Origin of the sequence: Acinetobacter sp. WC-141, from assembly GCF_000313935.1 — a bacterium.
Classification (GTDB): Bacteria; Pseudomonadota; Gammaproteobacteria; order Pseudomonadales; family Moraxellaceae; genus Acinetobacter.
Genome location: NZ_AMSS01000084.1, coordinates 1 through 48,843, shown reverse-complemented (window position 1 = coordinate 48,843; position 48,843 = coordinate 1). Strand labels below are relative to the sequence as shown.

The following is a 48,843-nucleotide window of genomic DNA, read 5'->3' as shown; positions in this document are numbered from 1 at the left end:
CTGTAGCGACCCTTTGCCGTGAACACGGCATGAGTAATGCTACCTTTTATAAATGGCGTGCCAAATATGGTGGTATGGATACATCATTAATGGCTCGACTGAAAGAGCTAGAAGCCGAAAATACCAGACTTAAAAAGATGTATGCGGAAGAGCGATTAAAGGCCGAAATCATCCAGGAAGCGATGGCAAAAAAGTGGTAAAGCCATCTTGCCGGCGTAAGATGGCACAACAGGCAGTTGCCCAGCATGCCATTAGTATTCGTTTGGCTTGTAAAGCATTTGGCATTAGTGAAACCTGCTACCGCTATCAAGCCAAACTCAGCGATGACAATGCACTCATTGCTGAACAGCTCATTGAACTCACTGAGGAAAATTCCGATTGGGGCTTTGGTTTGTGCTTCTCGTATTTACGGCATGTTGAGAGTTGCTGCTGGAATCACAAGCGGGTTTACCGCATTTACTGTGAGTTGGCACTGAATCTGCGTATTAAACCGAGAAGAAGACTAAAACGGCATGCGCCTGAACCATTGAAAGAACCAATCCGAGAAAATCAGGTTTGGTCATTAGATTTTATGCATGATCAGCTTTCCGATGGTCGCAAGTTTCGATTATTGAATGTGATTGATGATTACCGCCGCGAAGGCCTAGCCATTGAAGCAGGGTTCTCATTGCCCACAATCAGGGTTATTCGTACGTTGAATCAATTGCTGGAGTGGAGAGAAAAACCGTTAGTGATCCGATGCGATAATGGTCCCGAATTTATCAGTCACGAATTTGTGCGCTGGGCTACTGAGCACGGTATTCGTATTGAATATATTCAACCGGGTAAGCCACAGCAGAATGCGTATATTGAACGCTATAATCGGACCATACGTTATAGTTGGCTGAGCAAGCATTTATTTGATACTTTGGATGAAGTACAAGATTATGCAACAAACTGGTTGTGGCATTACAACCATGAAAGACCACATCAAGCTAACAAAGGAAAGCCACCTCTAATGGCTGCTTAACCTCTACTTTTAACTTCGGTTATTTATGGGAGGATTACCATCTTCGCGCTGCCTATAATTCACAATTTTTTTTTCTGGCGTGCGTATCATTGGTTGTCTTTTGTAGTAATAGAAGTACAAATTGTGCAATTTTTTATTAAAACCTCTTTCTTAGCCACACCTCTACCTTTTATATAGAAGCTATAACTTAAGCTTTTGTTTATTTTTATCAATTTCTAATTTTTATCTTAGCCTTTTACTCTCGTTAAAAATTTTCTCTTTATAGAAACGCTATATAAGGTGCGTAGAATGTTACAGAGACTTTTTACTTGAAAATACCTTATTTCATAAAAAAAGCCGGGGATGGACCACGGCTTTTTAGAAAATTTATGGTGTTTCGATTTTAATTATGGCCATTGCATCTCACCTTTTACAACTTTTGCGCCTAGTTCTAGGCTATCCACACTCTTTAATGTTGGATATTGTTTCTGCATGAGCTGACCTAGCTCACTCGCATTTTTACTTACTTTGACCGCTTTCTCATAGCTCTTGAGATAGTCGATAGAGAAGTTAACCGCATCCAAACCTTGTGGAGCTCCCTCAACCATATGAGCTGGAACAACAGTTTGAGGTTGGAGTGATTTAATACTTTCTAAAGCTTGAATCACTTCATTGCGATCTTTAACTTTTGGCGTATCTGCCATCCATAAATGAATACCTGAAGAGACAGGAATACCACCTACTACTGCTTTAGAAGAAGGAATCCATAAATAAGTGAGTTCTTTCTTACCTTTAATCTCGATCGACTCATTTTCTAACTTTAAAGTTTTAGCAGTATAAGCTTGAGGCACAATAATTTGACTAGGCGCATTTGCACCCATTTGTGGACCCCAATATTTCACTTTAAGCGCTTGAGTATCTTGGATATGTTTAACAGTTTCTGGCGTTGCGATGATTTGTACATTTGGGAAGTATTGTTTAAATACATCTAAGCCAAAATAATAGTCTGGATCGCCATAACTTACGAAAATTGTCTTTAATGTTTTACCACTATCCAAAATATCCGCAGCAATACGTAATGCTTCAGATTTTGAGAATTGCGCATTCACCAACAGAACTTCTTTATCGCCTTCAATTAAAGTAGAAGTCACACCAAAATGTTCGGGTTTAGCCAAGAAACTTTGGATTTTCAAATCTTGCGCAAAAGCTGAGGAAGTTACTGTTAAAGCAGTAGCAGTTGCTAGGACTGAAGCAGTTAATTTAAAAAATTTCATTATGTATTCTCCAAATTCATGAGAAATACTTTAAATTGCAATTCTTGTAAGGTAAATGCACTAAATTAAGATAAACTGTTGCATATATTGTAATAATGATAAAGCATATGGACACATTAAAAGCCATACAAGTCTTTGTTTCTATTGCTCAACATGGCAATTTAACCAAAGCCGCCGAACATCTAAATTATTCCCGTGCGATGGTTTCTCGCTATCTTGAGCACCTAGAGCACACCTTCTCAACTCGACTATTTCAAAGAAATACCCGAAAAATATCTCTCACTCCAGCGGGTGAAAAAGCCCTACTCTACTGTGAGAATATTTTACAACAACAGCAACTTTTACAAGAATTAGCCGCACCCGAACAACATAACGGTACGATTCGCTTTACCTGTGGTTTATTTTTATTTCAATTAGGGGTTGGGGAATGTATTCGCCAATTTAAACAGCAACATCCACATATTCAATTTGATGTATATCTGACCGAAAATACAATGGACTTAATTGATGCACAGGTCGATTTAGCCTTACGTATAACGCAAAAAGTTGCAGATGGATTAATTGCACGACCTGTTTGTCAAATCGAGTCTGTTTTCTGTGCTCATCCTGATTATTTAAAACAGCACAGTCCCCTCTCCCATCCAAGACAACTGATTCAACATGAATGTTTAGCTCACCATAGCCAACATCAATTTTGGACCCTTTTTGATAATGAACAGCAGCCTCAAAACTATCCTTTGAACGTTACCTTTAAAAGTAATGATGTAAATGCTGTTTATGACATGTGTATACATGCTCAAGGGGTAGCGATGCTACCTACTTTATTAGTTAAAAAAGATTTAAAAGAAAAACGATTAGTTCCTTTATTTAAAAACTTTTCAGCTCCTGAATTAAGTTTGTCGGTGGTATATGCTTCAAGGCAACATTTACCCAAAATAACGCAAGAATTTATTGCTTTTATGATCGAAAATTTAAATTTTTACTTAAAACCGCAAAATTAAAAGTTTTAAATTGCCGTGTACGCTTGAATTTTTAGGCAATGCCCATACTTCATCCCTATTAATGAATTACAGCATATGCATGGCAGTTCAGGTTTTACCCAGTAAATGCTGATGCCAAAAGGACTGTACATGTTTAAAAACCCATTTAAACGGAGATCATCAATGGCTAATGAGCAAAATGAGCAAGCTCAAGACATTCAACACGAGCAAGCAGAGCAATCTAATGAGCAAACTCAGGCTGAAGGTGTAGAGCAAGCAAACGACGTTACCGTTGAATCTTTACAAGCGCAAATCACCAAATTAGAAGAAAGCCTAAAACTTGAAAAAGCACGTACTGCGAATGCAGTTTACGAAGCACAAAAAAGTGTAGAGCGTATTCAACGTGAGTCTGACAAGCATAAAGAGACTGTGCTTGAAAAATTTGCAAAAGAATTACTAGATTCTGTTGATAATTTAGAGCGTGCAATTCAAGCAGCTGGCGATGAAGAAACACCAGTACTTGAAGGTATTAAACTAACCTTGAAGTCGCTGTTAACCACACTTGAAAAATTTGGTGTTGTAGAAGCTGATACAAAAAATGGCTTCAATGCGGATTTACATCAAGCTGTAGGTATTGACCCAAATGCTAAAGCGAATGAAATCGGTAGCGTTTTACAAAAGGGCTATACATTAAATGGTCGCTTATTGCGCCCTGCTATGGTTATGGTGGGTCAATAAATAATTTTTTGAGAGTTTTTAGATTTTTTTTCGCTAAAACGCTTGAAAAAAATAGATTCACTCTCATATCGGATAACAAGCAAAAACATTGCAAAAGAATTTTTGAGGAAAACGTCACATGGCAAAAATTATTGGTATTGACTTAGGTACTACCAACTCATGCGTTGCTGTACTTGAAGGCGATAAAGTAAAAGTAATCGAAAACGCTGAAGGCGCACGTACAACTCCATCGATCATTGCTTATAAAGATGGCGAGATCTTAGTAGGTCAAAGTGCTAAGCGTCAGGCAGTAACTAACCCGAAAAATACATTATTCGCTATCAAGCGTTTAATCGGTCGTCGTTATGAAGATCAAGCGGTACAAAAAGATATCGGTCTTGTACCTTATAAAATCATCAAAGCAGACAATGGCGATGCTTGGGTTGAAGTAAACGATAAAAAATTAGCGCCTCAACAGGTTTCTGCTGAAATCTTGAAAAAGATGAAGAAAACTGCAGAAGACTATTTAGGTGAAACAGTTACTGAAGCAGTTATTACTGTTCCTGCTTACTTTAACGATGCTCAACGTCAAGCAACTAAAGATGCGGGTAAAATCGCTGGTTTAGACGTTAAACGTATTATTAACGAACCAACTGCTGCTGCACTTGCGTTCGGTATGGACAAAAAAGAAGGCGACCGTAAAGTTGCAGTTTACGACTTAGGTGGTGGTACTTTTGACGTATCAATCATTGAAATCGCAGACCTTGATGGCGACCAACAAATCGAAGTGTTATCAACAAACGGTGATACTTTCCTTGGTGGTGAAGACTTTGATAACGCATTAATTGAATTCTTAGTTGAAGAATTTAAGAAAGAACAAAGTGTGAACTTGAAAAATGATCCACTTGCGTTACAACGTTTGAAAGAAGCTGCTGAAAAAGCAAAAATCGAGCTTTCTTCATCTAACGCAACTGAAATCAACCTTCCATACATCACAGCTGATGCAACTGGTCCTAAACACTTAGTGATCAATGTAACACGTGCAAAACTTGAAGGTTTAGTTGCTGATTTGGTTGCTCGTACAATTGAGCCTTGTAAAATCGCACTTAAAGATGCTGGTCTTTCGACTTCTGACATCTCTGATGTGATCTTGGTTGGTGGTCAGTCTCGTATGCCACTTGTACAACAAAAAGTACAAGAATTCTTTGGTAAAGAGCCACGTAAAGACGTGAACCCTGACGAAGCAGTTGCAATCGGTGCTGCGATTCAAGGTGCAGTATTGTCTGGTGACAAAACTGACGTTCTTTTATTAGACGTAACACCATTAACTTTAGGTATTGAAACAATGGGTGGTGTATTAACACCAATCATTGAGAAAAACACAACGATTCCTGCGAAGAAATCACAAGTGTTCTCTACTGCTGCTGACAACCAGCCTGCTGTAGACATTTCTGTTTACCAAGGTGAACGTAAGATGGCTCAACAAAACAAATTGTTGGGTAACTTCCAATTAGGCGACATCCCACCTGCTCCACGTGGTGTGCCACAAATTGAAGTATCTTTCGACATCAACGCTGATGGTATCTTGAAAGTATCTGCTAAAGATAAGAGCACTGGTAAAGAGCAATCGATCCAGATTAAAGCGAACTCAGGTTTGTCTGATGCTGAAATCGAAGCAATGATTAAAGATGCTGAAGCGAATGCTGAAGAAGATCGTAAGTTTGAAGAACTTGCAAAAGCTCGTAACGAAGCTGATGCATTAATTTCAAGCTCGAATAAAGCAGTTAAAGATCTTGGTGATAAAGTTACTGAAGATGAAAAAACTGCTGTGAGTACTGCAGTTTCTGAACTTGAAGCAGCAACTAAAGAAAACGATGTTGAAGATATCAAAGCGAAAACTGAAGCTTTACAAAACATCTTGATGCCTATCACTCAACGTGCTTATGAACAAGCACAACAAGCTGGTGGCGCTGAAGGCTTTGATCCAAATGCATTCCAAGGTGGCGATGCGGGTCAACAAAAAGCAGATGATGGCGTTGTAGATGCTGAATTTACTGAAGTTAAAGATGACAAAAAATAATTTGTTTCTTTAATAAAAAACCGCGCTTAGGCGCGGTTTTTTATTAGTTACAAAAAATAACAATATATTTTTCAGTATATTTTTAAATTATTTAATGTCAAAAAGATCAATCATAAAAAATAAGTTATTAATCTTAATTAAGATTTTTTTATTAAAAAACCACTGTTATTTATTACATTAATTATTCCATTATTGCCAAATCTCAAAACTTCTTTTGTAATTTTTTTATCAAGATCACACACCTTACTAATCTATTGAAGTTTTTATCATTTTGACGAATTAAATTAACTAGCTAACAATAAGATTTATTTATATTTTTTATTTTGCCATGAAAAAATTTCTATGGTGGGGATTGTGCTTATGCTTATGCATGGGCTTACAAACAATACTGTTTGCTCAAAGCAACCTTTCAATCAGCTCATCTCAACAACCTTTAAAATATCGAATTGCCTTTATTGACCCGCGGTTTCAAATCACCAAAGAACAATTTATTGAGGTAAGCCAACAAGCGGCTGAAATCTGGCAAAAAGAGACTGGGAAAACCTATTTTATTTACGATTCACAGGCTCAACTGTCAATTAACTTAATTTATGATGACCATCAAATGATTAAAGATGAACAACAAAACAATTTGGATGCAATTTTGCAAAAGCAGGAAGCATGGCGCATTAAAAATGAAGAAATTGTTGTAAACAAACAGCAAGTTGCTCAACTATCAAGTGATTTAAACAAGAAAAAGGTCAGTCTAAAAGTTGAGTTTGAACAATATCAACAAGACGTAATACGCTTTAATCAAAGAGAACATCAGTACGCTCATGCCGATAATTTAAAAGAACGGCAAAAACAACTAGAGCAAAAATCGGAATATATAAAAAGTGAAACAAACGATTTAAATTTTAAAATCCAAACACTTAATATAAAAATCAAGGAATTAAATCAAGAGCAAAGTGATTTAGCCGCTTTAAAAACACAATTTAAACTAGAGCAAAAAACCAATATTCAACCCTTCCATAAAGGCTTATTTAGCCAAAACCAAATTCAGATTTATGGTTACGCCTCATTAAATGATTTACGTTTGACCCTTGCTCACGAACTTGGCCATGCTTTAGGCCTAAAACATACTACTGATCCTAAATCCTTAATGTACCCCTACTTAAAAGAGCAAGACATTCATAATTTTAAATTAACAGATTCTGATTTAGATTTATTAGGTTCAATTTACAGGTCTAATTAAGAAAATCATTAAAGTTAAATGATTAAAAAAACTAAATAAAACTAAATATATTAAATTTTTTCTAAAAAACAATTTGGCATTTGGTAAAAAATAATGAGACTAAAGTCTCATTTATTTGCCCAAATTGTACGTTTTTTGATTGATTTTTCATTTTATATTCTTATAATACGTTTTTTTTCAAATCTCCCCCTTCGATTATGCGTTTAACATCTTTGTTATTAGGCGTAGCCTTCGCTTTTTCTAATTTTCAGGCTAATGCTAATCTTGCTACCCCAGCTCATACTCAAATCCAGCAAAAAGCAGGTCAACATTTGACTTATAAAATTGCTGAAGTTGATCCACGTTTTGGTTTAAGCCAAGATCAATTAATTGAGATTAGTCAACAAGCTGCGGACATTTGGAAGCAAGGTACTGGTCAGGATTATTTTACTTATGATCCAAATGCAAAGTTAGAAATTCGTTTAGTTTACGATAATAGCCAAAGTCGTTCTGAACAGCGTCAAAAAATCGCGGCACAGTTCCAACAAGAACAGCAACGTGTAATTGATGAACAGCAACAAATTAAGCAATTGAAGCAAACCCTTGGTCAAACTCAGTCTGAGCTTGAAAATAAGAAGCAGATTTTGAATGGCAAATTGAAAAATCTTGACCAGCAAATGATGCAACTTAACCAAGGCAAATTAGCACCTGAATATAATGCTAAATCTCTGGCTAAAACTCAGAAAGATTTGCAAAAACAAACTGTTGCTTTAAAGAAAGAAATTGCTGCATATAATCAGCAAGCTAAAGACTTAAATGTAAAAGTGACTCATTTTAATCAGATTAATAATGAGTTTAATAATTCATTAAACCAATTTAAGCAAAATGCTCAAGCGGATGTCTTTAAGAAAGGTATCTATAACGGCAAACAAATTGTGATTTATGAGTTTAAGTCTATTGATGATTTACGCTTAACGATTGCTCATGAGTTAGGTCATGCGCTTGGCTTAAAACATAGTGATCAACCAAATGCATTAATGTACTCAGTACGTAAAGATGGTGATAAAAAAATCACTGGACTTACGGATGCTGATCGTGATCTATTAAGTGCTTTACCTCAATAATTAAAGGCTTGATTAAATGATGTATCTATTTCTGGATAGATACATCGAAATTGGTATCAAAGTCATGTTATTGTGGTCATAAGAGCTAACGAAAATAGAATGGAGATCAAGATGAGTTATTATCATATCCTGATTGAAGTAAATGATCATATCAGCACAATTGAACAGACACGAGATATTGAACTGTTTGATATTATTGAAATTAAACCGTATCTTCATTCTATTCTAATTCCCTTTTTCAATGAGCATGAAATCGAGCTTGAGGATGAAAATATCGAATATAAAGATATTCTCCATCTTGAAGTAAAACAAACTCTGTTACCAATCGAACATTTAATTGAAGAAGAACAAAAGCAGTTACCAAGTGATACCGATGTCACTATTACTGCATATGAAATCTTTAATGACCGCGACCTAAGCCAAGATGTTACTTCGGTTATTTTTGATATTTTGGAAGCGGTTAAATTAGAGTAGTAATCGTATATAAGTGCCTATAAAAAAGGTCTGCATAAGCAGACCTTTTTTATTATTTTCAATTTATTGCATCATTTTTTGCGCTTGTTCTTGACGGAATGCACGTAAAATTTGTTGCCCTGCCCGTCCCGTTGGATTTAAACCTAAACGAGTTTGCTCTTGACGAATAGCTACGCGGGTTTTATCTCCAATAAGACCGTCAACTGCACCAATATCATAGCCACGGTTAATCAAAAACTGTTGGATTTCACGACGTTCTGCACGTGAAGTTCCCGGGTCATCAGTGGGCCAAGACGCAACAAATGGACCAGCACCTTTTAAACGATCAGATAAATGTGCAATCGCAAGCCCATAACTTTCCGCAGCGTTATAGCTGTAAATAGCATCAAAATTCTTAAATACTAAAAATACTGGACCATTTACACCTGCAGGTGCCATTAAACCCGCTGAAGTATTGCCAGATAAAGCCCCTTGAACAAGTGGAGAACCATCAATTCGGGTCACCCCTCGTGCACTCCAGCTACTTAAAGCTTTCTTTGAACGTCGCCCTTCTCCATCAATTGACATACCTTGAGGCACTTTTACTTCAAAACCCCACGGCATTCCTGTTTGCCAACCTGCTTTATTTAAGAAATTAGCCGTTGAAGCCAGTGCATCAGCTGTACTCGACACTAAATCTCGACGGCCATCACCATCAAAATCAACAGCTAAACGTTCATAGGTAGATGGCATAAATTGAGTATGACCAAATGCCCCAGCCCATGAACCTTTCAGCTGATCTTCGGTTAAGTCACCACGCTGTAAAATACGCATAGTGGCAAAAAACTCAGTGCGGAAATAATTTTGTCGACGCCCTTCACAACTTAAAGTCCCGAGTGCTTGTAATAAAGGATATTTTCCAGAAATATCACCAAAATTACTTTCAACACCCCACACTGCTACAATTGTTTCCGGCGGCACACCGTAGGTTTGAGAAGCCCGGTTTAAAACATCTCGATGTTGCGCCAGTTTTTGTTTTCCAAGCTCAACACGCTCTTCATCAACTAGACCAGAAAGATAATCCCAAATAGGCGTCGAAAATTCTGGTTGGTAATTTAATTTATCAATAACTGAATAATCTGGGGTCAAGTTTTGAATATAACGATCATAAGTTGTACCCGATACTCCAGCAGCAATGGCTTGAGAACGTAAATTTGCCAAACAGCTTTGGAAATTATTATTAGGCGTATAATCTTCGCTCGTCACTACAGGAACAGTAGCACTACTAGATATTGTAGAACCATTAATTACGAGCTCTGCTTGAGCCTGAGTCATCGCCAAAAATACAGAGCCAACAATACAAGAAAAACGTCGCATATTATCCTAGTTCAATTTTTAAATTTAAATTTGTAAGTACCATACCATTATGAGTCCAAAATTTCAGAGAGAAAACGTAAATTTGAATTCATAATCTCTACTTTAAATTCATTTCCCATGTTTTAAATTCAAATTTTCTACTTTATTTTTGAATTTAAAATTCTCTAGATCAAAATTATTGTTTTTGAATTCAAAACCGATACTCAAGTTTAAATTCAAAAGTACTTCTTTAAATTTAAACTACAAACCTCTCTTTATTGTGGATAACTTTATCCACAATACGGCCAAAACACCTTTATTCCTTAATTCTATATCACCTTATTATTTATTACAGGCTGTAGCCAATCACCACAAAAACCGTATTTTTTTAAATTTAAAGATCAGCCAAAATTTTTAAATTCAAACCCCATACCAATAGACTTCTATTTTTGAATTTAAAAACCCACCTACCTTTCTCATTTAAAGTTAAAAACTCTTTTGTGGATAACTATTTTTAAATTCAAAAGCAGCCAAGACAGCCATTTAGGGTTTTAAATTCAAATTACAGTAGCTTTTTTAAATTCAAAAGTTCCAATTAAAGTTATCCACAACCCTAAAATATGTATGTTCTATTATTTTTTAAATTTAAAAGATAAAAAAAGCGATCCGAAGATCGCTTTTTAGAGAAGTAAAAATACTTTTAGAGGGTCATATCTGCTGTTAAAGCAAGTGGTTCTGGCAAAATTTCTGCCAATTGACGGCATAAATTCGTCAATTCATTACTATCCACAGGCATTAAAGTGATATGGCCTAATTTACGGCCAGCACGTTCTGACTTGTTATAAAGATGCAGATGAGCCCCATTTAAGGCAAGTACATCCTCAGTTTTAGGATGTTGACCAATAATATTGATCATAACCGTTGGGCGAACAACTTCTGTTGAGCCTAATGGTAAGCCTGCAACAGCTCGAATATGGTTTTCAAACTGAGAACAAACCGCGCCTTCAATTGACCAGTGGCCGGAGTTATGCACACGTGGTGCCATCTCATTTGCACACAAGCCTTGTTCTGTCACAAATAGCTCGAGAGTCAGCACACCAACATAGTTAAGATGATTCAACAAACGCGTAATGTAGTCTTGAGCAATTGGTTGTAAAGCTTCACTATTCGGTGCAGGAACAATTGAATGCGATAAAATACCATTGTGATGATGGTTTTCAGCTAATGGCCAAGTCTTCACTTCACCATTTTGGCCACGTACTGCAATAATCGAAACTTCGCGAGAAAATTTCACAAAGCTTTCAGCCACTAAGCTTTTTGCAGGACCAAGCTCTGCCCAAGCTGTATCAATTTGGTCTTCTGAACGAAGTACAAACTGACCTTTGCCATCATATCCGCCAGTTGCAGTCTTAAGTACAATCGGCAAACCAAGCTCAGCAACAGCCTTTTTCAAGCTTTCTAAGCTATCTACAGCACGATACGGCGCAACAGGAATTGTCAGCTCATCAAACAATGCTTTTTCTGACAAACGATTTTGCGCAGTTGCTAAAGCAACACGGGGCGGGTGCAATGCTTTGGTTTGTGTCAAAATATCAACGTCTTCAACTGGTGTATTTTCAAATTCAAGACTGAAAACATCAGCACTTTCAATAAACTGCTTTAAGCCTTGCTCATTTTGGCTAGAAAAGACCTGGCCTAAAACACCTGCTGGACAATCTGTATTTGCTTCAAAAAAAGTACATTGAATATTTAATGGTAACGCTGCTTGAGCCATCATACGGCCCAGTTGTCCACCACCAAAAATACCGATAGTTTTATCCATCTCAGCCTCTTACACCTGACCCGGAATATTTTTGCTTGCCACTTTATCAGTTTGCGCAACACGGAAATCAGCAACATTTTTTGCGATTTCAGGACGAGTTAAACCTAAGATTTGTGCCGCCATAATTGCTGCATTCGTCGCACCAGCTGGACCAATTGCTAAAGTACCAACGGCGATACCAGCTGGCATTTGTACGATTGAAAGCAAAGAATCTACACCATTTAAAATTGATGATTTAACTGGCACACCTAAAACAGGTAAATCAGTTTTTGCGGCACACATTCCAGGTAAATGCGCTGCACCGCCTGCACCGGCAATAATCACTTGAATACCGCGATCACGTGCAGTTTCTGCATATTCAAATAAACGATCTGGAGTACGATGAGCAGATACCACTTCCGCTTCAAATGGGACACCAAGCTGTTTAAGCATATTGGCTGTGTTTTCGAGAGTTGCCCAATCAGATTGAGAACCCATAATAATTCCAACGAGAGGTTGAGCGTCTTGTGCTGCGGCCGCATTCATTGCTAATGTTCCAGAGACAAAAGTAAAAGAAGATAAATCTCGACGAGAGCCAAGTTTTAAATGGTTCGGAAGCCCATTATTATAGACTGATTTTTCATCTCACGAAAATTTAACTGACCAGCTCTGTGAATATTTTTATTCTCATAAAAAATTGCCATGCTGTAAAAGTGACACATTCTCAAATTTTATTAATATTATTTAAACATTCTGCAAGATCATCAGGGATTTGGAAGAGTAAGAGCTTGCATTGAATAATTGATTATCTACAAGCTCTTACAGATTATTGGCTTCTAAATACGAAATAAACACAACCAAATAGACATAACATCGCCCATAAATAATCGAGTTTAAATGGCTGTTTAAACAAGAAAATCATAAATGGTACAAACACAACTAGTGTGACCACTTCCTGAGTGATCTTCATTTCACCGAGCAACCAACCTTGTGCACTCAATATACGAGTAGCGGGAATCATAAAACTGTATTCAAGTAAGGCAATAATCCAACCGAATAGGATTGCTTGCCAAATGGGAGCATGGTGCAAAAATTTGAGATGCCCGTACCATGCGAGCGTCATAAAGCAATTGGAGATAATTAAGAGAGCAAAAGCTAAAACCGTTGGGCTCAAAGACACATCCTTCATCATCACGATGATTTAAGAATTAATATGGATCAAAAATATTATAAAAGATAAAACTGTAATTCAGCTTAAATCGAAAAAATAAAGATGTGCTTTTGTTAGGGCCTCAAACACATAGAACAACAACGATTTTTGACTATCTTTTCGAGTTTAGCCTTGCTATCGTTGCTGGCAAATTTATCAATAATGCACACACAGCAATTCATATTAATGGTGTGTACAAAAGCAGTGGAGAAGGCGAGCAATGCATCTGCATATCTTGGGTATTTGTGGCACTTTTATGGGCTCTTTAGCACTTTTGGCTCGTGATTTAGGACATAAGGTAACCGGTTCCGATTTAAACGTTTACCCACCGATGTCTACCCAGTTAGAAAATGCAGGCATTACACTCATGCAAGGCTATGACCGTAGTCATTTACAGCCTCATCCGGACTTGGTTATTGTCGGCAATGCCATGAAACGTGGTATTGATGCCGTCGAATACATGCTCAATGAAGGTCTGCCATATATTTCTGGTCCACAGTTCCTTGCCGATCATGTTTTACAAGGTAAACATGTACTTGGTGTAGCAGGTACTCACGGAAAAACAACAACTACCACCATGTTGGCTTGGGTGCTTGATCAAGCTGGTTTAAATCCGGGCTTTTTAATCGGTGGTGTTCCACTTGGTTTTAGTGAAAGTGCTCGTTTAGGTGGTGGCAAATACTTCTGCGTTGAAGCCGATGAATATGACTCTGCTTTCTTTGATAAACGTTCTAAGTTTGTTCACTATCACCCCAAAACGGCGATTTTAAATAACCTTGAATTTGACCATGCCGATATTTTTGATGACCTAGCAGCGATTCAAAAGCAGTTCCATCATCTTGTGCGTACCATTCCAAGTGAAGGCCGTATTATTGCGCCAATTACTGAAACGCATATTGATGAAGTGTTGGAAATGGGTTGCTGGACACCAGTGATTCGTACAAGTTTAGAAGCGAATGAAAAAGCTGCTTTATCTGCTGAACTCATTTCAATTGATGGCAGCCATTTTAAAGTACTCGAAAATGGTAATGCCGTTGGCGAAGTGAAATGGAGCATGACAGGGCAACATAGCGTAGCTAATGCTTTGGCAACCATTGCAGCCGCTCAACATGTGGGCGTTGCACTTGAAACGGCTTGTGAAGCTTTATCTAACTTTGGCGGTGTAAAACGCCGTATGGAGTTACTCGGCACAGTCAATGGTATTGAGGTTTATGATGACTTCGCTCACCATCCAACAGCAATTGACACCACTTTAGATGGCGCACGCAAACGCTTAGGTGAACGCCGTTTATGGGCCATTATTGAACCACGTTCAAACACCATGCGTATGGGTAGTCACAAAGATGGCTTAGCACATTCAGCACGCTTAGCAGACGAAGTGATCTGGTATCAGCCAGAAGGCTTAGATTGGGATTTACAGCCTGTGATTGAAGCTGCTTCTAACCATGCTCAAGTGAGCCGTTCACTTGATGAAATTATTGAGCGTATTGTTAATGAAGCAGGTGAGGGCGATGCTGTTGTGATTATGTCTAACGGTGGTTTTGGTGGCTTACATCAAAAACTTATGAGCGCATTAAAGGCAAAAGCTGCTTAACTTCCGCTTTAGATGATTCAATAAAAAACGGGTTTCAAATTGAAACCCATTTTTATATCAGTGACTTTTAACGCTTTTCTGGCTCTATATTGGCCATAAATTGATTAGAAACCATTAAACGTAAACTATAGACAATGCCCATCGCAAAAACGCTATATCCCACGTTATTACAAATAAACGGAATACATAAAATAATGAGTGCGGTAATCGGGTAAAACCATTTCGTGATTCCAGATAAACATTGGAACTCGTAAAGTATCCAAATACAGGTGGTATAGAGCACCACACTCACCGCAACGACTATTCCCATATATAAATCAGATATATGCGCATGATGGGTTGTGATATCTACAGCGGCAGCAAGCGCTGCACCCACCGCAGCAATACTGACAAAAACAAAATAATGACCGTATCCCCAAACAAATGGGCGCACACCTTTAACATGATGGTGCTGTTCGCTACGGTCAAAATAAGCCCACCACATTGCGAACATCAACATCAATCCGCCGACCATTAAGAAAATGGCAGGGATATTCATTGACTGAGCGGCTAAAGCATCACGTATGGCATTAAAACTACCGACAATCGACTCACCCAACACAATAATTGTGAGTAGGGCATAACGTTCTACAATATGATGAGGATGCCACGGCGTTGGAGAATATTTTTCTGCATAGATTGGAACAAATAATTCCACGACAACCAGAAATAAAAATAGAGGTATTGAAAGTACATGAGCAAAGTTAGCCACAAGCCAGCCAATTTGTACTAAGACTATACCTATTGCATAGCGATAAGCCGTAACTCGCCTTTCAGGATCATGTTTTGCTGCTCTGAGCCACTGAGTCACCAAAGCCATGCGCATGATCACATAACCGATAATGATTACATCAAAATCCTGACTGTGAAACACATCAGGAATACCCGCAGCCATGACCAATGAACCTACAATCTGCACAAAGGTAAGGCAGCGATACAAAGCATCATCGTTATCGTAAGCCGAAGCAAACCATGAAAAATTCATCCAGGCCCACCATAGCGCAAAAAATACCATCAGGTAGCTTGGCAGTGCATGCCAGAGGTGATTTTCAATAATCGCGTGGTGTAACTGCTGACCAGCTGTTGCAATTGCGACTACAAAAATTAAATCAAACAATAATTCGAGGGGAGTCGCTGCTCTATGGGATTGTTTTGGATCTCTTGGAGATAGGGGCCTCAAACTTAATTTTTTCTGTTTTTCTTGAGTAGTCATGAAATAACGTTCTCGTATAAAGTGCCGACACGTTAACACTTTAATCTCAACACTCAGATCACGCATTAAAAATTATCTAGACCTGTTGTTTAATCTTTATCCATCAGCGAACTATATTTCATTTTTGTGACAATTCTTTATCAAGACAATAGGCTTAATTCTTTATCATAGCTCACGTTTTTGTTCTTGTTTGGAATATGAATGTCTTTAGAAACACTCAACCTTAGCTTATTCCATGTGATTAATGGGGCTCAGGATGCGAGTCAATTTATCATTCGTCTTGCTATCTTTTTTGCTAATGATCTCCTCTACATTCTCTTATTCATCCTTACATTTTTATGGTTTTATGGCGATCAAGATTTAAAAAATAGGGTCATTAAATCTGTCTTTTTAACCTGCGTATCACTTTTAGTCGGTTACGTTATTTCTCTGTTTTACCATCACGCAAGACCGTTTGTAATGGGTGTGGGTACGACTTTTATTGAACATGCACCCACAGCATCTTTTCCAAGTAATCATATGCTAATTTTCAGCACCATTGCCCTGTCTTATTTGTTTGCTCAGCGCAAAATGATTGGAATTATTCTGCTATTTTTGTCATTTATAGTGGCGTGGTCACGTATTTATTTAGGTGTGCATTTCCCTTTAGACATGTTAGGGGCTTTTATTGTCGCACTACTAGTCAATACAGCAGGTTATTACTTCTGGAATGCTTACGGCACAAGTTTGACCGCATTCTGTATTCACCTTTACCAGATTATCTGCAAACCGCTTTTAGATCGCGGATTGATTAAATAGCTCTAGATCTTTTTGCATTCAAACCCCGACATACAGTTCAGTTGCGTAATACAAAAAAATCTGCCATTCTATGTGAACTTGGATATGTTTTATCCAATACAGAATTTAGTTTGACAAGGGGAGTAGCCTCCTCCAAACATAACAGCAATGTTATGTGTCAGGTATCGTCAATACACTTTTATTAAAAAGTCGGTATCTGAGCATCGTGAAATTCATGATGTAGGCAAGACCTTGATCATGTTGATACAGATGTTTAATTCATCTGGCAACTGGTCGAGGTTTTTTTATGCCCAATTGCCGGATGTATGGAGGATTTATGGAAACAATCGGCAATTTATGGCTGTACATAGCATTCTTTGGCATAGTCATTGTGATGCTCCTGATTGACTTTTTAGGCTTTAAGCAAAAGCAAGGTCAGGATGTCTCAATTAAGCAAGCTGCTTACTGGAGTGTGGCGTGGGTAAGCGTCGCAGCCTTATTTGGTGGTGGTTTATGGCTTTACCTACAACAAACAGTTGGGGTGACCTTAGCAAACCAAAAAACCATGGAATACTTTGCGGGTTACTTACTCGAAAAGTCCCTCGCAATTGACAACGTTTTCGTCTGGTTAATGATTTTCGCAGCGTTTGCTATTCCAGCTGCATTACAACGTAAAATTTTGCTCTACGGCGTATTAGGTGCAATCGTACTGCGTACCCTCTTTATTTTTATTGGTGCATGGTTCGTTCAAGAGTTCTCTTGGGTGCTTTATATTTTCGGTGCGTTCTTGGTATATACAGGTTTCAAGTTCTTAAAAGGTCAAGAAGAAGAAACCAATATCGAAGACATCAAAATTTTAAAATGGTTACGTAACCATATGCGTATTACACCACAGCTTGAAGGTGACAAATTTTTTGTACGTCAAAACGGTTTATTGTGGGCAACGCCGTTATTTCTAGTTTTGATTTTGGTTGAAGCTTCAGACGTGATTTTCGCAGTAGATTCTATTCCTGCTATTTTCGCGGTAACTAGCGACCCGTTTATTGTTTTAACGGCGAACTTAATGGCAATTTTAGGTTTACGTGCAATGTTCTTTTTACTCGCTGGCGCTGCGACTAAATTGCATTACTTGCCATACGGCTTAGGCATCATTTTATTGTTCATTGGTGCAAAAATGTTGTTGCTTGATGTATTCCACATGCCAATCTGGATCTCATTAAGCTTTATCGTCATAGTGTTAGCAATCACTGCTTACCTCTCTTTACGACACAACAAAAAGCAATTGCAGTCTTAATTCATCACAACAAGGCATCTACACGTGAGATGCCTTATTATCTAAATCTTCAAAATAGACTGTACTTTAAAAAAACAGATTAATATCATATACCAACTTAAAATTTATCTTTCCTAATCAGAAACATAATAGATAACAGCTATTCGGTATTTTATGCCGAACATACTTATTAAAATGTGTGGAGTCCCATGCGTTCTAAAAAAATTAATCTTGTCGTTGTCCCGTTATTACTCACGGCATGTAGCCATAATGATGGTCCTTTAGTACAAGACGTATATAACAACCAATATGACTGTGCTCGCGACTGGAATAATGAAACATGTAAACAAGAAAATAGCTCCAGTGGACATGGTTCTAGCTATGTTGGTGGTCGCTATTTAGGTCCTGCGTATTATCGAAATAATCGGGAAGTTTCTTTTCGCGGGAATACATTACACCCTTATAGCAATTTGAGTGTAGGCCGCCCCATTATTTCAAGTACGGCGAAAAGCGCTTCTTCTTCATCCCCAATTCGTGGTGGTTTTGGTCGTAGCGGTTTTTCTTTTGGCGGCTAAGTCTTTAGGCATTCACTTAATATGAAAAGAAAAATATTTACTCCGCGCCCAGATTGGCAAGTGGAACATCAAAATATTGGTTTTGATTATTTTAATTTACCTTCTCTTGATGGCTCAATTTACTGGTCTGAAGGAGTTGCTTATGAGTTTACCCTTAAACAGATTGAACAACTTGAGGATGCAGCAAATGAACTGCATCAGATGTGTTTAGCAGTAGTAGGAGAACTCATTCAACGCGGGGACTATCCAGCTTATTTTCAAATTCCTGAAGCAGCCATAAGCCATATTGAACACTCATGGAAACAAAATGCTCCGATGCTGTATGGCCGCTTTGATTTCGCTTACGATGGGCGAAATATCAAAATGCTGGAATATAACGCCGACACGCCGACTGGCTTACTCGAAGCCTCTGTCGCGCAGTGGCTGTGGATAGAACAGGTCTCAGGTATTGCAAACCGAGATCAATTCAATAGCATTCATGAAGACCTGATTAAACGCTGGAAAACAATTTTACCGCGTGGTAGCCATGTGCATTTTGCTGCTTGTCAGGAGGCTGGAAGGGAAGACTGGGGAAATCTCGAGTACTTGATGGATACGGCTTATCAAGCTCATCTACAAGTTTCCGAGCTTTCTATGGAAAACATAGGCTGGAATGGCCAAGATTTTGTCGATCTTCATAATCGCCCCATTCAAAACATATTTAAGCTCTACCCATGGGAATGGATCTGGGAAGAAGCATTTTCTCAATATATCCATCCACAAACACAGTGGATTGAACCTTGCTGGAAAATGTTACTTTCAAATAAAGCGATTTTGGTTGAGCTTTGGAAGCGATATCCAAATCATCCCTTATTAGTTGAAACCCATACCTATGACCAGCAACAAGTTTTGTCTGGCAAATGGGTGAAAAAGCCGATTTTGGCAAGGGAAGGGGCCAATATTCGAATTTTACAAGATGGTCATGACCAAGGCTCAGCTTCTGGTAGCTTTTATTTTGATGACTATGACAAATATGGTTATGTCGTACAGAAATGGGTAGATACCCCATTATTTTCAGGACAACTGCCTACACTCGGTTTATGGATGGTTGGACATCAATGCGCCGGCATGTCTATTCGTGAAGATTGCTATGACATTATTGGTAATGATGCTCACTTTGCAGCACATTATTTTGTCGAGTAAAAACGCATAGAGATTTATAAAAAAGCACTTTTAAAGTGCTTTTTTATTATGCTTGGTTCGCAATCAAACAGTGCATTTTAGATATATAACAAATAATGAATATTTATTTTTAAAGCTAAATTAGAACAAAAATTCAAAAATATAATAATTTAATCTTATGAATTTTAAAAACTTTATTCTTATCTTCAAAATTAAAAAGTGATATTGGCAAGCTCTTTGCATCTCCTAAAAAGAAAAAAGCCTAGATTTTAAGGGCTCGCGAGAGCCCTGATTTTTTAAGGAGTGATGCTATGAATGCTATTCCAACTTTAACGCCACTTGCCATGCCATGTAACAGCAGTTTTGATGCAAAAGATTGGGAAATTTTATCAAGTCATTGGTATCCGGTTGCACGTATTCAAGATGTCTCTAATGCGCCTCAACGAGTCACGCTACTAGACGTCAATATGGCGTTATATAAAACACAAAGTGGTGAAATTCATCTGGTCCGAGACATTTGTCCTCATCGCGGTGTTCCTTTAACCAAAGGTTGGGTCGATGGTGAGGAGATTGTGTGTCCTTATCATGGTCTACGCTATAACACTGAAGGGAAATGTACCCAAATACCAGCTCAACCCGAGTTAACCAAAATTTCTGATCGTTTTTCTCTGACCAAATTTCCAGTTGTGCAAAGATACGGCCTCATTTGGACCAGTATTCATGGTCGTGATATTGCTAAAGCCAATATTCCTGTATTAGATACTTGGGACCATGCAGAGCATCAATCAATTTTACCGCCTTTTGTAGATATTGGCGGCTCTAGTGGTCGTCAACTCGAAGGATTTATCGATGTCGCTCATTTTGCATGGGTGCATCACAACGCCTTTGCCAGTCGCGATAATCCCGTTGTCCCTAAATATCACACTGAACGTACCAACTATGGCTTAAAAACGGTCTATATCAGCAATGTCAGTAACTATCCACATGAACTAAAATATCTCGAACCAGAAGGCTTTTTGTGGAAGCGTACTTTTGAGGTTTATCCGCCATTTTCTGCCGTGCTTACTGTCGATTTTCCAGAAGGTGGGATCTTAAAAATTTTAAATGCCTGTTGTCCTATCTCAAGTAATAAAACCCGTTTATTTGTTCCACTCACACGTAACTTTGACCAAACAGGTGATTTAGAAAAAGTATATGAATTTAATGCGCAAATTTTTGCCGAAGACCAAGACATGGTCGAATCACAAAAGCCAGAAGAACTACCGCTTGATCTAATGATGGAAGCACATTTTGAAGCAGACCGCTCATCAACGACTTATCGACGGATTTTGGCTGAATGGGGACTAAGTAAACGTTATACCGTTTAAATCTTGGCTAACTGGGGTACAATCAATCGAAAAAAGTGAAAATATATAGGCTTTCCATGTCATTGATCGCAAATACCACCGTTGTGCGTGGTCGTTTTTTAGATATTCAACAAACTGTCTCTGAGCCAACTGATATTCCAAATCAAATACGTTATTTGGAAGATGGTGTATTGATTAGTGAACATGGAAAAATCAAATGGTTTGGAGCATGGGAAGACGCTCAGCAGCATCTACCGGCTGGAGTTGAGGTTCAACATTATCCAGAACAATTGATTGTACCTGGCTTTATTGATACCCATATTCACTTCCCGCAAACAGAAATGGTTGGAGCATACGGCGAACAACTTTTAAGCTGGCTCAATACTTATACATTCCCAACTGAAATCCAGTTTCAGGACAAAGCATATGCAAGTGAAATTGCCCAGTTCTTTGTTCAAGAACTACTGAAACACGGTACAACCACAGCACTGGTTTTCTGTACAGTTCACCCCGAGTCTGTTGATGCCTTATTTGAAGCCGCAGAACGCGTTCAGATGCGTTTGATTGCAGGGAAGGTACTCATGGACCGCAATGCCCCCGAAGCGCTTTGTGACACGCCAGAAACGGCTTACAGCGACACCAAAGCACTGATTGAGAAATGGCATGGTAAGGGCCGTGCTCTCTATGCGATTACTCCACGTTTTGCACCAACGTCTACACCTGAACAGTTAGAAAGAGCAGGGCAGTTAAAACAAGAATTTCCGGATGTTTATGTCCATACGCATTTAAGTGAAAACAAAGATGAAATTGCTTGGGTGAAATCTTTATTCCCGGAACAAGCAGGCTATTTAGATGTTTATCAACATTATGGCCTGACTGGTAAGCGTTCTGTGTTTGCGCATTGCGTTCACTTAGAAGATCAAGAATGGCAATGTATGCATGATACACAATCGGCTATCGCATTTTGCCCAACTTCAAACCTGTTCTTAGGCAGTGGTTTATTTCCATTGAAAAAAACTTGGGAAAAACAAGTGAAAGTAGGCTTAGGGACAGATATTGGGGCTGGCACATCGTTTAGCTTACTGCAAACTGTTAACGAGGCTTATAAGGTTCAGCAGTTACAAGGTGATAAACTCTCAGCTTATGAAGCGCTTTATCATGCAACCCTAGGCGGAGCAAAAGCACTCGATTTGCAGGATCAGTTAGGCAACTTCAACGTCGGCAAAGAAGCAGATTTTGTTGTATTGAATCTTAAGCCAACCGCATTACAGCAACTGCGCCAGTCTAAATCTAAATCTGTTGAAGATTCGCTGTTTGCTTTATTCACTTTAGGTGATGACCGTAATATTGAGGCGACTTATATTTATGGAAAACGTGCTTATCAAAAAGAAACAGCCCAATAAAAATCGGGTGGTTAAGTTTTTGTTATTATTTGGAATATGTGCTCTTGCGTTAAAGCGTGATCGACATAATCCGCAAAATGATAAAATTTCACAGCCATCAAAAGGTGCATGAAACGTCATTTTGCTTTAAAATTTTACCATTAACTCAGATTTTCGAGGTGTTGCAGGTCAACACCTTTTTTATTTTTTCTTTTATATCTTGTAGGAATCTGCCATGACTGTTGCAATGAGCATCATGATTTCAACCGAAGAAATTCAAGCAAAAGTCAAAGAGCTCGGGGAGCAAATTAACGCTCACTATGCAAATAGTGATAAAGAATTAGTCCTTATTGGACTACTTCGTGGTTCTGTTATTTTCATGGCAGACTTGTGCCGTACAATTACCAAACCGCATGAACTCGACTTCATGACAGTGTCTAGCTACGGCGGCGGTACGACTTCAAGTCGAGATGTTAAAATCTTAAAAGATCTTGACGGTGAAATTCGCGGTAAAGATGTATTGGTTGTTGAAGACATTATCGACTCAGGCAATACCTTAAGCAAAGTCGTTGAAATGTTGCAAACTCGTGAACCAAACTCGATTCAACTCTGCACATTAGTGAGTAAACCGTCTCGCCGTGAAATTGATCTCGAAGTGAAATTTTTAGGTTTTGAAGTAGAAGACAGATTCATTGTGGGCTATGGCTTAGACTACGACCAAAAATATCGCCACTTACCTTTTATTGGTGAAATTGGTTTATAAATTTCTTAAAAATAGCACCGCAAGGTGCTATTTTTTTATATAAAGCCTTAGCTTTGAACAAAAAAGACACAAAAAGTCGCAATCTGCTACAGACAAAATAGACAGCTCTACCGCACGATAGAATATGAAGCAAAATCATTAACTTCATCAAAAAAACAACTGGAGAACAAATATGTGGTCACTTATTGTCGCTATTGTAGTTGGTTTCTTTGCTGGCTTAATCGCTCGCGCTTTGCATCCAGGGGATGATAAAGCAGGTTTCATCGTAACTACCTTAATTGGTATTGCAGGTTCACTTTTAGCCACTTATGGCGGTCGTTTACTTGGACTTTATGGCGAAAATTCAGCTGCAGGCTTTATCGCATCCGTGATTGGTGCCATCGTTATTCTTTTTATCTACAACTTGATTGCACGAAAAAGCTAAACTTTAATTCATTTATAAAAAAAAGCACCTTATGGTGCTTTTTTAATTTATTTTAAAGACCTAACTCTTTCCATACGGCCTGAATTTCTTCAGCAGAGCGTGCGCCAACCAGTTTAAAACCATTTGCAAAAATTAGGGTAGGGGTGCCGTTAAAGCCAAGTTTTTTTCCTAATTCCAAATTACGGTCAATTGGGTTTGCGCAGCTCGCAGCTATTGGTTTAACACCTTGCTGAATCAATTTTTTCCATGAGTAAGATTGATTTGGTGCACACCAAACTTGTCTAGAAACAACAATAGACTGAGGTTTTAAAGGATAGATGAACGTGTAAATAGTCACGTCATTAAGCTTGTCGAGTTCAGGTTCGAGTTGCTTGCAATAAGGACAGTTTGGATCAGAAAAAACGGCTAAAACATGCTGTCCATTACCTTTGACTGTTTTAATGGCATCTTTTAAAGGCAGCTGTTTCCAATCAATTGAGTTTTGTCCTAACACCAAATCTTTGGTTAAGTTCTTCTGATCTTTTAACCGAATCATAGAGCCAACAAGCATATGCTGACCATCTTCGCCAACATAGATGATTTGTTGATCCAGATTAGCACTATATATCCCAGACATTTCGGTTTTCTGAATATTACTAATTTTCAAATTAGGATATTGTTTTTTAAAATTTTCCCTAATCGTATCCACATTAGCGAAACTTAAACTCGCCGTTAAGCTTAATAGTGTCAATATTCCTAATTTTTTAAGCATAAAACCAACTCATAGGTAGGAGAGGAGCTCATTTTAATCAGTTCAGCTTTTTAAAACAGAACTGATTACCGAGTTATAACCAAACTGCCACTCTTTTATGCCAATGTTTCACGTGGAACATAAGCTGGTTTTAGAGTATTAATTTCTACTGAAATATGCACAATTTCATCATGAATGGATAAAGCATGACGAATCTGATCTGCGGTTAAAGAAATATCATCAGTTTCGAGCGCCAAAATACAAGAAAACTTACCTTTCGCGACCTTCCAAACATGAATATCCGTAATTTCAATATGTTTAGGAAACTCAGCAATGACTTCACGGATCTCTTCAACTACCGGATGATCCATTTCTGCATCAAGAAGAGTTTTTCCTGTCTCTTTCATTAATCCAAGAGACCATTTTGCAACCAAAATAGCACCTAAAATTCCTAAAAGTGCATCTAAAAAATCCCATCCGAAATATTTACCTGCGAAAAGCGCAATAATTGCAAAAACAGAAGTTACTGCATCTGCAACTACATGTAAAAAAGCAGCTTTTTGGTTTAAATCGTGATGGTGATGCCCATGATCATGATGGTGATGGTGATGGTGATGGTGTCCATCATCGTGAAGTAACCATGCGCAAATCAAGTTAATGACCAAACCTAAAATTGCAATCGGAATCGCTTCATTATAAAAAATTTCAACTGGATTAAATAAACGTTGTATCGACTGAAACGCCATAAAAATGGCGACAACCATCAACAAAATTGCACTGCTATAACCCGCTAAAATCTCGATTTTCCACGTTCCGAAACTAAACCGACGATCTTTGGAATAATGACGAGCCGCGCGATAGGCAAAATAGGCTAAACCGAGAGCCAACATATGGGAACTCATATGCCAACCATCAGCCAGAAGCGCCATTGAATTGAAAAACCATCCACCGAATATTTCTAACGCCATCATTGATGCCGTTAAAATCGTTGCAATCAAAATACGTTTTTGTGCAAGTGGATTTCCTTCATCAAACTGATGTTGATGATGACGTGATACACTATGATCCTGCATAATATTTAAACCCAATATACTCCCTACCAGTATATTGAATTATACAAGAGAACACAGATGAGTCACATTGGTCAGGATAAAAAAATAGTTAATCGTGTAAAACGACTAAAAGGACAAATCAACAGCATTGAGCATGCTGTTGAACAGCCAGATATTTCATGTATAGAAATACTACAACAAGTTGCTGCAATTAAAGGGGCAATAAACGGTTTGATGAGTGAATTAATGGAACAGCATTTACATCACCACGTGCTCAAAGACGCACAAGTTGATCAAAATGAGCTAGATGAGTTTTTAAAGGTTCTAAAAAGATATGGTTAACGAGGTGACTGAATGACACAGCCATGTGCATCATTCAGAATTTTGTAATTATTTTCCAATACAGAATGAACCAAAAATCTTGCCTAATAGGTCATCGGCACTAAAGTCACCGGTAATTTCCCCTAAAGCATTTTGAGCAAGACGTAGTGACTCAGCAACCAGTTCACCTGCGTTGAACACAACAAGTTGCTCGCGTGCTTCTGAAAGATAGAGCTGCGTGCGCTTCATTGCGTCTAAATGACGTGTTCTTGCAATAAAGGTGTCTTCCTCAGGGTGGAAGCCTGCATGCGCTGTAATCGCGTCTACGAGGCCTTGTACGCCCATCTCTTGTTTTGCAGAAACGGTTATATGACGGAACCCTTGAAAATCGCTTATTTCAGCTAATTGTCCAGTTAAATCGCATTTATTACCAATTAACATTAAACGACGTGGTTCAATGTGTTCAGCAAAATATTCTTGAGCAAGTTTTAACGGGTCATCACCTTGATTTAAATCATAAACCAGCAATAACAAATCAGCTTGTTCAATTTCTTTGATTGCACGACGAATCCCTTCTTTTTCAACGATGTCACCTGTTTCACGAAGACCCGCAGTATCTGTTAAGGTGATTGGTAGACCATTTAAACTAATTTTTTCATGTAAAACATCACGAGTTGTACCAGCAATATCGGTCACAATTGCACGCTCAACACCAGCAAGTGCATTTAACAAGCTCGACTTACCCGCATTTGGTTTGCCTGCAATAACGACTTGTAGACCTTCACGGAGTAATTGACCTTGTCGTGCAGAGGTTTGAACGGCATGTACCGACTGCTGAACATCTTCAAGTAAAGCTAAAATTTTGCCATCTGCCAAGAAATCGATTTCTTCTTCAGGAAAATCAATTGCTGCTTCGACATGCAAGCGTAAATGAATCAGTTTTTCTAAAACGGTATTAATTTTTGTTGAAAAAGCGCCTTGCAAAGAACGAACTGCAGAGCGTGCCGCAGCTTGCGAAGTCGCATCAATCAAGTCGGCAATCGCTTCCGCTTGCACCAAGTCCATCTTGCCATTTTCAAAAGCACGCATGGAAAATTCGCCAGCTTTTGCAGCGATTGCGCCAAGCTCAAATAAACGTCCAAGCAAAGCATTTTGGATGACTGGACCGCCGTGACCTTGTAGCTCTACAACATCTTCACCTGTAAACGAGTGAGGATTGGGAAAGCATAGAACAATCCCTTCATCCATAATGCTGCCATCAGCATCATAAAATTTACGGAAACCCGCCATACGCGCTTCTGGCAAGTTTTTTTGTGTCAGGTTTTGAGCAATTTCATAAGCCTTAGGTCCAGATAGGCGAATCACGCCCACACCACCACGCCCAGGTGGCGTTGCAATTGCGGCAATCGTGGTTTGACTTTGCATATTATTCACCTAAAAACCTAAAATCCAGCCAAAGAAAAATCCGCCTAAGATTACCATCTTAAGCGGATTTATTCAGCAAAAGTTCAACGATTAAGAAGCTGATTCAGTCTTATTGATACGACTTTTCTCAACGCTCTTATTAATAAACGACTGCTGTAAAATAGTAATACTGTTGTTCACGATCCAGTACAGTACGAGACCGGCAGGGAAGAACAACATAAATACCGTGAACATAATCGGCATAATACGGAACACTTTTGCCTGCATTGGATCAGCCGGTTGCGGGTTCAACATTTGCTGCGCAAACATGGTAGCACCCATAATTAACGGCAAGATGAACCAAGGATCCATTGCTGACAAGTCTTGAATCCAGCCTAACCATGGCGCGTGACGTAATTCCACACTTTCCATGAGTACCCAGTACAAGGCAAGGAAAATTGGCATTTGTAGCAACAATGGTAAACAACCCGAAAGAGGATTCACTTGTTCACGTTTGTATAAAGCCATCATTTCTTGCGAGAAGCGCATACGGTCTTCACCGAACTCTTCTTTCATGCGTTGCATTTCTGGTGCAATCACACGCATTTTCGCCATAGAACGATAACTTTTTGAAGATAAAGGCCACAAAATCATCTTCACCATAACGGTAAGTAAGATGATTGACCATCCCCAGTTGCCTACAATGCTATGGAAGAATTGAAGACCTAAGAACAATAACTTGGCAATTGGCCATAACCAGCCATAATCAACAGTTTGATTCAAGCCAACCGCTAAATCTTTTAATTCAGATTGTACTTTCGGACCTGAATAAAGTTTTGCGTCTACTTCCATTGAAGTGCCTGCAGGAACATTAATCACTGGTGAGGTAAAACCAATGATATTCATATGATCAGCAGATTGACGAGATTCAAGTTTAGCTGCATAAGGCTGACCATTCGCTTGAGTCAGTTTAAGATTCCCAGGAATCCAAGCACTTACAAAATAATGCTGAACAATCGCAACCCATCCACCTTTCGCTTCAGTACTTACTTTTTCTTCAGAGAAATTAGCAAACTTAAGCTTGTTGTAGTGTGAATCAGGTGTCCCCCAAGCTCCACCTAAGAAAGTTCCTAGAGTGAAAATACCTTGAGAAGATTTACCAGGATCTTCAGAGTTATCGCGCTTTAATTGTCCAAACATCTGACCTTGCCAGCTTTGTTGGCTACGGTTAATCACTTGATGTCTTACAACAATTGGATATTGCCCTTGGGTAAAGGTAAAAGTTTTAATAATTTCAACGCCTTCAGGTGTCTTAAATACCATCGGAACGTTTAAAACTTTTTCAGATTGACCCTTTTGATCCTGCACACCTTTAGCATCAGCCAAAGTATATGATGTTTTTTCAACAGCATATAAAGGACGACCACCACGACTGCTATCTGGTCCATTCAAACCAATTAAGCCAGATTGAGCAACATATGTACGCTTGGCATCATTTTCAAGCATAACAAATGGCTGATCGCTGTCTTTGCTTTTGTCGTGTGAGAGTAATTCAATACGAACAATATCACCACCCTTTGGATTGATCCAAATATGGTAAAGGTCAGTTTGTACTGAAATAAGCTGTTGATTCACAGGTGCAGTTGCATCTGTGGTTTGTGACTGCGCAATATTTGCTTGTGGCACATCGGAAGCCACTGTTGCATTTTTAGCATTTGGCAAATCAGCAGATACTTCATGTGAACTTACAGCCGCCGCTTGTTTTTGCGGTGCAGTTGCAGCATTTCCATAATCTTTTTGCCAAGCCAAAATGAGCAAATATGCGGTGACAAACATGGCCCCGAGAATTGCAAACCTGGCCCATTGTTGCATATCTATTACCCCAAATGGTTAGAGAGATTTTGCTTCAGTAAACGATCACGAAAGGGTACAGCAACATGATGCGTTTGAGAATCTATTTGATGAAACGAAATAAAACGAATTGCTTTTGGCGGTACCGGATCATATCCAGATCCTCCCCACGGATGACAACGACAAATCCGTTTAGAAGATAACCAAACGCCTTTTATCGCACCATGAGTTTGCAATGCTTCTATCGCATATTGGGAACAAGTCGGGATATAACGACAACGGGGTCCAAGAAGCGGACTAATCGCAATTTGATACAGTCGAATCAACCAACGTAGAAAACGAACCATTGGCTATCTCTTAATTTTGCGAGTTTGTGCCAACTTTAGAATGTTTTTTTGCTAAGCGTTGTAATTTTTGCCAAGCAAAATCTAATTGTTGATATAGCTCAGCATTCGTAATCGCTTCTATACCGACTTTCGGCATTACCACAACATCTATGTCTGATCCAAAATTCGGCTGATGTAGACGAAAGCTCTCACGAGCAAGACGTTTTATTCGATTTCTTTCATGCGCACGGCGCACTTTTTTCTTAGCAACAACAATACCCAAACGGCTATTAGGCTGTTCGGTTAATTTTGCAAGAAATAAAAAATGGGGTTGATGCACTTTAAAAAGCGCACCATCGAATACACTTTTATAATCTGCAGCACAGCGTATTCGCACATCTGTGCTAAAATTGTAAAGTGTCATCACACCCAAGTCTGGTCAGCGTAACAGTATTAAACAGTTAAGCTATGACGACCTTTTGCACGACGACGAGCTAATACTTGACGACCAGCTTTAGTTGCCATACGAGCACGGAAACCATGAACGCGTTTACGCTTTAATTCAGATGGCTGGAAAGTACGTTTCATATCGAAACTCCCAAAAATGATCTTTCTATAAAGGTCCGCGATTTTATTGTGCAATGTTTACGCTGTCAATGAAAAACCAAGAAAGTTTTGTATTTAACCCAAATTTTTAATCTCTCTACTTCTTTTTTCTGAGTGTCATAATTTAGTGCAATATATAGTTTTCAAAGTTATGCACAAAGTAATTGTCTATTTTCATTAGAACTTTTATTATATACACACCTTATATACACACTTATCAACAAAACAAGATATCATCTTGGCTTTGATTTGCTGCATTTGAATTTAAATTCATATTTTGTAGTTATCCACAAAAGATCTCGCCCCTATTAAATAAATTCAAATTTTAAAATTTATATTTATTCTTATTAGGAGCAACTTTTTCTGTGGATTTCGAACTTTTAAATTTAAAAAACATGTATTTGAGTTGTTGATAACTCTGTTTCTATTATATTTATGGATTGTGGATAAGTTTATGTGTTAATTTATCCACAGGTTGTGCAAAAAGTTATACACAGGTGGTTTTGAATTTAAATTTATTCACAAGAGTTTTCTTTTTAGGCAAAATCAATCGAAATCGTCATGACAGATGTGGATAACTTGGTTAGAATGGCGACCCCTTCTCATCAGGAAGGGTTAATCTTTAGATTATTTGAATTTAAAAACGCAGAAATAGGGGATACACATGCTTTGGACAGACTGCTTAACTCGCTTGCGACAAGAGCTCTCTGATAACGTCTTTGCGATGTGGATTCGCCCATTAGTTGCTGAAGAAGTAGAAGGGATACTACGTCTCTATGCTCCTAACCCTTATTGGACGCGTTACATTCAAGAGAATCATTTAGAATTAATTTCTATATTGGCTGAACAGTTGTCAGAAGGGCGTGTCCGTCAGGTTGAGATTTTAGTTGATTCTCGTCCTGGGAGTATTTTGTCGTCGAGTGAACAACCAGCAACCACTACGGCCGCTTTGCAAAGTTCGCCACCACCAAGCATTAAAGTAAAAAAAGAACCCGATTCTATTGCTAGTCCCAATACGAATAGTGTGGTAAATCCCAAAACAGCGAAAAAGAAGCTGCTTAATCCCCAGTTTACTTTTTCTTTATTTGTTGAAGGCCGTTCGAACCAGATGGCAGCTGAAACATGTAGAAAAGTATTAACGCAATTAGGTGCTTCACAGCATAACCCTTTGTTTTTATATGGTCCTACAGGACTAGGTAAGACTCACTTAATGCAGGCAGTTGGTAATGCTTTATTACAGGCCAAACCCAATGCTCGTGTGATGTATATGACTTCTGAGAGTTTTGTTCAGGATTTTGTGAGTTCTTTACAAAAAGGCAAAGTAGAAGAGTTTAAGAAGAACTGCCGTTCTTTAGATTTATTGTTGGTGGATGATATTCATCTTTTAGCAGGTAAAGAGGCGAGTCTAGTTGAGTTCTTCTATACATTTAATGCCTTACTTGATGAATCTAAACAAATTATTTTAACTTCAGACCGTTATCCAAAAGAATTAACAGAGTTAGATCCGCGTTTAGTTTCCCGTTTTTCTTGGGGACTTTCAGTAGGGGTTGAACCACCAGATATTGAAACTCGTATCGAAATTTTATTAAAGAAAGCGGAAAATAGCGGCGTTGATTTACCTCGAAATTGTGCATTATTTATTGCACAACAAGTTGTGGCTAACGTGCGTGAACTTGAAGGGGCACTTAATAAAGTCGTTGCAATTTCCCGTTTTAAAGGTGCGCCGATCGATCTTGATGTTGTTCGTGAGTCTTTAAAAGATGTATTGGCTATTCGTGCACGAACAATTAGTGTAGAAAATATTCAACGTGTAGTGAGTGAATATTTCCGTATCCCTTTAAAAGAATTAGTAGGGCCGAAACGCACACGAATTTATGCTCGACCACGTCAGTTGGCAATGGGGCTTGCTCGTGAGTTGACCGGTGATAGTTTTCCAGAAATTGGAATGGCTTTTGGTGGGCGTGATCATAGTACTGTGATGCATGCTTGTGAAAAAGTAGCAAGTTTGCGAGAAGAAGATCCAATTTTTGATGAAGATTATAAAAATCTACTACGTCTACTTCAGAGTTAATGAAATAATAAGACCTTGTTGCAAAGTCTACGTAAGTGCAGCATAGTACACAGCTAAAAAATGAAATATTTGCTCCAAGTTGCTAGAGGAATGAATCGTGCGTTTGAAAATCGCTAAAGAAAGTTTACTCAATGTTTTATCGCATGTTGTCGGTGCGGTAGAACGTCGTCATACATTGAATATTCTTTCAAACGTCAAAATTCAGACTAATGCTCAGGCGCTCACCATTACTGGTTCTGATTTAGAAGTCGAGCTGGTTGCGAGCACTGTTTTAACAGAAGGGGCATGCCTTGAAGCAGGGGAAACAACAGTCCCTGCTCGTAAGTTAATGGAAATTTGTAAATCATTGCCTACAGCTGCATTAATTGATTTACAAATTACTGAAGATCAAAGATGTATCTTAAAATCTGGTAATAGCCGTTTTGTATTAGGGACTTTACCAGCAGAAGATTATCCATTATTGACGACTGAAAATAGTCAAGGTACTCAAGTACAGGTAACTCAACGTGAGTTAAAGCGTTTATTTGAAAAAACTGCTTTTGCGATGGCTGTACAAGATGTACGTTTCTATTTAACGGGTACTTTATTGGAAATTGATGAAAATCAATTACGTGCAGTAACAACAGATGGTCACCGTTTAGCACTTTGTGAAATTACCGCTTCTTCTACATCGTCTCAATTGGTTCAGGCCATTGTACCTCGTAAAGCTGTGGGTGAATTACAGCGTTTACTGAGCATTGAAGATGAACAATTAACATTATTGATTGGTCGTGAATTGCTAAATGTAACCATCAATACGCCAAGTCGTGATAAGGAACAGGGTAACATTACTGTTCGTTTTACGACAAAATTGATTGATGGAAAATTCCCTGATTATCGTCGTGTAATTCCACGTGGTGGCGATAAACATGTATTAATTAGCCATGATGTGTTTAAGCAATCATTACAACGTGTTGCAATTTTGAGTAATGAAAAGTTACGTGGCGTTTTCTTGAATTTTAATCAAGATTCTTTACAGCTTCGTGCGAACAACCCTGAGCAAGATGAGGCTATTGAAGATTTAGCTATCCAATATCAAAATGTACCGCTTGAAATGTCATTTAATGCGCAATATTTACTGGAAGTATTGGGTGTACTTGATGGCGATGACGTAAATATGAGTATGAGTGAAGCGAATCAGTCTGTTTTGGTTCAAGACCCAGCACATACTGATCAAACTTATGTAGTTATGCCGATGCGTGTATAATTTGGCTATCTAATATGCATCTTACGCGTTTAAATATCGAACGTGTGCGTAATTTAAAAACGGTTGCACTCCAAGGGTTGCAGCCGTTTAATATATTTTATGGCGCGAACGGTTCAGGTAAAACCTCAATTTTGGAAGCAATTCATTTGCTTGCAACAGGGCGATCGTTTCGCACCCATATTCCAAAAAATTATATTCAGTATGCTGCCGAAGATGCGATTGTCTTTGCACAGTCCAGTACTGAGAAAATTGGTATGCAAAAAATGGCCTCTGGTGAACAGTTGATGAAAGTCAATGGCGATACCGTGGCTACCCAAGGTCAACTTGCTAAATTACTTCCTTTGCAGCATTTAGATCCACAAAGTACAGATATTATTGACCATGGTGCAAAACCACGACGCCAACTTTTGGATTGGTTGATGTTCCACGTGGAACCTGAGTTTTATTTTGCATGGCAATACTATTCGCGTGCATTAAAACAGCGAAATACTTTACTTAAAACCCAAAGAAATTTGACATTGGCCGATTTGGAACCTTGGAACAAAATGCTGAGTGACTATGGCGAAATTTTGCACTCTCAGCGCTTGGGTATTGTGGAACAATGGAATGTCTTTTTTCAAAATGATTTGAGCCAATTGCTTCCTGATCTTGAAATTGAACTGGAATACAGTCCAGGTTTTCATACAGAGCAGGGGCTCATGCAAGACCTGCTTAATCAACACCAAAAAGACATCGAACGACGTTATACCGAATATGGTCCACATCGTGCAGATTTGCGCTTAAAAACCCCTTATGGACATGCTGATGTAGTTTTATCAAGAGGTCAGAAAAAACTGCTGATTATTGCCTTAAAACTGTCACAAATTGCAATGTTGCATGCGAGTAATAAGGAAACTGTGGTATTATTAGATGATCTGACAGCAGAATTAGACTTAACCGCACAACAACGTTTAATTGAACGATTAAGCCAACTTGGTAGCCAGGTTTTTATGACAACTTTAGATCATGCATCGGTAAAAAAACACTTACATGATTTGTCTATTTCATATCAATTATTCAATGTTGAATCCGGTCAAGTTAGTCTTGCTTCACCATAATTTTTTGATGTTACCCATCTTTGAATAAACCTATATTTGCTAGGGAGAAACCATGAGTTCAGAGTCTCAATCAGCCTCTCAAACAGAACAAACCAATGAAAAGGCTTATGATTCCTCTAGTATTAAAGTATTACGTGGATTAGATGCAGTTCGTAAACGTCCGGGTATGTATATTGGGGATACAGACGACGGTACCGGTTTACACCATATGGTATTCGAGGTAGTCGATAACGCCATCGATGAAGCTTTAGCTGGGCATTGTGATGAAATTATTGTCACTATTCATGAAGATGAATCAGTGAGTGTTTCGGATAATGGCCGTGGTATTCCAACCGATATTCACCCTGAAGAAGGTGTTTCTGCAGCGGAAGTAATTCTTACCATTCTGCACGCAGGCGGTAAGTTTGATGACAACAGCTATAAGGTTTCAGGTGGTTTACACGGTGTAGGTGTTTCTGTAGTAAACGCACTTTCAAGTAAATTACATTTAATGATTTCTCGTGCTGGTCTAGTACATGAGCAAGAATATCAACACGGTGATCCGCAATATCCATTACGTGTGATTGGTGAAACGGATAAGAGTGGTACAACAGTACGTTTTTGGCCAAGTGAATTAACATTTACTCAAACCATTTTTAACGTAGAAATTCTAGCACGCCGTTTACGTGAGCTTTCATTCTTAAACGCGGGCGTACGTATTGTATTGCGCGATGAGCGTATTAACCTTGAGCATGTATATGACTACGAAGGTGGATTATCTGAGTTTGTAAAATACATTAACGAAGGTAAAACTCATCTCAATGAGATTTTCCATTTTACTGCAGATACAGATAACGGTATTGGTGTAGAAGTAGCCTTGCAGTGGAATGAAAGTTATCAAGAAAACGTTCGTTGCTTTACCAATAACATTCCTCAAAAAGATGGCGGTAGCCATTTAGCTGGTTTCCGTGCAGCTTTGACGCGTGGTTTAAATCAATATCTTGAAAATGAAAATATTCTCAAGAAAGAAAAAGTTAATGTAACCGGCGACGATGCACGTGAAGGTTTAACCGCTATTATTTCGGTAAAAGTACCTGATCCAAAATTTTCATCTCAAACCAAAGAAAAACTGGTATCAAGTGAAGTAAAACCTGCTGTTGAGCAAGCAATGAACAAAGAGTTCTCTGCTTACTTGCTTGAAAACCCACAAGCTGCAAAGTCAATTGCCGGTAAAATTATTGATGCTGCACGTGCACGTGATGCTGCACGTAAAGCGCGTGAAATGACACGTCGTAAGAGCGCACTTGATATCGCTGGTTTACCAGGTAAATTAGCAGATTGTCAGGAAAAAGATCCTGCACTTTCTGAATTATATCTTGTCGAAGGTGACTCTGCGGGTGGTAGTGCTAAGCAAGGCCGTAACCGTAAAATGCAGGCTATTTTACCGTTGAAAGGTAAAATCCTGAACGTTGAACGTGCACGCTTTGACAAAATGATTTCTAGTCAGGAAGTCGGTACTTTAATTACTGCTCTCGGCTGTGGTATTGGTCGTGAAGAATATAATCCTGACAAACTACGCTATCATAAAATCATTATCATGACCGATGCTGACGTTGATGGTTCGCACATTCGAACCTTGTTATTAACGTTCTTCTTCCGTCAAATGCCAGAATTGGTTGAGCGTGGGCATATCTATATTGCTCAGCCACCTTTATACAAATTGAAAAAAGGTAAGCAGGAACAATACATCAAAGATAATGATGCATTAGAAACTTATCTGATTTCAAATGCGATTGATGAGCTGTCGTTACATATTAGTGCTGATGCTCCTGCAATTACTGGCGAAGCACTTGCAAAAGTGATCAAGGATTATCAAGTTTCACAAAAGAGCTTGCAGCGTTTAACCTTACGTTATCCAGCTAGCTTACTAGATGCTTTACTGGAAGTAGAAGCTTTCAAAGCCGATCAAAATCATGATCAGGCTTATGTACAGCAATGGGCTGATCAGGTTCGTGAAACAGTCACTAGATTGCAGCCAAGTTTACGTCCGGAAATTACCCTAGAGTCATTTGAACGTGAAAATGCTCAGGGTGAAAAATCTGCACATTATTGGCCACGTATTACCGTATATGTTCATAACTTGCCGCATGCCTATTTGCTTGATGCTGGTTTATTGAATTCAGCGGAATATGCTCGTTTATTGAAAAACTCGAAGAGTTGGTTCAGCTTAATTGAAGAGGGCGCTTATTTACAAAAAGGCGACCGTCGTATTCAAGTGGCTAACTTCCATCAAGTTTGGCAGCACATTTTGCAAGATTCGCGCCGCGGTATGATGATCCAGCGCTATAAAGGTCTTGGTGAGATGAATGCTGAACAGCTTTGGGAAACGACAATGGACCCTGACAACCGTAATATGTTGCAGGTGACCATTGATGATGCGATTGAAGCAGATCGTATGTTCTCTTGCTTAATGGGTGATGACGTTGAACCACGTCGTGCATTCATTGAAGAGAATGCTTTAAATGCAGATATTGATGCTTAATTCATAACACGATTCTAAATCAGTCTAGGGAGAGAAGATGATGGGTCAGAAATTATTAGCGAGTCTATTAATTTCATGTGCGTTTTTAGGAAGTTCTGCTGTTTGGGCAGCAGACCTAGAAACAAATATGAAAACTTTAGCTAAGAGCACTAAAGCATTTGCTGAAGCGAAAGATGCTGCTAATGCGAAACAACAGCTTGTTGTAATGCGTGAAGCAGCAGTTTCTTCTAAGCAATATTTGCCGCATAAACTTGAAGGTTTACCTTCAGGAAATGTACAGGTAAAAGAGTACCAAGCTGGTTTAGATCAGCTTGTTGCCGAGATTGATAAAGTAACTGCATTAGTTGAGCAAGGACACTTAGATCAAGCAAAAACTGAAGCAATGAATTTAGTCAAAATTCGAAATGAAAATCATAAAAAATTTAGATAATTCTTTTTATGATGATTGAAGAAAAGGCTTTGTTCTAATTTAAGACAAAGCCTTTTCTTTTATAAGAAACGAACTTTTAAATTGTCATTCAAATGATAATTTCTATTTATATCAAGAGAATATAATTTTGAAAAAAATACAAAAACTCTTATGCATTGGGATCATGTTTTTCAATTGTTTATTTCAACTGCATGCTGCTACAGCCCCGATCTTTTATGGAAAATTAGTATTTCATCGTTATAGTGATTATGACGCATGGGACAGTAAGCTTTATCTTTATAACTTCACAACGCAACAGACCACATTACTGGGTGCAAATTGGAAAATCGACCATATGATGAATGGTCATTTTTCTCCAGATGGAAAATGGTTAACGTTCATGGGAGTAGCTTATGGGCAACACTATGGAGATGCATGGGATGTATATGCTTGGAAAGTGGGAAGTAGTGAGTTACCCATTAACTTAACTCAGGGGAATAATAAACGTGATGAAGATCCTAAATTCATAGATAACCAGCGTATTATTTTTAAACAAAATGGCGATTTAAAAATCGTCAAAATGACGGATCGTACGATTACTTCGGTTACTCAAAATGGTTGGGATATTGAGGAGTCAATGCCTTATCCAATGATGAATACCACTCAAATTTTATATGCGAAAGGTGCTGGGAATAATTCTAGAATTTTTAGTATTGATCAGTCGGGCGCCTATGATACACAGCTGACCAATATTGCTTCATATTATCCGGTATGGTGGCAAGGAAGCCGGTTCTTATATGTGCGTTGGTATAGCTCAACAAATGCCCACGATCAGATTTATACTTATGATATGGCTAATAAACAAACCACACGTTTGCCATTTAACAGTACTACCGTCGACACTTCAGACCCAGCGCCTTTAGACCAACGTTATATGGTGGTATCTCTTGCAGGGCAGACAGGAAGCCGTGGCGGTTATGATCTATACATTGCGGATAGTTTATCCAGTAATGTTTGGCCTTTACCTATCAATACCAATTTAAATGAATTAGGGGCTTTTTATACCCCGTATTAATTAATAAAAAAGCCGATTAAGAAATCGGCTTTTTTATTTTGGAAAATAGATTAATCAAAAGAAGTTTCCATCTCTTCTAATTCCATCATGAGTTCTAAAAGCTGCTCTTCATATTGCTCAAGTTTAGCCTTTAACTCAGTTTGTTCATTCATAAGTTTGAGTAGATCATCCTTACGTGCTGCATCATATAAAGACGTATCTGCTAAAGATTCTTCAATTTTGACAAGCTGTGGTTGAAGTTTATCAATTTGAGATTCAACTTTTTCGATATTTTTACGAATAGGTCGAGTTTGTTCACGACGGCGAGCTGCTTCTTTACGCTGTGCTTCTTTGTCAACTTTAGCTGGGGCGGCAGTGGTAGAGGACGAATTATTCTGCGCCACAGCAGTTTGAGCATTGATGAGTTGCTGACGTGCTTCACGTAGCCATTTTGCATAATCCTGTAAATCGCCTTCAAACTCGGTACATTTACCGCCGTGTACCAAAAGAAGCTCGTCACAAACACTTGCAATGAGTTGACGTTCGTGGGAAACCAGTACAACAGCACCTTCAAAGTCTTGTAATGCCATGCTCAATGCATGACGCATATCAAGATCTAAATGGTTCGTCGGTTCGTCCAAAATTAAAACATTTGGACGCTGCCATACAATCAGTGCGAGGGCTAAACGAGCACGTTCTCCACCAGAAAAGGTTTCACATGGCGTATCCATGCGTTCACCACTAAAGCCAAAACTACCTAAAAAAGAACGTAAGGTGGCTTCACTAATTTTTTTGTCTGCTAAACGGGCAATTTGTAACATTGGAGTAGCATGGCCATCTAAAGCATCCATTTGGTGCTGGGCAAAGTAACCAATATTAAGTAATTCTGACGCCTTTCGTTCACCAGCTAAGAGCGGCAAATCACCTACTAAGCTCTTAATTAAGGTCGATTTACCCGCGCCGTTCATACCAAGTAAACCAATACGTGAAGTTGGTGTAATTTGTAATCTAATTTTTTCGGCAATTTGTTTATCACCATAACCAATGCTGGCATTGTCTAAAGTCAGCAAAGGAGAACTCATTTTGGTGGGTTCACGGAAACTAAAAGTAAACGGCGTATCTACATGAGCGGGTGCAAGTTGCTGCATGCGCTCAAGTTGTTTAATACGACTTTGTGCCTGACGAGCTTTGGTTGCTTTTGCTTTAAAACGGTCAATAAACTTTTGTAGGTGAGCGCGCGTTTCTTCTTGTTTCTCAAAAGCTTGTTGTTGCTGTGCAAGACGTTCACTACGCGTAGTTTCAAATGTAGAGTAGTTTCCGGTGTAAAGCGTGAGTTCCTGATTTTCAATATGAAGAATATGATCTGTAATCGCATCTAGAAAGTCGCGGTCATGCGAAATGAGGATGAGTGTACCTTCATAGGCTTTAAGCCAATCTTCTAACCACAGAATTGCATCTAAGTCTAAGTGGTTTGTTGGTTCATCTAGTAATAATAAATCTGAACGGCTCATGAGGGTACGTGCCAAATTTAAGCGCATACGCCATCCACCTGAGAAACTCTCAACGTTCAAACGTAATTGATTTTCTAGAAAACCAAGACCCGCCATGAGCTGCGCAGCTTTAGAGGGCGCTGAATAACCATGAATTTCATCAAAGCGGCCATGCAATTTAGCCAATTCAAAGTCACTCAGTTGATCTGGTTGAGCAAGCTTATTTTGAATATCCCAAAACTCTTCATCACCTGAAAGAACAAAATCAATTGCAGGCATATCTAAGGCTTTTATTTCTTGCGCCATATGCGCTACGGTCCAGCCTGAAGGACGAGTAAGAGAACCTTCATCGGCACCTAAACTTCCAAGTAATGCAGCAAATAAAGTCGATTTACCTGCACCATTTACACCAGTTAGACCAATCTTCCAACCTGGGTGTAATTGCATAGACGCTTTTTGAAATAAAATACGTCCACCGCGGCGTAAAGAAACTTGGTCAAATTGAATCATCTTATTGTATCGAGGTGAGTTAGGGATGCTGTATTTTAAAGACAACTGTCGATGAAAACAAAACATTCCGGATTTAAGTTAGAAGCAGACAATAATTGTAGAAATAGAAAAACTCTGGACTCAGCTATTCATCCGAAATTTTCAAAATATTGAACAAGATAGAACACATTTAAAAAAATATGACTAAAATAAAAGCAGTTTAAGATTTGGTTAATAAATGAACTACTAATAGAAATAGACTAAGGAAAGTTAAATGAAAAAAGGATTGGGGATAATTGGCACAGTATTTTGCTGTGTTATGGGAACAGCACAAGCGGGACAAAATGTTTGTGTGTTTGATTTATTAGGAAAGTCAGGTGAATCCTATAAAATGATGGAAGAGTGGGCTCTCGCAGCGAAAGAATGGCAAGCAGATATCACCTTAATTCCATTTCAAGATGAAGGTTTGGTTGATCGTAGACTGCGCGAAGGTAAATGTGATGCCGCTTATATGACCTCTATGCGGACGCGAAATTACAATAAATTTGCAGGTTCGATTGATGCGATTGGTGGGGTAACCAGTAATGCGATTGCCCAAAAAGCGATTAGCTACGTTCTTGATAAACGCAATAAAACTCGTCTAGTGACTGCACAGAATGGAACAAATTATGAAGTTGTCGGTATTGTCCAGATTGGATTGGCGTACTTATTTGTAAGAGATAAAAACCTGAACTCAATTGAAAAAGTGCGTGGGACTAAATTTGCTATTTTGCAATATGATGCAGCACAAAAAATTATGGTTGAAAGTATTGGCGCAAAACCTATTCCTTCTGAAATTACCGATTTCGTGAAAAAGTTTAATAGTGGTCAAGTCGATGCAATTGCGGCACCTGCTTATGCCTATAAACCACTAGAGATTGGCAAAGGTGTTGGAACGAATGGGGCTATGTTTACTTTTCCGGTGGTGAACGTTACGGGTAATTTAATTACTCGAAGTGATAAGTTCCCAGTCGATTTTGGAATAAAGTCACGTGATTGGTTTCTACAGCAATTACCTCAGAACTTTGCCATGGTAAAACGACTAGAAGTGGGCGTACCCTCAAAGATTAAAATGAATTTTTCAGCCGAAGACAAAATTAAATATCAAAAAATTTTACGTGAAGGTCGCCTCAGCTTAACAAAACAAGGTGTATACGATGCCACAATGATGAGCGTGCTGAAGCGCGCTCGCTGTACAGTGGAACGGACAAATTTTGAATGTACCCTGAATGGAGAGTAGTTGATTTTTTAAACACAAAAACGCTACATATATTTCAAAGCTGAATATGGGTATGAAAATTATGAATATAAAAAGTAACTTACGGAAACTTAGTGATTTTTACTGCTAATAAATAATTTAAATTGAACAAACAATGGTTCAATGAGATAAAAATATTTGAGTAAAAGCTCTATTTTTTTCTAAAAAACATGATTAATATCTGTCTTTGAAAGGAAACTTCAAACAAAAAATCTGTTCCGTGGAAGGATGAAGAAAATGAAAAAAATCGTACTTGCTATGGCTGCCGCTTCTGTTGTTGGTTTTTCTGCTTCAGCGCAAGCAGCGAGTACCGTATGTGTATTCGACCTCTTAGGAAAAGCAGGCGACTCATATAAAATGATGGAAGAATGGGCTCTAGCTGCAAAAGGCTGGGGTACTGAAATTAACTTAGTTCCTCGTCAGGACGAGGCTGTTGCTGATAATGATTTTAAAGCAGGCAAATGTGATGCTGTAGCAATGACAGCAATGCGTGCACGCCAATATAACAAATTCGCAGGATCTATCGACTCACTAGGCGGTGTTCCAAATAACCAAATCGCTCAACGTGCAATTACTTATGTATTAGATGCGCGTAATGCAGCAAAAATGACCACTAATATGGGTGGTAAAAAATACGAAGTTGCTGGTATTTCTCCGCTAGGTTCAGCATTCATTTTCGTACGTGACAAAAACATCAACTCTGTTGAAAAAGCTGCGGGTAAAAAATTCGCCGTACTTGGCTATGACGATGCACAAAAAATTATGGTGCAACGCGTAGGTGCTCAAGCAGTTCTTTCTGATATTTCAAACTTTGCTGCGAAATTTAACAATGGTCAGGTAGATATGGTAGGTGCGCCTGCTTATGCTTACAAACCATTAGAGTTAAATAAAGGTTTAGGCGCAAACGGTGTAATGTGGAACTTCCCTGTATTACACGTTACAGCAGATCTAGTATTACGTTCTGATAAATTCCCAGCTGGTTTTGGTCAAAAATCTCGTGACTGGTTTGTTAAACAGTTACCGAAGAGCTTTGCAATGATCAACCGTTTAGAAGCGCAAATCCCTGGTAAATACAAAATGAACTTAAGTGCTGAAGACAAACTTAAGTATCAAAAAATGTTGCGTGATGGCCGTATGGACTTAACTAAACGCGGTGTTTACGATGCAGGAATGATGTCTGTACTTAAAAAAGCACGTTGTTCTGTAGACAAGGCTAATTTTGAATGTTCAATGCCTGGTGAATAATCTTAATTTCTTTCAGAAAGCCTAGACTGAGTTCTAGGCTTTTTGTTTTCTATGTCCTGTCAATTCTGCCATTGTGGTTAGTTAGAAAGACGTTAAGCTAAATTTAGATAAAAACTTCATAAGGAAACATGAAGGTATAAAAATGGATCAAGGACTTGTGTGATTAAAATAATTGCTAATAGTTAGGCTAATCGCTATCTATTTTTCATGGAAATAAAATCATAAAAGCAAATAGGGTCTATACAAATATTCCAACATGATTTTTATATGAAGCCTATCCGATTCATACCTGATCGGTGTGAAATTTCTTGGTATCGAAAAACAAAAACTCCACAAGGAAAGGAAAAAGAATATGCAATTTTCCAAAATGCTATTACTTGCGATGGGACTTACTACAGTTTCTTTTGCAGCTCAGGCTAAACAAACAGTATGTGTTTTTGACTTCGTTGGTAAAAATGGTGATGTCTATGCGCTGATGAAGGATTATCAACTTGCCGCTAAAAACTGGGGAGCTGATATTGAACTTAAAGTAAACCAAAATGAAGCCGTGATTGCTGAAGATTTTAAAGCAGGCAAATGTGATGGTATTAGTGTGTCAGGGATGCGTGGCCGTCAATTTAACTCATTTACTGGGTCATTAGACGCAATCGGGGCCATTCCTGACCTCAAGCTTGCTGTAAAAGTGATGCAAGGTTTAGCGAGTCCGACTTTTAGTAAATATATGGTTAATGGTCGCTATGAGGTTGTCGGTGTTATTCCGGTTGGTGATGCTTACCTTTTAGTAAACGATCGCAGCATCAATACAGTAGCGAAAGCCGCAGGTAAGAAAATTGCTGTTCTTGACTATGATGAAGCACAAAAAATTATGGTTCAGCAGGTCGGGGCACAGGCTGTTAGTGCTGACGTAACAAATTTTGGTGCGAAATTTAATAACCATCAAGTTGATATTATCGGTGCGCCAGCAGCAGCATTTAAACCTTTAGAGTTACAAAAAGGTTTAGGAACAAAAGGTGCGATCGTGAACTATCCGATCTTACAGGTCACAGGAAATATTATTATCCGTCCTGATAAGTTCCCAGCTGGTTTTGGTCAGAAATCTAGAGAATGGGTTTCAGGTCAGTTACCACGTGCTTTTACCATCTTGGGTAAGATGAAAGCGGATATTCCACAAAAATACTGGATGGATGTCCCAGCAGCCGATAAACCAGGTTACCAAAAGCTCATGCGTGAATCACGAATTAACCTTACACAACGTGGCGTGTATGATAAACGCATGATGAAACTACTATGGCAATTCCGTTGTAAACAAGATGCTAAAAACTTCGAATGTGGCTTACAAGACGAGAATTACAAATAATCTTGATAAAAATACTCAAGATTGGCTTTAAACTTCGAAGACAGACCCTATATTGATTATGCTATACTCAATATAGGGTCTTTTTTATTTTGAAAGGCACAGCAAAATCCGAGGAACAATCATCATGAATGCCCAAGCTCTAGTTTTGACAGATAATGCTGCCAATAAGGTACGCCAACTCCGTGATAGTGAAGGGAATGACGATCTCATGTTACGTGTATATGTAACGGGAGGCGGCTGTTCAGGGTTTTCGTATGGCTTTAATTTTGCTGAAAGCGTAAATGAAGATGATGCAGAATTCGTAAATGGCGATGTAAAAATGCTTGTGGATTCACTTAGCTATCAATATTTAATTGGTTCAGTGGTTGACTATGTAGAAGGCCTTGAAGGATCGCGTTTTATTATCCAAAACCCGAATGCAACAACAACATGTGGTTGTGGCTCTTCATTCTCGATTTAAAAGAATTTTAAAATTTAAAAAACCTCTCCATGACGAGAGGTTTTTTTATTGATCAGATTATTATTTTTGACGAACAGATTCTAAAAAGTATTGCACCAGTTCAGGCGCATTCTGATATGGAATCCAATGTGACGCATCCATAAAAACTGCCTCATACCTATTTTTAAAATAATCTGAGTTTAGCTCGGCACTTTTTTCTGTAACGGCAATATCATGTTTACCCCAAATAAAAAGAGTAGGAACATCTATTGATTTAAAAGGATTTTGAGGCTTGTCCCAAAAAAAGCCACGATACCAATTCAACGCCGTAGATAATCTATTTTCTTCTATAAACTCAGCCTCGAATATCGCAATTTGCTCTTCGGTCATACCTGATGACTTAAGAAACTTACGGCCCAATTTAGGTATCTTTTTAAATAAAAGTTCGGGCAGAATCGGTAGCTGAAAAATTGCAAAATAATAAGATTTAAAAAGTTGTCTGCTGCTTAAGCAGGCTTTTAAAAAAGCAGCTTGATGGGGCACAGAAACTAAAGTGAGATGTTGAATATATTGTGGATACTTCATAGCAACGCCCGAAGCAATTGCCGAGCCCCAGTCATGCCCAATTAAATACACGGGTTGATCTAATTGCTTAATAAAACTCGCTACATCTTCTACAAGTTCACTCAGTGAATATTGAAAGCGGCTTTGGGGCCTAGCATTTAAACTATAACCACGTTGATGAATCGCAAGCGTTCTAAATTGATGCTCATGCAATAATTCAGAGGTTTGCTCCCAACTATGAGCCGTTTCTGGAAAACCATGCAATAAAACAACGAGCGGACCATCTATAGGGCCTGAATCAATCACATCGAATGTCCAAGCCCCACGTGTGTATTGATGAATACGTTTAGTTAGATCCATACAAACATGCCTTAAATTATTTTTATCGGCATTTATCATGAGTTTTTATGCTCATTTAAATAACAGCATTTCGGGTCAGTAAATGTGCTATGAGGTCGAATCTGATCAATCAAATCAATAAATAGTTTTATACCGCCGTGATCGTACCTAGAATTCTGAAATCCGATGCACCTGTTACCGCTGGCAAATTACCACTTAAACTATTTACAAAACGCATTGCTAACCAAGCAAAAGCTGTAGCTTCGACCCAAGTAGGGGAGAGCCCTAAGACGTCTGTAGGTTGAACAGACCAATTGTGCTTACGAAGACGCCAGCGTAATTGTTCTAATAAATAAGAGTTATAAGCACCACCACCACATACATACACTTCACCTGTTTCCATCTCAGAGCGATAAATCGCTTTTTGAATGGCACGCACAGTAAGCTTTAATAGGGTAGCTTGGATGTTTTCAGGGGTATCTTCTAACTCATCATAAGTTAAATCATTTCGCCAATCGATTAACTGGTCATCTAACCAGTCAATATTGAAATCTTCACGTCCTGTGCTCTTAGGAGGTTCTTTAGAAAAATATTCATGAGCATGAAGACGGTCGAGTAACGAACGAATAGGATGACCGTAAGCTGCCCAGTCACCATTTTCATCATATGGATGGCCTGTATGACGATGACACCAAGCATCCATCAAAATATTTGCAGGACCTGTATCAAAACCAAATACGCCGTCAGCATTATTGGCAGGCAACATACTCACATTAGCAATACCACCCAAATTCAAAATCACGCGATGAATACTTGGATGTTGAAATAGTGCTTGATGGAAAGCTGGAACCAATGGTGCACCTTGACCACCTGCTGCCATATCTCTACGACGAAAATCTGAAACAACCGGGATCTGAGTGATTTCAGTAATGATATTGGGATCGCCAATTTGTAGCGTAAATCCATGTTCTGGACGGTGACGAATAGTTTGTCCATGCGACCCAATTGCTTTAATTTGACTACGATCTAACTGGTTTTTTTCAATGAGAGTATTAATCCCATGACCAATCATTTTGGCTAGAGCAACATCAGCTTTACCCATGCGGTCAATTTCATTGTCATCAGGCAAAGTTAACGCCATAAGCTCATCACGTAATTCGGGTTCGAATGGAACCGTAAGAGTGGCATGAAGCTGTAGTGGCTCAAATGAAGCCGCAACAATATCCACACCATCCATACTAGTGCCAGTCATTACGCCGATATAGATTGCGCTCATATGCAACTTCCCCTGCAAGACGCTGAAAAAATGTTAGTATATCGCACAAATTGAATAACTGATGTGTTTAGGTTTTGTGATGTCAAATTTCTTGCCCGCCGAAGAACAGCTTGCCCTCATCCAACGAGGCACGCACGAAATTATTTCAGAAGAAGATTTACTGAAAAAGCTCAAAGAGAATCGTCCTCTTAAAATTAAAGCTGGTTTTGACCCTACTGCGCCAGATTTACATTTAGGACATACGGTTCTTATTAATAAACTAAAAACTTTCCAAGATTTGGGCCATGAAGTTACCTTCTTGATTGGTGACTATACCGCGATGATCGGTGACCCAACTGGTAAAAGCGCAACTCGTCCGCCGTTGTCACGTGAACAAGTAGAGGCGAACGCTAAAACTTATCAAGAACAAGTTTTCAAAATATTAGATCCGAATAAAACAAAAGTACGTTTTAACTCAGAATGGTTTAATCAAAAATCTGCTGCTGACCTCATTCAGTTAGCAAGTCAGCAAACCGTATCTCGCATGTTAGAGCGTGATGACTTTACAAAGCGTTATAGCAACCATCAGCCGATTGCAATCCATGAGTTTTTATATCCTTTAGTTCAAGGCTATGACTCTATTGCACTTGAAGCTGACGTAGAGTTAGGCGGTACAGACCAGACCTTTAACTTACTTATGGGACGTACTTTACAAAGTCGTTATGGTCAAGAATCTCAAGTGTGTATCACTGTTCCGATTCTAGAAGGTTTAGATGGCGTAAATAAAATGTCTAAATCTTTGGGTAACTATATTGGTGTATTTGATACACCAGGGGCAATGTACCAAAAAGTTTTATCAATGCCAGACTCGCTAATTGAACGATATTTCGATTTATTAAGTTTTAAATCTCTAGATGAGATCAAAACTTTATTAGATGAAATTGCTGCTGGTCGTAATCCACAAGAAGTAAAACGTATTCTTGCGCTGGAGCTCGTTGAGCGTTTCCATGATGCAGAAGCTGCCGCTAATGCACATAAAAGTGCTGGTAACGTTATTACAGAAGGTGAAGTACCAGAAGACACCCCAGAAGTAACGATTTCACGTGGTGAATTTGGTGGAGAAATCTTTATTGCCACAATTCTACGTGTAGCAGGTCTAAATCCAAATGCAGCTGCGGCAAAAGATGCTGTAGCGCGCGGTGCAGTAAAAGTTGACTGGAATGTAATTGATGCAAGTTTCTCTGTAAAAGACAACGGGACTTTCATTATTCAGTCAGGTAAAAAAGCAATTGCTCGTGTAACTTTCACTGACTAAGTAAAGTTGTTTAGTAATAAAAAGCAGGAGTAATCCTGCTTTTTTTATTTAAGGATCAAAAAAACAATTCAACGTTCCACGTGGAACTATCTATAGTTCACTAATAATGAAAAGTAATTAAAGCAAATAAGAAAGTAGAGGGAAATATAGTTTGAGAGTAGAGCATTTGCTCTAATATGTCTTTGGAATCTTTGGAATCTTTGGAATCTTTGGAATCTTTGGAATCTTTGGAATCTTTGGAATCTTTGGAATCTTTGGAATCTTTGGAATCTTTGGAATCTTTGGAATCGAGAATGCTATATATGCCTATAACAACTATATAAGAAGACATCAAAAATCTAAGATGAACTGTATTTTCCCAAAATAAAAATTAATAAAAGTGGTGAAAATGCCTAAAAAAAAGCCATATATATCACTTTTTTCGCAAAATAGTAGAAAAAAACGGCACTCAATAGAAAAAGGCTGAAATACCCCTTGCAAAGGGATTGGGATGGTCTATAATGCACATCCATCGGCGGTGATGCAGATAGAAACTTGTTGAAAAACAGTTACTTGGAATTGAGTTGATTGCTTTAAGTGATGAATTTGATGGGAAGTTGGTTTAGAGATTAAGTTTTAAAAA

43 protein-coding genes and 1 pseudogene are annotated in these 48,843 nt (G+C 38.6%); 28 read left to right on the top strand and 16 right to left on the bottom strand.

Annotated features, from left to right (window positions below):
* Nucleotides 1-1,009, top strand: a protein-coding gene (locus ACINWC141_RS16000) for an IS3 family transposase (protein ID WP_155757872.1) whose coding sequence is annotated in 2 segments (ribosomal slippage) — nucleotides 1-186 and nucleotides 186-1,009 — 1,010 coding nt annotated over the 2 segments. Because the reading frame shifts where the segments join, the coding sequence is not laid out codon by codon here. This gene is flagged as partial in the annotation.
* Nucleotides 1,010-1,395: 386 nt separating this feature from the next.
* Here the strand turns inward: ACINWC141_RS16000 and ACINWC141_RS15995 are convergent.
* Entirely contained in the window at nucleotides 1,396-2,262 is an 867-nt protein-coding gene (locus ACINWC141_RS15995) for an MBL fold metallo-hydrolase (RefSeq protein WP_009392844.1), read from the bottom strand.
* Between the two features lie 107 nt (nucleotides 2,263-2,369).
* Between ACINWC141_RS15995 and ACINWC141_RS15990 the strand changes: the two genes are divergently transcribed.
* The 6 genes and pseudogenes from ACINWC141_RS15990 to ACINWC141_RS15965 all read left to right on the top strand — a co-directional run bounded on the left by ACINWC141_RS15990 (nucleotide 2,370) and on the right by ACINWC141_RS15965 (nucleotide 8,850).
* Entirely contained in the window at nucleotides 2,370-3,263 is an 894-nt protein-coding gene (locus ACINWC141_RS15990) for a LysR family transcriptional regulator (protein ID WP_009392834.1), read from the top strand.
* A 162-nt stretch (nucleotides 3,264-3,425) separates the two neighbouring features.
* Nucleotides 3,426-3,980, top strand: a complete 555-nt coding sequence (gene grpE, locus ACINWC141_RS15985; protein ID WP_002115470.1) for a nucleotide exchange factor GrpE — start codon at nucleotides 3,426-3,428, stop codon at nucleotides 3,978-3,980.
* Nucleotides 3,981-4,098: 118 nt separating this feature from the next.
* A complete protein-coding gene (gene dnaK, locus ACINWC141_RS15980; RefSeq protein WP_002115449.1) occupies nucleotides 4,099-6,039 on the top strand; it encodes a molecular chaperone DnaK in 1,941 nt (646 codons plus the stop codon).
* Between the two features lie 328 nt (nucleotides 6,040-6,367).
* Nucleotides 6,368-7,273 (top strand): matrixin family metalloprotease, encoded by a 906-nt coding sequence (locus tag ACINWC141_RS15975; RefSeq protein WP_034678940.1) that lies wholly within the window; start codon nucleotides 6,368-6,370, stop codon nucleotides 7,271-7,273.
* Nucleotides 7,274-7,366: 93 nt separating this feature from the next.
* Nucleotides 7,367-8,376 (top strand): annotated as a pseudogene (locus ACINWC141_RS15970) (M57 family metalloprotease).
* Between the two features lie 99 nt (nucleotides 8,377-8,475).
* A complete protein-coding gene (locus ACINWC141_RS15965) occupies nucleotides 8,476-8,850 on the top strand; it encodes a hypothetical protein (protein ID WP_014207668.1) in 375 nt (124 codons plus the stop codon).
* Nucleotides 8,851-8,913: 63 nt separating this feature from the next.
* Here ACINWC141_RS15965 and ACINWC141_RS15960 read toward each other — a convergent pair whose 3' ends face one another.
* From ACINWC141_RS15960 to ACINWC141_RS15945, 4 genes are all read right to left on the bottom strand, one after another.
* The gene (locus ACINWC141_RS15960) at nucleotides 8,914-10,206 is read right to left on the bottom strand and encodes a lytic murein transglycosylase (RefSeq protein ID WP_009392841.1); all 1,293 of its coding nucleotides are present in this window, start codon (nucleotides 10,204-10,206) and stop codon (nucleotides 8,914-8,916) included.
* Nucleotides 10,207-10,885: 679 nt separating this feature from the next.
* Nucleotides 10,886-12,007, bottom strand: a complete 1,122-nt coding sequence (locus ACINWC141_RS15955; protein ID WP_009392867.1) for a 5-(carboxyamino)imidazole ribonucleotide synthase — start codon at nucleotides 12,005-12,007, stop codon at nucleotides 10,886-10,888.
* A 9-nt stretch (nucleotides 12,008-12,016) separates the two neighbouring features.
* Complete coding sequence (gene purE, locus ACINWC141_RS15950) at nucleotides 12,017-12,532, bottom strand: 5-(carboxyamino)imidazole ribonucleotide mutase (RefSeq protein ID WP_009392869.1); 516 nt, start codon at nucleotides 12,530-12,532, stop codon at nucleotides 12,017-12,019.
* 280 nt (nucleotides 12,533-12,812) lie between these two features.
* The gene (locus ACINWC141_RS15945) at nucleotides 12,813-13,175 is read right to left on the bottom strand and encodes a DMT family protein (RefSeq protein ID WP_081400192.1); all 363 of its coding nucleotides are present in this window, start codon (nucleotides 13,173-13,175) and stop codon (nucleotides 12,813-12,815) included.
* Between the two features lie 241 nt (nucleotides 13,176-13,416).
* On the opposite strand from ACINWC141_RS15945, the gene mpl reads away from it, so the two are divergent.
* On the top strand, nucleotides 13,417-14,790 hold the full coding sequence (gene mpl, locus ACINWC141_RS15940; RefSeq protein WP_009392838.1) for a UDP-N-acetylmuramate:L-alanyl-gamma-D-glutamyl-meso-diaminopimelate ligase: 1,374 nt from the start codon (nucleotides 13,417-13,419) through the stop codon (nucleotides 14,788-14,790).
* Between the two features lie 67 nt (nucleotides 14,791-14,857).
* On the opposite strand, the gene ACINWC141_RS15935 is transcribed toward mpl, so the two are convergent.
* Complete coding sequence (locus ACINWC141_RS15935) at nucleotides 14,858-16,108, bottom strand: low temperature requirement protein A (protein WP_034678937.1); 1,251 nt, start codon at nucleotides 16,106-16,108, stop codon at nucleotides 14,858-14,860.
* 135 nt (nucleotides 16,109-16,243) lie between these two features.
* Here ACINWC141_RS15935 and ACINWC141_RS15930 point away from each other — a divergent pair, with 135 nt between their 5' ends.
* The 8 genes from ACINWC141_RS15930 (at nucleotide 16,244) to ACINWC141_RS15895 (ending at nucleotide 23,743) form a co-directional block, all read left to right on the top strand.
* Nucleotides 16,244-16,840 carry an undecaprenyl-diphosphatase gene (locus ACINWC141_RS15930; protein ID WP_009392889.1) on the top strand — a complete coding sequence of 199 codons (597 nt, stop codon included), beginning with the start codon at nucleotides 16,244-16,246 and terminating at the stop codon, nucleotides 16,838-16,840.
* Nucleotides 16,841-17,156: 316 nt separating this feature from the next.
* Nucleotides 17,157-18,113 carry a TerC family protein gene (locus tag ACINWC141_RS15925; RefSeq protein WP_009392840.1) on the top strand — a complete coding sequence of 319 codons (957 nt, stop codon included), beginning with the start codon at nucleotides 17,157-17,159 and terminating at the stop codon, nucleotides 18,111-18,113.
* Between the two features lie 188 nt (nucleotides 18,114-18,301).
* Nucleotides 18,302-18,667: a hypothetical protein gene (locus tag ACINWC141_RS15920; RefSeq protein WP_009392864.1), complete on the top strand. Its 366-nt coding sequence runs from the start codon at nucleotides 18,302-18,304 to the stop codon at nucleotides 18,665-18,667.
* 21 nt (nucleotides 18,668-18,688) lie between these two features.
* Nucleotides 18,689-19,849, top strand: a complete 1,161-nt coding sequence (locus ACINWC141_RS15915) for a glutathionylspermidine synthase family protein (RefSeq protein ID WP_009392888.1) — start codon at nucleotides 18,689-18,691, stop codon at nucleotides 19,847-19,849.
* Nucleotides 19,850-20,139: 290 nt separating this feature from the next.
* The gene (locus ACINWC141_RS15910; RefSeq protein ID WP_009392837.1) at nucleotides 20,140-21,195 is read left to right on the top strand and encodes a Rieske 2Fe-2S domain-containing protein; all 1,056 of its coding nucleotides are present in this window, start codon (nucleotides 20,140-20,142) and stop codon (nucleotides 21,193-21,195) included.
* Nucleotides 21,196-21,251: 56 nt separating this feature from the next.
* On the top strand, nucleotides 21,252-22,577 hold the full coding sequence (gene guaD, locus ACINWC141_RS15905; RefSeq protein WP_009392873.1) for a guanine deaminase: 1,326 nt from the start codon (nucleotides 21,252-21,254) through the stop codon (nucleotides 22,575-22,577).
* Nucleotides 22,578-22,791: 214 nt separating this feature from the next.
* Nucleotides 22,792-23,319 (top strand): hypoxanthine phosphoribosyltransferase, encoded by a 528-nt coding sequence (gene hpt / locus ACINWC141_RS15900; protein ID WP_002115408.1) that lies wholly within the window; start codon nucleotides 22,792-22,794, stop codon nucleotides 23,317-23,319.
* Nucleotides 23,320-23,491: 172 nt separating this feature from the next.
* Nucleotides 23,492-23,743: a GlsB/YeaQ/YmgE family stress response membrane protein gene (locus ACINWC141_RS15895; protein WP_002115476.1), complete on the top strand. Its 252-nt coding sequence runs from the start codon at nucleotides 23,492-23,494 to the stop codon at nucleotides 23,741-23,743.
* Between the two features lie 52 nt (nucleotides 23,744-23,795).
* Here the strand turns inward: ACINWC141_RS15895 and ACINWC141_RS15890 are convergent, their stop codons facing one another.
* Both ACINWC141_RS15890 and dmeF read right to left on the bottom strand, forming a co-directional pair.
* Nucleotides 23,796-24,494, bottom strand: a complete 699-nt coding sequence (locus ACINWC141_RS15890) for a DsbC family protein (RefSeq protein WP_009392886.1) — start codon at nucleotides 24,492-24,494, stop codon at nucleotides 23,796-23,798.
* A gap of 95 nt (nucleotides 24,495-24,589) precedes the next feature.
* Nucleotides 24,590-25,561 (bottom strand): CDF family Co(II)/Ni(II) efflux transporter DmeF, encoded by a 972-nt coding sequence (dmeF, locus tag ACINWC141_RS15885; protein ID WP_009392878.1) that lies wholly within the window; start codon nucleotides 25,559-25,561, stop codon nucleotides 24,590-24,592.
* A 42-nt stretch (nucleotides 25,562-25,603) separates the two neighbouring features.
* On the opposite strand from dmeF, the gene ACINWC141_RS15880 reads away from it, so the two are divergent.
* On the top strand, nucleotides 25,604-25,867 hold the full coding sequence (locus tag ACINWC141_RS15880) for a metal/formaldehyde-sensitive transcriptional repressor (RefSeq protein ID WP_009392876.1): 264 nt from the start codon (nucleotides 25,604-25,606) through the stop codon (nucleotides 25,865-25,867).
* Nucleotides 25,868-25,915: 48 nt separating this feature from the next.
* Here the strand turns inward: ACINWC141_RS15880 and mnmE are convergent, their stop codons facing one another.
* From mnmE to rpmH, 5 genes are all read right to left on the bottom strand, one after another.
* Nucleotides 25,916-27,271 carry a tRNA uridine-5-carboxymethylaminomethyl(34) synthesis GTPase MnmE gene (gene mnmE, locus ACINWC141_RS15875; RefSeq protein ID WP_009392881.1) on the bottom strand — a complete coding sequence of 452 codons (1,356 nt, stop codon included), beginning with the start codon at nucleotides 27,269-27,271 and terminating at the stop codon, nucleotides 25,916-25,918.
* A 90-nt stretch (nucleotides 27,272-27,361) separates the two neighbouring features.
* Complete coding sequence (gene yidC / locus ACINWC141_RS15870) at nucleotides 27,362-29,122, bottom strand: membrane protein insertase YidC (RefSeq protein ID WP_009392862.1); 1,761 nt, start codon at nucleotides 29,120-29,122, stop codon at nucleotides 27,362-27,364.
* A 5-nt stretch (nucleotides 29,123-29,127) separates the two neighbouring features.
* Complete coding sequence (gene yidD, locus ACINWC141_RS15865; protein WP_003656027.1) at nucleotides 29,128-29,448, bottom strand: membrane protein insertion efficiency factor YidD; 321 nt, start codon at nucleotides 29,446-29,448, stop codon at nucleotides 29,128-29,130.
* Nucleotides 29,449-29,458: 10 nt separating this feature from the next.
* Nucleotides 29,459-29,851 carry a ribonuclease P protein component gene (rnpA, locus tag ACINWC141_RS15860; RefSeq protein ID WP_034678932.1) on the bottom strand — a complete coding sequence of 131 codons (393 nt, stop codon included), beginning with the start codon at nucleotides 29,849-29,851 and terminating at the stop codon, nucleotides 29,459-29,461.
* A 29-nt stretch (nucleotides 29,852-29,880) separates the two neighbouring features.
* On the bottom strand, nucleotides 29,881-30,015 hold the full coding sequence (gene rpmH / locus ACINWC141_RS15855; RefSeq protein WP_000831329.1) for a 50S ribosomal protein L34: 135 nt from the start codon (nucleotides 30,013-30,015) through the stop codon (nucleotides 29,881-29,883).
* A 682-nt stretch (nucleotides 30,016-30,697) separates the two neighbouring features.
* Between rpmH and dnaA the strand changes: the two genes are divergently transcribed.
* From dnaA to ACINWC141_RS15825, 6 genes are all read left to right on the top strand, one after another.
* Entirely contained in the window at nucleotides 30,698-32,104 is a 1,407-nt protein-coding gene (dnaA, locus tag ACINWC141_RS15850) for a chromosomal replication initiator protein DnaA (protein ID WP_009392858.1), read from the top strand.
* Between the two features lie 97 nt (nucleotides 32,105-32,201).
* On the top strand, nucleotides 32,202-33,350 hold the full coding sequence (gene dnaN, locus ACINWC141_RS20550; protein WP_009392856.1) for a DNA polymerase III subunit beta: 1,149 nt from the start codon (nucleotides 32,202-32,204) through the stop codon (nucleotides 33,348-33,350).
* A 14-nt stretch (nucleotides 33,351-33,364) separates the two neighbouring features.
* Nucleotides 33,365-34,447 (top strand): DNA replication/repair protein RecF, encoded by a 1,083-nt coding sequence (recF, locus tag ACINWC141_RS15840; RefSeq protein WP_009392871.1) that lies wholly within the window; start codon nucleotides 33,365-33,367, stop codon nucleotides 34,445-34,447.
* Nucleotides 34,448-34,499: 52 nt separating this feature from the next.
* On the top strand, nucleotides 34,500-36,968 hold the full coding sequence (gene gyrB / locus ACINWC141_RS15835; RefSeq protein ID WP_009392852.1) for a DNA topoisomerase (ATP-hydrolyzing) subunit B: 2,469 nt from the start codon (nucleotides 34,500-34,502) through the stop codon (nucleotides 36,966-36,968).
* 37 nt (nucleotides 36,969-37,005) lie between these two features.
* Nucleotides 37,006-37,398, top strand: coding sequence for a cytochrome b562 (cybC, locus tag ACINWC141_RS15830; protein WP_034678927.1), 393 nt, complete (start codon nucleotides 37,006-37,008; stop codon nucleotides 37,396-37,398).
* A 127-nt stretch (nucleotides 37,399-37,525) separates the two neighbouring features.
* Nucleotides 37,526-38,452 carry a TolB-like translocation protein gene (locus ACINWC141_RS15825; protein WP_034678926.1) on the top strand — a complete coding sequence of 309 codons (927 nt, stop codon included), beginning with the start codon at nucleotides 37,526-37,528 and terminating at the stop codon, nucleotides 38,450-38,452.
* 50 nt (nucleotides 38,453-38,502) lie between these two features.
* Here ACINWC141_RS15825 and ACINWC141_RS15820 read toward each other — a convergent pair whose 3' ends face one another.
* On the bottom strand, nucleotides 38,503-40,431 hold the full coding sequence (locus tag ACINWC141_RS15820; protein WP_009392835.1) for an ATP-binding cassette domain-containing protein: 1,929 nt from the start codon (nucleotides 40,429-40,431) through the stop codon (nucleotides 38,503-38,505).
* 253 nt (nucleotides 40,432-40,684) lie between these two features.
* Between ACINWC141_RS15820 and ACINWC141_RS15815 the strand changes: the two genes are divergently transcribed.
* From ACINWC141_RS15815 to erpA, 4 genes are all read left to right on the top strand, one after another.
* On the top strand, nucleotides 40,685-41,689 hold the full coding sequence (locus ACINWC141_RS15815) for a putative solute-binding protein (RefSeq protein ID WP_009392885.1): 1,005 nt from the start codon (nucleotides 40,685-40,687) through the stop codon (nucleotides 41,687-41,689).
* 255 nt (nucleotides 41,690-41,944) lie between these two features.
* Nucleotides 41,945-42,952 carry a putative solute-binding protein gene (locus ACINWC141_RS20165; protein ID WP_002115480.1) on the top strand — a complete coding sequence of 336 codons (1,008 nt, stop codon included), beginning with the start codon at nucleotides 41,945-41,947 and terminating at the stop codon, nucleotides 42,950-42,952.
* Nucleotides 42,953-43,304: 352 nt separating this feature from the next.
* Nucleotides 43,305-44,309 (top strand): putative solute-binding protein, encoded by a 1,005-nt coding sequence (locus ACINWC141_RS15805; RefSeq protein WP_009392891.1) that lies wholly within the window; start codon nucleotides 43,305-43,307, stop codon nucleotides 44,307-44,309.
* Between the two features lie 124 nt (nucleotides 44,310-44,433).
* Nucleotides 44,434-44,769: an iron-sulfur cluster insertion protein ErpA gene (gene erpA / locus ACINWC141_RS15800; protein WP_003656048.1), complete on the top strand. Its 336-nt coding sequence runs from the start codon at nucleotides 44,434-44,436 to the stop codon at nucleotides 44,767-44,769.
* Nucleotides 44,770-44,829: 60 nt separating this feature from the next.
* On the opposite strand, the gene ACINWC141_RS15795 is transcribed toward erpA, so the two are convergent.
* The gene (locus tag ACINWC141_RS15795; RefSeq protein WP_009392839.1) at nucleotides 44,830-45,672 is read right to left on the bottom strand and encodes an alpha/beta fold hydrolase; all 843 of its coding nucleotides are present in this window, start codon (nucleotides 45,670-45,672) and stop codon (nucleotides 44,830-44,832) included.
* Nucleotides 45,673-45,799: 127 nt separating this feature from the next.
* Nucleotides 45,800-46,927, bottom strand: coding sequence for an anhydro-N-acetylmuramic acid kinase (locus tag ACINWC141_RS15790; protein WP_009392836.1), 1,128 nt, complete (start codon nucleotides 46,925-46,927; stop codon nucleotides 45,800-45,802).
* 61 nt (nucleotides 46,928-46,988) lie between these two features.
* On the opposite strand from ACINWC141_RS15790, the gene tyrS reads away from it, so the two are divergent.
* Nucleotides 46,989-48,221, top strand: a complete 1,233-nt coding sequence (gene tyrS, locus ACINWC141_RS15785; protein ID WP_009392842.1) for a tyrosine--tRNA ligase — start codon at nucleotides 46,989-46,991, stop codon at nucleotides 48,219-48,221.
* The last annotated feature ends 622 nt before the right edge of the window (nucleotides 48,222-48,843 follow it).

Bases quoted from the DNA above. Each gene is read 5' to 3' on its own strand.
- ACINWC141_RS15815 (WP_009392885.1), top strand. From the start codon at position 40,685: ATGAAAAAAGGATTGGGGATAATTGGCACAGTATTTTGCTGTGTTATG.
- erpA (WP_003656048.1), top strand. From the start codon at position 44,434: ATGAATGCCCAAGCTCTAGTTTTGACAGATAATGCTGCCAATAAGGTA.
- ACINWC141_RS15995 (WP_009392844.1), bottom strand. From the start codon at position 2,262: ATGAAATTTTTTAAATTAACTGCTTCAGTCCTAGCAACTGCTACTGCT.
- grpE (WP_002115470.1), top strand. From the start codon at position 3,426: ATGGCTAATGAGCAAAATGAGCAAGCTCAAGACATTCAACACGAGCAA.
- tyrS (WP_009392842.1), top strand. From the start codon at position 46,989: ATGTGTTTAGGTTTTGTGATGTCAAATTTCTTGCCCGCCGAAGAACAG.
- ACINWC141_RS15895 (WP_002115476.1), top strand. From the start codon at position 23,492: ATGTGGTCACTTATTGTCGCTATTGTAGTTGGTTTCTTTGCTGGCTTA.
- hpt (WP_002115408.1), top strand. From the start codon at position 22,792: ATGACTGTTGCAATGAGCATCATGATTTCAACCGAAGAAATTCAAGCA.
- rnpA (WP_034678932.1), bottom strand. From the start codon at position 29,851: ATGACACTTTACAATTTTAGCACAGATGTGCGAATACGCTGTGCTGCA.
- gyrB (WP_009392852.1), top strand. From the start codon at position 34,500: ATGAGTTCAGAGTCTCAATCAGCCTCTCAAACAGAACAAACCAATGAA.
- ACINWC141_RS20165 (WP_002115480.1), top strand. From the start codon at position 41,945: ATGAAAAAAATCGTACTTGCTATGGCTGCCGCTTCTGTTGTTGGTTTT.
- mpl (WP_009392838.1), top strand. From the start codon at position 13,417: ATGCATCTGCATATCTTGGGTATTTGTGGCACTTTTATGGGCTCTTTA.
- ACINWC141_RS15975 (WP_034678940.1), top strand. From the start codon at position 6,368: ATGAAAAAATTTCTATGGTGGGGATTGTGCTTATGCTTATGCATGGGC.
- dnaK (WP_002115449.1), top strand. From the start codon at position 4,099: ATGGCAAAAATTATTGGTATTGACTTAGGTACTACCAACTCATGCGTT.
- ACINWC141_RS15890 (WP_009392886.1), bottom strand. From the start codon at position 24,494: ATGCTTAAAAAATTAGGAATATTGACACTATTAAGCTTAACGGCGAGT.
- ACINWC141_RS15945 (WP_081400192.1), bottom strand. From the start codon at position 13,175: ATGAAGGATGTGTCTTTGAGCCCAACGGTTTTAGCTTTTGCTCTCTTA.
- yidD (WP_003656027.1), bottom strand. From the start codon at position 29,448: ATGGTTCGTTTTCTACGTTGGTTGATTCGACTGTATCAAATTGCGATT.
- rpmH (WP_000831329.1), bottom strand. From the start codon at position 30,015: ATGAAACGTACTTTCCAGCCATCTGAATTAAAGCGTAAACGCGTTCAT.
- ACINWC141_RS15930 (WP_009392889.1), top strand. From the start codon at position 16,244: ATGTCTTTAGAAACACTCAACCTTAGCTTATTCCATGTGATTAATGGG.
- ACINWC141_RS15910 (WP_009392837.1), top strand. From the start codon at position 20,140: ATGAATGCTATTCCAACTTTAACGCCACTTGCCATGCCATGTAACAGC.
- ACINWC141_RS15880 (WP_009392876.1), top strand. From the start codon at position 25,604: ATGAGTCACATTGGTCAGGATAAAAAAATAGTTAATCGTGTAAAACGA.
- ACINWC141_RS15935 (WP_034678937.1), bottom strand. From the start codon at position 16,108: ATGCGTGATCTGAGTGTTGAGATTAAAGTGTTAACGTGTCGGCACTTT.
- cybC (WP_034678927.1), top strand. From the start codon at position 37,006: ATGATGGGTCAGAAATTATTAGCGAGTCTATTAATTTCATGTGCGTTT.
- ACINWC141_RS15805 (WP_009392891.1), top strand. From the start codon at position 43,305: ATGCAATTTTCCAAAATGCTATTACTTGCGATGGGACTTACTACAGTT.
- recF (WP_009392871.1), top strand. From the start codon at position 33,365: ATGCATCTTACGCGTTTAAATATCGAACGTGTGCGTAATTTAAAAACG.
- guaD (WP_009392873.1), top strand. From the start codon at position 21,252: ATGTCATTGATCGCAAATACCACCGTTGTGCGTGGTCGTTTTTTAGAT.
- mnmE (WP_009392881.1), bottom strand. From the start codon at position 27,271: ATGCAAAGTCAAACCACGATTGCCGCAATTGCAACGCCACCTGGGCGT.
- ACINWC141_RS15795 (WP_009392839.1), bottom strand. From the start codon at position 45,672: ATGGATCTAACTAAACGTATTCATCAATACACACGTGGGGCTTGGACA.
- ACINWC141_RS15960 (WP_009392841.1), bottom strand. From the start codon at position 10,206: ATGCGACGTTTTTCTTGTATTGTTGGCTCTGTATTTTTGGCGATGACT.
- ACINWC141_RS15965 (WP_014207668.1), top strand. From the start codon at position 8,476: ATGGAGATCAAGATGAGTTATTATCATATCCTGATTGAAGTAAATGAT.
- ACINWC141_RS15955 (WP_009392867.1), bottom strand. From the start codon at position 12,007: ATGGATAAAACTATCGGTATTTTTGGTGGTGGACAACTGGGCCGTATG.
- dnaA (WP_009392858.1), top strand. From the start codon at position 30,698: ATGCTTTGGACAGACTGCTTAACTCGCTTGCGACAAGAGCTCTCTGAT.
- ACINWC141_RS15925 (WP_009392840.1), top strand. From the start codon at position 17,157: ATGGAAACAATCGGCAATTTATGGCTGTACATAGCATTCTTTGGCATA.
- purE (WP_009392869.1), bottom strand. From the start codon at position 12,532: ATGAATGCGGCCGCAGCACAAGACGCTCAACCTCTCGTTGGAATTATT.
- yidC (WP_009392862.1), bottom strand. From the start codon at position 29,122: ATGCAACAATGGGCCAGGTTTGCAATTCTCGGGGCCATGTTTGTCACC.
- ACINWC141_RS15920 (WP_009392864.1), top strand. From the start codon at position 18,302: ATGCGTTCTAAAAAAATTAATCTTGTCGTTGTCCCGTTATTACTCACG.
- ACINWC141_RS15820 (WP_009392835.1), bottom strand. From the start codon at position 40,431: ATGATTCAATTTGACCAAGTTTCTTTACGCCGCGGTGGACGTATTTTA.
- ACINWC141_RS15915 (WP_009392888.1), top strand. From the start codon at position 18,689: ATGAAAAGAAAAATATTTACTCCGCGCCCAGATTGGCAAGTGGAACAT.
- ACINWC141_RS15790 (WP_009392836.1), bottom strand. From the start codon at position 46,927: ATGAGCGCAATCTATATCGGCGTAATGACTGGCACTAGTATGGATGGT.
- ACINWC141_RS15990 (WP_009392834.1), top strand. From the start codon at position 2,370: ATGGACACATTAAAAGCCATACAAGTCTTTGTTTCTATTGCTCAACAT.